The following is a 57,671-nucleotide window of genomic DNA, read 5'->3' on the forward strand; positions in this document are numbered from 1 at the left end:
CTCGATGATTTTGGCATCTTCAGGCAACGTATAATATATGCCAGTCCGATACTGAACTCCACGATCATTGCCCTGCTTATTCAAGCTGGTAGGATCAATAACTCGAAAATAAGATTCAAGCAATTTCTGCAAAGATACTTGTTGCGGATCATATTTTACATGAACAGTCTCCGCAAACCCCTGGTCCCCGCGAATAACATCCTCATATGTTGGATTCTTTCCTTCACCGTTGGCATAACCGGAAGTCACATCCTGAACCCCTGGAATACGAGCCATATATGCCTCCACACCCCAGAAGCAGCCTCCTGCCAAGTACAGGTTACTCAGGTTTTCCTCAGAGACACTCGAAGCCTTGACAGGTTTAGTGGATATCGAAGATGAAGCTGAATGGCTCTCAGCCCTGTTTCCACAAGCAGACACAACTATCGCTATAACAAGGAGGCACAGGCACAGCAGCGTCCTTTTCATGACACTTCCTCCTTTCTCACAAAATCTCTTGTAATGACTCCATGATCTGTTCATTGGATGCATGCCCTGGCTGCGATTTCGTTAAAATACCATCAGAGCCAATATAAAAGGAACTAGGATATGCTCTTACGCCAAATTTCTTGGCCCATACACCTTTCTCATCCAAAAGAACAGTTATGTTATCATACGGCTGTTGGTCAAACCATTCGGTAAACGCTTGGGAGGATTTCTCTCCTTTGTAGTCTGGCGTCACAATCGTAATGACTTGAAAATCATTGTTTTGACCAGCCAAATTGTTCAGGTCTTCCAAACCCGCAAGACAGATGGAACACCAGGAAGCCCAGTATTTCACATACACTTTCTTGCCTTGAACATCAGAAAGTCCAACCGTGTTTCCTTTCAGATCACGCAATGAAAATTCAGGAGCCGTCTCGCCCTTGTTCATCATGGTTGACGAACTCATATCGGATGTTGATGCTGGGGTTGATGATGACCCCGTTTGTTTTGTATCTGTTTGCTGTGATCCACATGCGCTCAAGATCAACAGGGCTCCAGCGAATACGATTACAGATACCATCCATTTCCGTACCGTCTTCATACTAAATTCCTCCAATGATTATTGAAACCAGGTCACCAAGCTGTTTAGTCGGTCTGTCATTAACAATAGTCCCATGACAATAAGAATACAGCCGGAAGTTATTTTGATGACGCCCATGTACTTGTATAAACGACGTATCCGCTTCATAACATATTCCGAAAAAACGGACAGAATCAGGAAAGGAATCGCCAATCCAAGGGTATACAGGAACATGAGAAACCCGCCATACAGTGGAGAGCCTTCTCCTGCGGCGATACCAAGAATGGCCGCCAGCACAGGCCCGATACAAGGCGTCCAGCCAAAACTAAACGTTAGACCCAACAGGAACGCTCCGACATACCCTCCCCGTTTGGCTTGATTGCTTGACAGCTTCCTCTCCCGTTCCAGCCAGGATAGCCGGATCAACCCGGTTTGATAAATCCCAAAAAGCACCACGATGCCTCCGCAAATCGCAATAAACACAGGACTTGAGATCAAATTACCAACCATGCCGGAACCAAAACCGAGTAAAACAAATACCAGGGACAGCCCAAGAACAAATAAAAATGTCCGCAAAACAAGTGTGGACCGCAACCGAACCGAATTGGTGTCAGGCTGCTGCTGATTCGTACCGTTGACCATGCTTCCGGATAGATAAGACACGTATACCGGGATCAGCGGCAGAATACATGGCGCAAAAAACGATAACAATCCTGCACCAAAAACCCCGAAAAGAAAAACCAAATCACTGGTCAAGTCATTCACCACCTGAATAAATACTACGTTTGATTAATCAAGGTTAACGACTGACGTAGATCGGAAGCGTGAACCAGAAGCAGCTTCCTTCTCCTTTTGTACTCTGAACCCCGATCTCGCCACCATGGAGTTCCACAATCGATTGAGCGATGGCAAGGCCAAGCCCGGCCCCCCCATTACTCTTGCTACGTGATTTGTCAATTCGATAAAAACGTTCAAATATACGCGAAGTCTCCTCCGCTTCAATGCCTTCCCCTTCATCCGTAACTGAAATTCGTATAAACGGCCCCTTTTCTTCGGCAGCCAGAATGATTTTTCCTTCAACAGGAGAGTATTGAATGGCATTTTGCAGCAAATTGGAAAGGACCCGCTTCATTTGTGCAGGCATCATGACCGCGGCTGGTAATTTATCGGGCAAATTGATTTCAACGTTCAGCGTTTTCTCGGCGAGATGAAACGAAAAACTCTCCAACGTACTGAGCAGCAACTCATCAACGTGACAAGGCTGAGGGTCAAATACCTCCCCTTGCGCTTCCAGGCTGGATAATTCAAACAAGTCTTGAATAAGCCCTCCCAAACGCTTCGTCTCAAGTCGTATCGTGTTCAGGTAACGTTGAAAGGTTTCTTTATCCTTAATGACATCATCCTCCAACGCTTCGACGAATGACTGAATGGATGCCAAGGGAGTTCGTAAATCATGGGATACATTGGCGATCAACTCTCGTCTCGCGGTTTCTGAGTGATGCAGATGATCAAAGCTTTCCTTCAGCTTGGAACTCATTTCATTAAATTGCTGTGCCAGGAGCTTAAATTCCTGCGTACCGATGAGAGGGACTTCCGTATGGAAATCCCCTTCGGCAATTCGTATTGTCTGCTGTGTAATTCGCGCAATTGATTTCTCCAATGGCTTAGTCAGCAAATATTGAAGAATAAACGAAAGCAAGCCTACCCCTGCCGTTATAGCCGATAACCAATACAATTGTTCGATCGTAAGCAGCATTTTGGAATAACTGATGAACAAACAAATTAATAATACGCCAATGCCCGTGAGACTGGACAACACCAAGTATGTGCGAAGTTTCATGAACTACCACCCGCAAACTTGTATCCTATGCCCCAAACTGTTTTAATATATTTTGGATCAGAAGGATTCTGTTCGATCTTCTCTCGTAATCTCCGAACATGTACAGTCACCGTTGTTGTATCTCCCTCATAGCTAAAATCCCAAATCTTGCTTAACATCTGATTACGGGAGAACACCTGACCCGGGTGACTTGCCAGCAAATACAACATCTCAAACTCTGTAACGGTCAATTCAATTACCTGCCCGCTGATATGCACTTCACGCTTGGTAAAATCAATGGTAAGCCCTTCATAATTGATCGTATATTCAGATGTTGTAACAGGTGATGCCTGCGCAATTCGCATTCTCCGCAGGATTGCCTTCACACGCAAAACAAGTTCTCTCGGACTGAATGGTTTGGTCAGATAATCATCCGCCCCCATCGTCAGTCCCATCAGACGGTCCTGCTCCTCCCCCCGGGCCGTCAGCATTACAATGGGCACATCCTCAGTTTGCCGAATCTCGTTGCAAACTTCCCAACCATTCTTATGTGGCATCATCAGGTCGAGCACAATCAAGCTTGGCGTTTGGCTGTGCCACAGCTCAATAGCCTCCAAACCGTCCTTAGCCGTCACGACAAGATAACCTTCCCGTTCCAGATACCTGCGACAAACGTCCGTAATATTTGTATCATCATCGGCAACCAGTACACATTCATTCAAACGAACCCACCCCATATTCCAGAAAATACATTTGAGCCAATCATATCATATGGTGATGGCGATGCTTAGCCCTTAAATTACTTCATTCCCATGGCTGGCATCATGTATTGTTTAATTACAGACTCAGCCGCATACGAATTCCCTTCATGGATGACAGGCATCGATTTCAAGTTAACTTGCATACCGTCTACCATGATTTTTTTCGATCCAATCCACAATTTAATCGTTTTCCCCGCAGGCATCATCGTTTCTTCCATCATCATGTCGTCTTTCATCATCATGTCGTCTTCCATCATTTTGTCGTCATTCATCTTCATGTCGTCTTTCATCATGGTGTCGTCTTTCATCTTCATGTCGTCTTCCATCATGGTGTCGTCTTTCATCTTCATGTCGTCCATTTTGCCCATATACATCAAAGTTACAGATCTGTCCTTGCTGTCCCACATAATGCTGTAATCATACATTTTCGCCGCCTGTCTCAATTGAACAAGCTCCATGCCATCCTTTTTAATCGTTTTCATATCTGTAGCACTTGCCAATCCAGAAAAGGCCATAGACATCATCAATACCGCTGCTACCATCGCTTTTTTGCTCTTATTTGTTTTCATCATTCTTATCACTCTCCATTCGTTTATTACTTACATGGATTACAATAAGCAAGACAGCTTACGATTCTCTAAGCGAAGTATTACGAAACCATTACGATATATAAATGGGGTCAGGTTTCAATAAAAAAAACGGTTGAAATCTCTCTTGCGAGAGACTTCAACCGTTTCTTCTAGGTCAAACGAATAAAATCAATCATGGATCGAACCTCGATCGGTCCCGGATTTGATATCACATCATTAGACTGCAATCCCTCTCTGGAAGTGAACTGCACCTTCACCGGAATGCCAGGAATCAAGTCGAAGAAGTTATCTGAGAAGACACCCTCCACATCCGAAGATAGCCATACCTGTTTAGCAAGCACGTCACTTTCCAGTACCAGATGAACGCCGTTCTCATCCGCTCCTCCGCTTACATTGATGTTTGCAGGCTGCAGAGCAAGGTCTTTGGACGGTACAAAATAGTGTTCCTGTACGATATTCGCAGCACCTTCCTGTTTCAGATCCAGGCGCAGCAGCGTGTTAGCTGTATCATGACCTTCAAGCCATTCCACGTTACGTAATGACAGCACTCGATCACCTGTATTAGATGCCAAGGTCACGTCATGTGTTTCATCACGATGCACCGTTCCATCGAACCCGAGCAAACGAATCTGTAACTGCCCTTTAACAGGTTGTAATTGATCCGAGATGATATATATATCTGTTGTATCTTCTTTGGTTCCATCTACCGATACCAACACATCGCTGAAGCTGCGTTTCGCATAATATTGCAATGCTTTCCAACGACCAAGGTAGTCCATACCTGCCCATGAAGCCACTGGCCAGCAGTCATTCATTTGCCAGTAAAGTGTGCCCATGCAGAATGGTTTGCGGCGACGGTGCGCTTCAATGGCTGTCTTCATCGCTTCCGCTTGAAGCACCTGACTCATATACAGGAACGATGGGAAGTCCTTCGATTCATGCATGTACATATCCATGTACTGTTTGATCAGACGATTACCTGCCCCATTCTTTTGATGAGCCAGCATGACTTCCGACTCCAGAGCCAGATCTTCTTCTTCCGCGTAAGTGCGTACTGACTTGTACTCCGGGAAAGACTGGAATCCATATTCACTCATGAAACGACCCACATGCACGTTGTAGTTCTCGAACGGTTCTACATTGTGCCACACGCCCCAGTAGTGGATATCCCCTTCAGCTGTGGATGGGTGCGCATGTTGCGTCTCATCCCCTGTCAGTGATACCAGTGGTGAGGAAGGCCAGTAATCCACACCTGGCGCATACGCTTCAACGACTTCTGGCAGCAGATCATGGAAGATGGCTTCGTAATCGGCCCAGATGCTTTCACGCTGCTCGGCAGTAAATTCCTTTTTCCAACCCCAGCCACCATTCTCAACATAGTGAGCCCAAGCCGAATCAATCTCGTTGTTCCCACACCAGAGTGCAATACTTGGATGGTTGCGCAGACGTTTCACATTATCAATCGCCTCATGTCTCACACTGTTCAGGAACGCTTCATCTCCTGGATACATGCTGCACGCAAACATGAAGTCTTGCCATACCAGGATTCCGTATTCATCACACAGTTCGTAGAACACATCCTGCTCATAGATTCCGCCACCCCACACGCGTAGCATATTCATATTAGACTCGGCTGCGGATACGATCTCATGACGATAACGTTCATGAGTAATTTCAGTGATGAAGCTATCATTTGGAATGTGATTGGCCCCTTTGGCAAAGACCGCAACACCATTTAGTTCAAAGTAAAAGGATGCTCCTGCTTCATCTTTGTCACGTACCAGCCGAATGGAACGAAGCCCCGTCTTCACTGTAGATTCAGCCACAGCTCGCTCACCTTGAAGCACTTCGGTAAGGAAGGTGTACATATGCGGATCACCAAGCCCACGGCTCCACCACAGTTTCGGTTCATCAATAGAGATTGGAATCTCCACAGTCTGAGTTCCGGGTTGTAGTGATACGGATCTTTCCCATCTCTGTCCATCTGCGCCGATACGAATAATCGTATCTACCGCTTGTGATGTCTCGACTTCCACAACAGCAGTTAATGAAGCTGAGGTAGCGCTTACTTCATTTTGCTGGATATACACATCATTGATTCGTACCTGTGTCCAACCTTCAAGACGTGCTTCACGCCAGATCCCACTGGTTACAAAACGCGGACCCCAGTCCCAACCATAGTGATACGGGGCTTTACGTGCAAAAATACTTACTCTCTTGTCGCCAAGTCCACCAACATCGGACTGATCATTCGATGCAGGTAATGCATATCCGAGCTTCTCCAGCTTAGGCAGATCTTCCTGAATTGGTGACCGAAAACGTATTCGGAGAATGTTGCCGTTCCCCTTCAATACAGACTTTACATCTGCCTTCCATACCCGGAACATATTATCTGCTGATAACACATGCACATTATTCACATACACATCCGCATATGTATCCAGACCATCAAACACAAGTTCCAGATTTTCCTGGGAGAACAACCCTTCGGCAACGTCAAATTCCGTCTGATACTCCCAATCTATCTTATCAATCCATTGTACTTCCTTCTCGTTTGTTCCATAAAAAGGATCTGGAATCTTGCCCAGCTTCAGCAAATCTGTATGCACACAGCCGGGCACCTGAGCCGGCATCCACTCTTGATCTTCGCAAGCCTTGAACTTCCAATTCTGAAAAACATGTGATTGTATTGTGCTCATGACAGCCTCCATTGTTGTTAGAGTTGGTAAATATTATTTTGTTAGGTTTTGTTATCATAAAAACAAATAACTTACAAAACAAAATTAACACGATATGCTTCTTATAGTCAATCTGTTTTGTGATTTAATTTGTTAAACAATCTCTGCATAACAAAAAGACATGAAGCTCTAACCTCTCCATGTCTTTCACCTGATTTCATTTACCCGTATGATCATTGTTAAAATGAGCCCGTAAATTCATATCCCATTACAGTATACTGGCGTTATATTCATCACGAATAATTAATTCCGAATAGATCAGCTTGCGTTCATAAGGTTCATCCAGGTGTTTGATCCGCCACAATAGCTGGTCTACTGCTCTCGTTCCCAGATTCTCTTTGTTAATATGTACCGAAGCAAGTATGGGTTCATCCGTCTGCGTATTGTCAAATCCGGTTACGGCACAACGTTCAGGCACCTGAATGCCTCGACTTTGGAGTGCCTGAATGACAATAACAGCTGTATGGTCATTTGCACATACGATAACTTCAGGGATATCCTCCAGCTCCATTTCAGCAATGGATCTCCGGATCTGATCATACTCTGGTCCCAGCAAGCCGTCTTGCTGTTCCCCCTCCAACTGTTTCTCTTCCAGCACCATACGATATCCAAGCCAGCGTTCTCTAAAACTTGCTGCATCGGGCAGTTGCCCGGCAAACTGGAACCTTCTATACCCTTTACCAACGAGCATGAGAACCAGTTCTTTCATACATTTCATATTGTCCGTAAAAACCGAGTCTGCGTATATGGCAGGGTCTTCATGATCCACCATGACAAGCGGAATACGCAGTCTGTAAATCTCCAGCAATACCGATGTCGAGATGGTGCCCACGGTAATGACTCCGCTGATTGCTTCGGGATTAAGGACCGAGAACATCCGATCTGAAGAGGGTTCTGTCAGCGTTAAAATATCCATCCCCTTCTCATTCAACCTCTCAGAAATGCCATCAAACACAGGCCCCCAGTATAAGGAAGCTCGATTCTGAGAACGAATGTTGGGGAACAAAATCAATATGGTGCCTTGTCGCTCCGCTTCTGGCTTCATCTCCGTTGATATCTGTGTCTCCCCCGGATAACGCTTAGGCTCAGTTCTGAAATACCCGAGCTGCCCCGCTGTTCTGACAATCATCTCGCGTGTATGCTCACTCACACCAGGCTTGCCCGTCAGCGCACGGGAGACTGCGAATTTGGATACCCCCGCAGCATCCGCAATTTGCTGCATCGTTACTCTTTTGGCCATCCTACTCACCCGTTTTTCCTAATTTTCCATTCAGTGTAGCATAAAAAACAAAAATCAACAAAACAAGGTTATGTTATTCTGTTTTTGTTAGGTAGTAGTTTATCTGTTTCACAAGGTGTGCGACATAACCAAAAAAGGCCCTCTCCCCACCTTCCATAGAAGATGACGAAAGGACCCTTTGTCCGCCAATTATACGCCTGGTGCTCCCTGATCGCCGAGTTCCGACTGTAAAACCGGGCGTTTTCTGCGCCAGAAGATAGGCTGTGGAAGTTTGATCTCTGTGATCAGAACACCAACCAACATCAAAGCTGCTCCCGCATACCCTTGCAACGTTAGCGATTCCCCTTGAAAGGTAAATGCAAAGGCTGCTGCAAACAGTGGTTCGAGTGAAAAAATCAGACTTGTTCTTGTGGGAGAGGCATGACGCTGCGCGAGTGTCTGCAGAATATACCCCAAGCCGCTACACAACACACCTAACCCGAGAATGGCTGCCCAGGATTCAGCCGTATCGGGCATACGTGGCGTTTCCAGCATAAATGTAGCTGCAATTCCCCACATCGCCGCAACACCCAATTGAACTGTTCCCAATGTTAACGGATCAAGCTTCGGTGTAAACTTGCCAGCAATCATTATATAGATGGCATACACAAGTGCTGCTAGTATGCAGAGAATATCTCCCGTGTGCAGACTAAGCTGATGTTGAAGCGTCAGCAAGCCAAGACCGGTAACTGCAACCAGGATACTGAGCGTCAATCGTTTATCCGGCATACGACGATGCTGGATCGTCGTCAGGATCGGTACAAAAATAACGGCCAAACTTATTAGGAATCCCGCTTGAGATGTCGTGGTTCGTTGCACACCATAGGTGATGAATACAAATGCAGCGAATAAAGCTGTCCCCATAATAGCGCCTGCCACAAGTGTACTGCGATCCATCTTAAACAACCGCCGATGAAAAAGAATCCCTGCCGCAATAAAGGCAATTCCAAAACGAAATGCGACCAGATTCAATTCTTGCATGGACTCCAGGCCCGATTTCATAAACAGATAGGAGGATCCCCATATAACCGTTGCGAGCAGCATCTGTATGTCCGCTCTTCTTGTTGTCTGACCTTGACTAACCTGTACACCATTCATCTTGCTTCAACCTTCATTCTATGTATTCTGATCTGTGTGATCGTGCGTCAAACTAACTCGCCTTGGCAAGTATAAACCATCTCTTTGCATTATTAAAATGAATATTTATAATGGATTATATGAAATAAACTCATGCATCAAAAATGGAAGGGAACGGAACCATTCATGTCACTGATCAAATACGAAATATTGAATACCGTTGTGGAATATGGCAGTCTCACCAAAGCGGCAGAAGCGTTAAACATCACCCAATCCGCAGTCAGCCATGCCATCGCCAGTCTGGAGACAGAATGTGGTTTTTCCCTGCTCCATCGCAGCCGCTCAGGTGTGCGGGTTACCGCTGAAGGGGAACGCATTCTGGGATACACACGTGAGATTCTGCGCTGGACGGAACTCATGAACCAGGAAGTCTCCCTCATTCGCGGCGCTGAGATTGGTACGGTGCGTATTGGTACCTTCGCAAGTGTCTCCACACAATGGCTGCCGGGCATCCTGAAACAATTTCGCCTGCGTCATCCCGGAATTGAGATTAAGCTGTGGGAAGGCGATTATGCTGAGATTGAGGGCTGGCTAGCTGGAGGTGCCATCGATCTCGGATTTCTATCCCTCGGCGATTCATCACCTTTTGAGACGATCCCATTACAAAAAGACAGGATGATGTGCATCCTGCCTCTGGATCATCCTCTCGCCTCAGAGGAGTCTGTTTCGTTTGATGTTTTACTGGAACAACCCTTTATTCTGCCCAAGTGGGGCGGAGATAACGAGATTGAACGACTGATCCGGCAGCATGCGGCCAAGCTCAATGTCGTCTATGAAGTAGCCGAGGATCAAGCCATTATGGCGATGGTCCGTAATGGCCTCGGTATCAGCCTGCTTCCGGAAATGGTTCTTCAAAATCATACCGATTCACTCGCGCTCGTGCCACTCTCTGGAGATCCTTATCGTACAATTGGCATGGCCTGCCCATCTTTGGGCAATCTATCGCCAGCTACGCGGCGTTTCATTGAAGAGGTACAACAGTGGCTCGGCCAGGTAATGTAAATTTGGAGAACTCACTACCTGTCGTCATGATCGACTTTTTCTATCCATTACTCACATTACTCACAAATTGGATAACACCAAGAGTCAGCAACAGTACAGATATAATCGCAATCGTGATGCCAAAACCAATCAGGAAGCGCACGCCAGGTGAGCGTTTGCCCTGTTGGCTCTCTCCCAATCTATCCAGCTTCTGCTCAATTTGATCCAACCTTTCATTTACCTGTTTCAGATCTTGATTGGAGTTCATTCATCCATCTCTCCCTTTTCTGTGTATTCGATCTATTCCCACACCCGATCGAGCTGATCTGCGTAGTAACGGATTGCTCTGTTATAGTCATTGATTCTCTTGTCACTTGATGTGTCCGCAAGTTGCACGAGCAGTCTTTGCATCGCTTCTGCATGTTCACCCAGATTGTAGAGCACCATGGCATAGAAAACTTCAAATTCCCGGTACGCCGGGAATTCTTTCAAGCCCGTTTCAAACCAAACCTTTGCCTGCTCATACTGTCCAAGCGTTCGATATGTGCTGCCCAGCCCGAGTATCGCCCCTGCTCTGTCCTCACCAGAAAGACCAAGACTCAGTGCCTTCTCATAATGCGGGACAGCTTCCCGCTCCAATCCAAGCGAATCATGTGCCCAAGCCAGCTGATACCAGACATTGGCATTCTCGGGTTCCTGGACTGTAATCTCTTGCAGTAGTTCAATCGCTTCCTGCACCTTGCCTTCTTGTCTCCATTGCACGGCCTGTTCCAAATTACTCATGCTGTCACTTCCCATCTTGCATTATAATTTCCACATATATAATTCAATTGTTTTATTATACCAAAAAAGCACCCTATAGAATATGTTGTAACAACTCAAGGTTGTCCAAACGCTATTCCATCGTGTGCTTTTTCATTCGATGCAGCCTGTTATAAAAAATGGACTAAAGCATATTTCCACTGGACACTTCGATGACAGAACCACCTTCCGATCGCTGTTATCCCCGGATTTTTCGAATCATTTTAACAAAGGTGAAAATCCGGGGATAAAGGCGAACGCTTTCGCTTCTTCAGGTTCTTTCTGTCCTCTCCGTTTTGTGTAAATGTTTAGTTCAATTTATATAGCTTAAGCTGAAATCTCTCTGAAAACGATCTGTTCATCGTTTAATTATGACCATACCGTATTCGCTACCATAACAATAAATACAATCATGAGATAGTTCACCGAGATCAAAAAGTTTAATTTTGCCCACTTCTCATCATCCTGTGTCTTCAGTCCGCTAAGGGTATGCACAAACCAGATCAGTCCACCGACCAGAGATACAATCAGAAATACCAGACCTACGTAGTCGTAATAATACAACAGGAATACAGCAGGAAGCAGCAGAAAAACATAAGGAATCATCTGAAACTTGGTGCGTTTCACCCCTTTAACCACTGGCAACAACGGGAAGCCCGCAGCGCGATACTCCTCTACCCGGCGAATACCCAATGACCAGAAGTGTGGTGGTTGCCACAAGAATAATAGTGCAAACAGCAACCAGGCACCTGCATCAATTTCATTCGTTACAGCCGTATAACCGATGACAGGCGGCATCGCTCCCGCAATTCCACCCAGTGACGTGCTCCACGTTGAACTGCGTTTCAACCACATCGTGTAAATCACGATGTAAGCGAACCACCCAAGCAGTGCCATCCACCCTGATAACGGATTCACCAGGAAAAATAGTACTGCTAGTCCCACAACACCAAGGATAATGCCATAGCCAAGTACAAACCCTGGCTTCAGATGGTTAATGTAATCCATCCTTTTTTTGGTGCGCTCCATCTTTTGGTCCAATTCACGATCCCAATAATTGTTGATTACACAAGCTGAAGCAATAACCAAAGTTGATCCAATCACGACCATGAGCAGAGATAACCAGTTGATATCCCATTTTGAAGCTACCCAGAACCCTACCGCCACCGCAAACACATTTAACCTTAGAAGTCCGGGCTTAGTTAATGCAATCATGTCTTTAAGCATGAGGCTCCTCCTGAACTATGTAAAAACGCCATTCCAATAATGATACATGTACCTACCATTAATTACAATCGCTTTCATGAATTTGTCATAACCAAAAAGCATCCCTCACCGTTCCAATGAACAGGAGGAATGCTTGATGATGGATTTCATCTTATTTTATGGGATGTATTGTTGCACAATTTTAGTAACTTTTCCGTCCTGCACCGTCAGATGATACGGGAATACGGATAGATCAAGAATACGGGTATTCTCATACAACGATTCGAACTTGGATAATGTCACAGGTTCATTCCACTGAATATCTGCGCCCTGCATCGTACCATCCCGATCATACAACTGCATCAATACTTCAGCATCGGCACTAACCTCAACCTGTTCCTGCTCTTTGCTATCATTGACAATATAGTAACCATCTGGAGCACCGTCTATACCTGCTTCCGGATTGCGCTGTGCAAAAATCGCATCAGCTTCTTCACCCTGATACCAGCCAATCTTGTCCACTGTCATAAACAATTTGCCGTCTTCTATATGCATACCTTCAACATAGGCTGTAAACATCTCGGAGTTTGCAACTTGAGCTTCTTTCGCAGAAGGTTGTTGAGCGTCCGTACTACCTTGAGCATTCGCAGGGGTAAGTAAATATGTAGTCAGCACAATCATGCCAAGTAAAGCAACAACTGCACCGATCATTCCTAGTTTCCATTGTTTTGTCGCGTTCTTCATAGGTAACATCTCTCCTTAATATGAACGTTACTATTCCTTAACCGGAAGTCTTGCTTCTCAAACGCTCATGTGAACTATCGATTCCAACGTTCTTTCTTTTCCTATCATACTTCGAACAGGGATTATAAAAGTATCAGCCAGATTAAAAATAGTTACAATGTGCGTCATCACTCCTGTCTGTAGTCTCCGTAAACGGCAATAACCCCTGAAGGCATCGCCATTCAGAGGTTATTTACTAGGGGTTTGTCTTTTTAACTCAGGCAAGTGATACGTTGAAGGATGTCTGTGTCCAAATCATCTTGAAGTCCAAGCTACCTAGTCCTGACGAATGGTCCAGATAACTAAGGAATCGAGGACGTCTTATTTGGTCTTCTGGCGGTCCTTTTATTTTGTAAGGAGCATGAGACACGTTATTTGCCAAAATTTCCTGGAAATACGCTATTAACGGCTGTTTATACCAATATAACGTGTGTCAGATTCCTTAGATTGCTACGGGACTTTCAAACCCCTGAATAAGACGTCACAGGTTCGTTAGCGCTCCCCTCTCTATGCCCTGCTCCAGACACGTTCAGAGTTACGCTCCAGCTTTTGGCAGGTTTTTGGCAAGTTTGAAGACCTGCTCAAAATATTTCTTATGCTTACCCATAGATACTAATCTTAATGATTGGGTGTGGAGCTTTGTGCCAAACGAACGAGCATATGAGCCAGCATGTGACGTTCATCTTCTTTGCCGACATTCCACAACTCCTGCAGCAGTTTTTCTTCACGATTACGTGGTTCCTCCCGAGCTGCCAGATAATCCGCTACTTTCTCGGCAATTTTGGCCATCTGCTCCTCACTTAGTCCAATCGATTCTCCCATGGCAATTCGCTTACCCAGGTATTCTTTGAACGCATCAAAGTTCTGTAAAATCTGTTCTCTTTCTTCCGGCGCAATCTTCTCAATTGCATTGTCCACCTTGTCAGTTGATACTTGGCCATCTTTATGGATTACATGATTTTCTTCATTCATCTGAATAACCTCCTGCATAATAGTTGTTTATTGGTTTGAAGCTTTAAACTTAATACTCATTGGTTATCTATAATATAAACGTATTGCAGAAGTTTAATCAGTACGTTCAATTCAAGTACACGTTTCAAAAGAACTACAGCGGTTAATCGTTTACATATACGTAACGGTGTTTGGATATGTTAATGAACAACTTATACAATATCGAACCAGGAGGGATTTCCATGCGTGATAAAACCAAACATGAGAAGACAAACGATGAACTTGAACCAGGAGTGAATACCGTTATCCATCCAGACAAAAATAATCCCGGACCAACCGATATGATCGAAGGCGTGGTTGGTGATATCGTGGACAACATTCGCAAAGACTTCTCACATGACTCAAAGGACAAGACGTCTTCTTCCAAGCCAACGGATTCATCAGACAAATAAGCGTAATCCTCTTCTCCCTAGCAAAAGATAGCTCAAAAAGTCCTCCTGCCACATGCATGGCTTGGGAGGACTTTTTTGGTAATGAGCAATGGAATAATCAACCTCATAGTTGGAGGTGAAATTCATCGTGAATCCTTGGTCATCTGCTGTAACGCCTTATGAATCCAGATCGCGGCAATGGAACCTTCACCCATCGCAACGGTTGCTTGTTCTGCGTGCAGGCCCAGATCCCCGGCTATCCATACATTATTCGCTGCCTGCAAGCTGCGCGGATCGGCTTCCACATGTTTATTATCTGCGATTACAGCTCCAAGTTGCTCCGCCAGTTCATAGTGTACCCGATTGCCTCCAAATGCGATAAATCCACGCTCCGACTCAAAAATCTGTCCATCTTCGGTCAGAACACCGGTGATATGGCCATCCTCAATCTGTTGCACTTCCTGAACAGCCGCTTCCAGATATCGAACTCCCGCCTCTTTCATGCTGCGATGCAGCTCTGCAGATATGGGAGCCTGCTCATGATTGATATATAACAGATCATTCGTACGCTGAATTAAAATCATCGCCATATTGGCACCTGGTTCGCCAGATCCCAATAGTACCGTACGTTGATCCTGAATCTCATAACCATCGCAATCAGGGCAGACATACACTGTTCGGCCCAGCGTAGGGGTTAGTCCCGGAATGTCCGGAACTCTATCCGTGAGCCCCGTTGCCAATAACACGGTTTTGCTCCTATATTCAGTTCCTGAAGTACCGAACAATTGGATCATCTCTCCATGACGTCCTGCTTTAACAATACGGTCTTTCTCAAAAGATACACCGGTCTGCTCTGCCTGCATCCTGCCTCGTTCTCTAAGCTCTTCACCGGATACCCCATCGGGGAAACCGAGGATATTATGATAAGTCCGGCACAACGTCGATCTGCCTTCTCCCGCGTCGATTACCAACACCTGATGAGCTGAATAACGTCCAAGCTGAATGGCTGCCTGAAGCCCTGCGAGCCCTCCACCTACAATTATGCAATCAACCTCTCGCATGCTCCTTCTCCTCCTGAACTTCCATTTATCTAATTTAATTAAACAGTTTGTCCTTATATACATTAAACCGTTCAGCCAAGCTTAAACGATTTCTGATATTGCTTATCTTATACCAAAACAAACAGACCCAAACCATCCGGCAGCATCCCGGTTCGCTTGAGTCTATCAGATTCATAAATATTTAGAAGTTATATGATTCAAATCGCGATGCATTCGAGATGGCGTTCCATACATCCGCTGTTTCGCCGCCCATATACCAGTATGCCAGTCCAGCAATTTGCCGTTGCTCACTCATTAACACTTTGGCTGATAACGAACGACTGTCCTCTGCCCATATATATCTTGGCTTACCATTACTGTTGTACCCGATAATATATTGAACCAGACTTGCATCCCATCGTCTTACAGATCCCGTAGCATGCGCACGCATTCCCTGGTCTGCCAATGTAATGTCCCAAGAGCTGGTTGCTGGATTCACGGAAGACCAGTCTCGTGTATACAATGGAAGGGCCAAAATTGTTTTGGCACGTACCACCTCGGAGAGCATGGTATCCAAAGCCTTTTCCACCCATGGAAGAGACGCCACTGATCCTGCTTTCGGATCACCGTTCCAGTGTTCCTCGTATCCCATCAGCACCATATAATCCGATACAGCGCCCAGTTTGGCATAATCAAATGCATCCGTCCAATCAGTACCCAGGTCGGGCGAAACGTCCACGGACACCACAGCACCGAGTGCGTGCAACGTAGCCGTCAAAGAGGTCACAAATGCCGTCAGCCCTTCACGATCCGCAGGATCAACATTCTCGAAGTCCACATTAATACCGTCCAGTTTATAGGTTTTGACATAAGCGGCTACCTGTGAAATCACTGCAGCTCGGTTGGCTGAGCTGGATAACATCTGATGGGTAAGTGCCGAATCGGAACGATTCCCAAGTAATGGCCATAGCTGCCTGTCGGTGGCGGATGCCCAGGAGATCAATGCAGGGTCCGCGTGATCTGTTACTTTCATACTGCTGTTCAGGAAAAACCAGCGCGGGACAAGTGTATTGACCTCAGACTGTTCCACTTGTTTCTTGAATTCAGTTGTAGTGGAGTTATATTGCCAGCCCAACTGAACGCCAAGTTCATCCCCACGTTGTAACTGCTCAGACCATGTTTTCTTTTGTAAAATGGCATCGAGCATTACGGCTGCTTCTTCTCGCGTTACCTCGTCATGTGGTCGGAACACGCCTCCGCTTCCCCGCATTAATCCAAGTTGATATACCGTCTGAACATAAGGACGTGCCCAGTCCGAGATATCCGCTGCGTCAAAATACGTTGAAGATAAGAGCGAGGTCTCTACGGGTTGTTGTTTTAACATTCGCACAAGAAGGGCAGCCGCTTCTTCACGCGTAATGGAAGCATTAGGCTGGAACGTTCCCTGACCCTTTCCTTCCAAAATAAAAAGATTCGTCATGGCGGCAACGTTGCCGTAATACCAAGCATTCATGCTTATATCCTGATAGGGATTTATATTATTTTTAACGGGCTTCAAACCTAGTAATCTCACCGCAAACGTCGCAAATTCTGCACGAGTAACGGCTTTCTTCGGTTCAAACGTAGTCTCTGACGTACCGGCAGCAATGCCTTTTGCCACCAGATGTGTAATGGCATCCTTGGCGTAACTGGTGTGCGTATCCTGAAACTGTTGCTGCACGGTTGCGGCCTGAACGGTAGAGCTGTATCCAGCCACCGATCCAAGTGTTAATAACCCGCATAAAACCATCTTCCATATCCGTTGGTTCGTTATGTCTTTTAATCTATTATTCACATCAAAAAGCCTCGCTTCATTGGATTACGATCAACTATCATCGTATCAAATTGAAGCGAGGCCGTATGTGGTTAAATGTTGGGAAATGCGAAGCTTACTTAAATCAATTTCATAACTCATTAAAATGAATTTATGTAACTAGATATAGACAAATTGAAACGTTTTGATCTATATCTAGCCTTGATTGAAGCAGCTAAAGGTATTATGAAATTGATTTATTTGTGTACTTTTACGCGCTCTTCAATGGGTTGGAATTCTTTCTCACCCGGTGCTGCCGTTGGTTTACCAAATGGCATCTGAGCGATCAATCTCCAGTTCTCAGGAATGCTCCATTCTTGCTTCACTTTCTCGTCAATCAACGGGTTGTAGTGCTGCAAAGATGCACCCAGACCTTCTTGTTCCAGAGCAGTCCAGATTACCAGTTGCAACATACCGTTGGATTGGTTAGCCCAGATTGGGAAGTTATCTGCATAAGCTGCAAAATTTTGTTGAAGCTGTGCGATCGCATTGTTATCTTCGAAGAAGAGAACCGTACCATATCCGCTGCGGAATCCAGTCATTTTTTCTGCTGTGGATTTGAAGGCTTCTTCATTACCTACCACTTCACGCAAAATTTCTTCTGTGTGATTCCACAATTTATCATGTTGTTCACCGAGCAATACAACGGCACGGGATGTTTGTGAGTTAAAGGAAGTTGGTGTATATTTCACCGCTTCTTCTACGATTTCCTGGATTTTAGCATCCGAAATTGTAGATTCCTTGCTGATTCCATAATAAGATCTTCTGTTTTTCAACGCATCAAAAAAAGTTGTCATTCTTATTCGCCTCCCAAAATTTTTTTTCAATTGCCAACACAGTAACTATAATATAGTAACATACATTAGTCAACAAACTAATTTATTTTCACTAAATATACATTCACTGAAAACATTTCAACAAGTTTGCCCAATACAGCAATTGAAATTATCCTTCGTCCGTCTTTTTACGATAATCCGCCCGGTATTTCTCTTCCGTAGACGAGTTACTTTTTGTCTGATCTTTATTCTTCTCTTCCTGAGCTTCCATATTCAGATCTTCCATCGGAATTGGATCTACAGTCTGTTCTTCTTCATGTCTGTCAAGCAGACTTTCGTGCTCTGTCTTATATTGTTCAGGATTGTCACGGGATTGTTCCTGTTGGGTATCGTTGTTATTCTGATCCGGTGTGCGCTGTTTCATTCATATTCGCCTCCTCTGGGTTCATTACCTTTCTTTACCTGTTCTGCGTGTCCTCTAAACACAGTGGGATGCATTCCTCAAACAAAAACCAACAAAAAAAGCCAACCAGACAAGCTGGTCAGCTCAAAGACGACTTCTATGATTGGCGATGCAATTGGGTACGGTACAGATCAGGCGAACATCCCACACTTTGTTTGAACATGCGACTAAAATGCGAAAGGCGTTTGAAACCGGACAATCGACTTGCTTCTGTCACGGTGATCTCAGGCTGAAACTGAAACAAAAGCTTCGCCTGATTGATGCGACGGTCATACAGGTATTTAAATATCGTCAAACCTGTCATTTCCTTAAACATGCCTGCCAGATATGGCTTGGACAGATGTAATTCCAATGCCAAATCATCCAGACCAATGTCCTTCATATAATGGGTATCCACATAACGAATAATGTGTTGGACATGCCGCTCCCTCTCCGATGAGGGAAGTTGTTCCTGGACATCACCCTGGCAGATTTCTGCTACAAAATACAACAGATCACACAGTCTGACATTCATTCGCTCTTGCCTGAAATTGCTCTGACTTTGAGACAGACGATGAAGATCATGCAATAGAGCTTCGAATTCAGAGCGGTTATCTCCCTTCAGATTGACCCGGCAATTTCTGAGTTCTTCAAATGGTCTCAGGACCTCAGCCATACGGTCCGGATGCAGGCTGCTGCGGATTGCAGACGGATCAAAATGCAGTGTGCTTCGCTCATAAGCACTGCCTGGCTTCGGATGTGGTCGATGAAGAGTCAGGCCATGCATTAACACCAGATCACCCGGCTCCAGGTTATATACCCGGTCTCCTATGATATAGGTACATTCTCCATCATGAAAATAATAAATCTCATAATGTGGATGTGAATGGAATCCATCTGACTTGCCTGGGTTAAACGTGCTGGTGGATCGGTAACTATACTCCAGTGAAGCGCTAAATTGCATCATGCTCGGCACATTCATGCACCTCCTGTTCGGAAGAGGGAAACGATTTGTATCATGCCCCTGTAGGATATATGAAAGTGAAATTATAGAAGCTGTTTAATACTCTCTTGAATCTCGTCGATGGAGTCGACAGGTTCGAAGCGTCTGACCACACGACCCTCTGCATCAATCAGGAATTTTGTGAAATTCCATTTGATTGCATCGCCGTGTAACCATTCTGGTGCCTTCTCAGCCACCATTAATTTCAATAATTTGGCCTGTATATCTGTTTCATCAAAGCCTGCAAAAGGCCCTGATCTTTTCAAAAAGTCGTAGAGCGGGTGCGCCGCTTCTCCATTCACATCCAGTTTGGAGAACATCGGAAATTTCACACCATAGTTAATCTGACAAAAGGACTCCGCTTCCGAACTGCTTCCAGGCTCTTGCTCTGCAAACTGGTTACACGGGAAACCAATAATCTGAAGTCCTTGATCCTTGTACTGGTCATACAGCTTCTGCATGTCATCAAACTGGTGCGTATATTTACATTTACTTGCCGTGTTTACGATGAGCACAGGTTTTCCTTCATATTGATAGAGTGGGAAACGCTCTCCACTGGTTCTGGTTACGGTAAAGTCGTAGATGGTTGGCATAAGTCTAGTGCACCTCGCGATAGTTATGTAGTCATACAGCATCATATGTCATTGTTAATTATATACGAAGTTTGAACTATTGTATCGGAGAAGATATTGATCGTTCAGATTAGAACCAGAGATATTTGAAATTATATCGATTACTCAACTGCTCTAATACTCATAACATATTTGGTTCTGGGCAGATACTTTATTTCCAGCGTTTTATCTCGATTTTCCCAGGCGATATCCCGGGTGTTAATCAATTCCATTTGATTTATTTCGATGGTTTGTTCCCTCCATTTCCTGCCCATGGATCCTATGTAGCTCGGTTTACCTGTTACTGTTTCGTAATCTTGGGAGAGATAAGGACCTATATCCTGGATACCCGACACTGTCTTAGGACCAAAAAATAATAACAATCCGATACCAAAAATGATGCAACAGCACTTGAAAGATATTCGTTTTACGATGTTTTTTATCTGCTTCATCCCATGAAACAACCCCATACCAAGTAAGAATACTGCCATGGCTGCTCCAATCAAATTTAAAAAGATCCAACTAGGAAAAAAGGTTGGAAAGAACGAAGACACAAAAAACAATATAAAAACAATAAATATGATTATACTCAGCTTCAAGAACATCCTCTTCCTTCAATTAAATGTGTCCCATGAATCCCGATAAAGAATCGCCTCCAATGGATAAACTCAGATCATGGATTAATTCTCCCTTTCAACAGAAAACCCTTCTGCCGCGAAAATCTCTTCGTTCAGCAAAAGGGTTATTATATGGGATCACAGTGACAGCAGACTCAGCCTTTCACGGCACTTCCGGCCACGCCCTGAATGATATAATGCTGACCCACGAGGAAAACGACGATCATCGGAATAATGCCTGCCGTGGCAGCGGCCATCATGCCGTTGTAGTCCACATTATTCTCCAGAATAAAGTTCTGCAGTCCGAGCGGAACGGTGTACAAGTCTTTGTCGATCAGGAACACGAGCGCATTCTCATAGTCATTCCAGTGCCAGGAGAAATCAATAATGGCCAGTGTAGCCAGCGCTGGCTTCGCCAAGGGCAGAATTAGCCTGAAGAATATGCGCAGGTGACCGGCACCGTCGATGAACGCCGCTTCCGATATCTCTGATGGCACGGACAGGAAAAATTGTCGCAGCATAAACACGCCAAAGATCGTGAACATTCCGGGCAGGATCAATGCCCAATGCGTATTATATATGCCGACCCATTCAAACATCAGGAACTTCGGTACAAAGAGTACCTGCGGTGGCACCATCATCATCGAGAGATAGATTAGGAACAATGTCTCCCGACCTTTGAATTGAATCCGTGCGAAGCCATAGGCTGCAAAAGCCGAGAGAAATACAGCTCCGACCGTACTAATTAGCGATATTTTCAACGAGTTCAGATAATACGTCGCAAAGGTGTCCGCTCCACTCCAAACCTTAATATGATGCTCCCAGTTCAGGCTGGAGGGTATCCACTGGATGGGATAGGTGAATACGTCCGCCGGAGATTTGAACGACGTGCTGATCATCCAGATGAACGGCATAATCATCAGCAGGGCAAACCCGGACATCAGAATTGTCAGTATGATTTTTCGAATCTGCGTCAAGGACTCCATGCGGACTTTAACTTTAGGTGAATGTGGAGCTGTGGGCTTCGCATTCGCGGCAATTTGTTTCTCCATAACGATCCCTCCCCTCCTTAATAGTGAACCCAACGTTTCTGACCGAGCCACTGCAAAACAGTGAATATCATGATGATGGCAAAGAGTGCCCAGCTTATGGCGGCAGCGTATCCCATCTCGTAATATCGGAAGGCATTCTGGTAGATAAAAAGTGACAGGACCGTTGTGCTGTTCCCCGGCCCACCCTGGGTAATCGCTTGAATGATACCAAAGTTTTTGATCGTCATAATCAGCCCCGTAATCAGTAGCAAAAAGGTCGTTGGACTCACAAGCGGCCAGATCACTTGGCGTATCGTCTGCCAAGGACGGGCTCCATCTATCCGTGCAGCCTCAACCAATTCCTCCGGAATTTCCTGCAAAGCGGCCAGATAAATAATCATGTTGTAACCCAACATGAACCAGATCCAGATGATATCAATCGCATACATGGACCATTCGGTTGTTGATAACCATCCGGGTGGATTCGTAATACCGATCCCCCGCAAGAAGCCATTAATGGGCCCCGATGTTGGCTGGAACAGCAGCATCCAGACAAAAGCGATGGCAACGCCGCTGGTGATATAGGGCATGAAATAGAGGGCACGCAGCGTTTTTTGCCAATACACCGACTTGTTCAGCGCCACCGCCACGATAAATGCCAACCCCATCGATACCGGAACCGCTAACAGAAATACAAATGTATTTCGCAGCGCCACGCCAAACAGATCATCATTCAACATCCGGCGGATATTGTCCAGCCCGACGAAATTCGTCTCCGGGCTCATGAATTTGTAATCAGTGAACATGAGATAGAACGAATAGACAGCCGGTATAATAAAAAACAACAGCACGCCAATCATATTGGGCCCAATAAACAGATACCCGAGTCTGCTCTGCCGTTTCATCCAGGATTTATGCATATGCTCCCCCACTCCTTAACATCTGTTCTGGAATTAAGCATAACAAGATGTCCTCTAACATTTAAGGAACATAACCCTGTACCTGATATCACAGATATATGTATTTCGGCAGTGCCTTTCGGGAGGAAAACAACATGGAATTGTTCTATTGCTTATATAGAAAAAACCGCCCCATTGGGACGGCCTTTGGACTCATTGCTTTTGCAACCTATTGATTCTGCTTCAGCCAGTCATTATGGCGTTTGACCATGTTCTGTACCGTTACTTCGGCAGTCTGGTTACCGAGGAAGAACTTTTCATACTCCTGTGCACGCAGATCGACCACTTCCTGCGCAATGCTGCGGACAAACGTAGGTGTCTCGTCACCGTACAACACAAATTCCAGAGACTCTTTATCATAAGAATCGGCATAATCGCCAAGCAGATGATCGATCGCAGTCTGTTGATCAACCGCATTGGAGGAAGGCAAACGTCCACCCGCAGCCATCGGCATCATTCCCCCATCGGCGTACCATTTCAGGAACTCCCATGCGGCTTCTTTATTTTTCGACTTGGAATTAATCGCAATAAAGTCACCAAGTCCTCCACTCTTCACCATATCTGCTTCTTGTGCAGCCAGTCTCGGTACAGGGGCAAAGGCAATTTTCCAATCCCGCGGGAATTCGGTCATGTTGTTCGATGTGCGGATCAGCCATTCGCCGATGTTGATCATGGCAGACTCACCGCCAAGGAACATGTTCTCCACCGGCATTTTGGAAGTCAGCTGCTCTCCGAGCGGAGGGGTGGTTGCATCCTCCTTCATCATTCCGTTCAAAGTCTCCAGCCATTTAGTGACGAGCGGATCATCTAGGTTGGAAGTGCCGTCTGCCTTAACATAACCGTTCTTCACCAGAACGGAATCGAGCGGGTCTACATAGGAAGCGGTATGTTGCACCAATCCGTACTTGAAGCCAGCTGTCTTCAGTTTGAGTGCATATTCACGGGCTTCATCCCAAGTCCAGGCTGTTGGTACGCTCAGTCCCGCCTGATCAAGCGCTTTCATATTTAAAGCGAAAAAGGCAGCGTTTTTCTTGGTTGGCATCCCGTAATATTTGCCGTCCACTTTCCAGGAAGCCGCATCTTCACCCATTTTCTCATCAATGTTGTAATCGGTGAACTCGCCCAGATCCAGTGCTGTCCCACCCTTGATGCGTTTATCCAGATTTGTGAGGGTATAGTTGACGTACAGGTCAACGTTCTGCCCGGTGGACAGCGCCGTATCCAGCTTCAGGTTGCCATCATCGTCATTCACAAACCGCACATATTCCACCTGAATATCAGGATGTTCCGCATTCCAGGTATCCACCACTTCCTGTGGACCATTCTCGGGCGGCACCGCGCCCCACATGGTGAGCTTCACTTTTCCCCCTGCCGCTCCACCTCCGTTATCTCCACCGTTCGTCTCATTTTTACCTACACAGCCGGCAAGCAAGCCCAGCATCAGCGCACCTACGATTAATCCCGTTAATCCTTTTTTGATTCTCATCTGGTCACATGACCTCCCTGAATTGAAGTGTACCTTCCGTTATATCGTAGCAGGGACCTTGCTGGGTTCATAAGATACATATCCATGATTCGGATTGAACAAAAATACGGATTTACTTGTGCTTGCCTGAGCACTCGGTACACATATTCCTTCTACTCATCCTGTGAGTCACGAACGATGGCGGTACTGGCTGGGCGTGCAACCGGTCCAACGCTTGAATATTTTAATGAAATAATTATCACTTCCGAACCCTACCCGGTAACCAATCTCCTGTACAGGGAGGTCCGTCTCGCGCAAGTATTCAGCCGCTTTCTCCATCCGTACCCCATGCAAGTAATGAATCAGGGTATGGCCGGTTTTCTTTTTGAACAAAGCACTCACATAATTCTCACCCATCATCACATATCGTGACATGGATTTGACGGTAATGTCCTGGTCGTAATGCTGTCCGATATACTGAATTATTTTGCTAATCTCCGGATGTTTCACAATCGGCTCACGAACAGGTGTAAATGGAAGATCCGTATCAGACGGGGGCGCAGAAGAGACCGTAAGAGAATCAGGTGAAACAGGCGTTGATGTGAGAACCGGTGTGGAAGGTGGCACTTCATGATGATCTGTCTCTGTCCGGGCTTCAGTCGAAGCTCCCAGTTCTGCACTCACTTTACGGAGTGTATCACGCAGTGAATTCACACTCATGGACAGTTTCAGAATATAATTGGAAGCCCCGTATTCCATTGCACGACGTACATATTCGAACTCCCCCATACAGGTGAGCATGACAAATTTGGTTTTTAACCCGGCCTGACGGGTCTGTTTGAGTAATTCCAGACCATCCATACCTGGCATGACAATATCGGTCAGTACCAGATCCGGTGTATCCTGTATAATCATCGCCAGCGCTTCGGTACCGTTACCAGACTCTCCGATGACCGTAAAGCCCAGCTCTTCCCAGGAAATAATCTCTCGCACCGACTCACGTACAAATACTTCATCTTCCACAAGTAATACCTTCCACATGCCAGATTCCCCTCTCCAGTCGTCTAGTGAGATCGCTTCTGTACGTACGGCGTCGACAATAAAAAAGGAATGCTGAACCTCACTAATGTCCCCGGCTTGGTATCAATCACTTCAAGTTCACTTTGGCCTTTGAACAATAATCGCAATCGTTCCTTAAGGTTAGACAGGCCGATCCCCGGACGTGTGCGGGTCATCTGCTGACGCCGGGATTCCTCCATTCCAATTCCGTTGTCTGCCACCTCCAGCATCAGCTTTCCTGTGTCTTTCCTGTAAATTCCGATGCGGATCTGACCAAGCTGCTCCAGTGGCCCGACACCGTGGTGAATGGCATTCTCCACCAGTGGCTGCAAGCTCAGCTTGGGCACGAGCGCATACTCAAGTTTTTCGTCAAATTCACAAGTCACCTCAAAGCTATCACGGTAACGAATCCGCTGGATATGAAGGTAGGCTTGAACCAACTCAATCTCGTCCTTCAGGTATACCAATTCGACCTGTGAATTCAGGCTGACCTCCAGTAATTTGCCCAAGGAAACACACATCTCGGAGATCTCTTCATTCCCGCTGCGGATCGCACTCCATTTCATTGTATTCAATGTATTCAGGAGAAAGTGCGGATTCATCTGGGCCAGGAGCATATGAAAATGTACCGCTTCCTTCTGGCGTTCCTCCGCCTTGAGTCTGTTGATCATCTGATTGGCATCATCCAGCATCGTATTAAACGTGCGTGTCAGTTCCAGCACTTCTCCGCGGCTGCGGCCTTCAGGGATACGGACCTTGAGGTTTTTGCGTACTACCTCCTTCATCTGGTTCTGCAGATGTGATAAAGGCCGAGTGAACGTCGCCGAGATCATAAAGGCCATGAGCACAAATGCTGCTGTGAAGCCAAAAAACGTTAAAAAATAGCGTTGCTTAAGCCCCGATATCTCCGTGAACAACACAGCTAGTGGAATACGATTTACCATGTACCAGTCCAGTGACTCGATGTATACGTAGTTAATCAGCGTATCTGAATCATTATCCGTCAGATAGGCCTCTGCCGGATGAAGTGCAATTTCCCGGGTCACGTCTGGGGAAAGTACCGCTTTTTCGGACGAGCGGGCAATCGTTTCCCCATTGCCAGTAATCAGGAAATACTCCTGATTGCTCTGCGAATCCTTCAGCATAGACTGAAACCAGTACGAATAATCGATGCTGATCCGTGCCATTCCGTACCTTTTGCCGCCACTGTCCTTCATATACGCATAGAGGGACAACAGATACGGGCTGGAGGATAGCTCCCGCAGGACATGGTTGGTATCCCGGGCATCCCAGCGGTAGAGCAACTCTTCTGATGGAAACGAGTTTGAATCAGTGTTGCCCTTGATGAAGGTCATTTCTCCAAGATGCTTGCGAAATTGTTCCCGATAAGGGCCATAGGCCAGAGCTTTTTTGGGCAAATACGAAGTGTAAACGTTATCATGAAAATCTAACAGTGTGAAGTACACGGAAGGATTATATAGAAAAAAGCTGTTGTTGATCATCTTGAACTTCTCTTCCACCAACGACTTATTCTCAAGCGGAGAACGATTGTCTGGAGAAGTCAGGACGTTTCTTACGGCTGAATCCTGTTCCAGAAAAATCAGGGTTTTGAATGCAATACTCATCTGGTCCTCTAGAGAACCATACATCTGCACCAGTTGCTCGTGGCTCTGTTCGCTGATTTTTTGCTCAACCAGAGATTCGATCTGTCCATAGTTGTAGACATTAAGTACGCTGAATGGCAGCAGAATCAGCACCACAAACGCACCAAACAGCCGATACCTGAGCTTATGCGGCAAAAAGGTCTTCCAGTCGGGCTTTGTCATCCTCTCAGCGCTCCCCCTGCAATTATTGAGATCATTATACCATCAGTTCCCCCGCTTCGGCCGGGGCCGGGCTCATTCGCATGGATATGTGATACCAGTTGCCAGGGAAGGGATAGAGATACACAGATTTGTTCTATTGCATTAAAAAAACCGGAGATCTGGGATCTCCGGCTAGGCTAGATATAACGACTTAGCAAATTAGGATATAGGCTCCACTCCCCAGACAAGCTCGCCGTTCCGGTAAAGAGTTACCTTGGTCCAATCGGCAAAAGAGGTCTGCAGCGGGTTAAAGGAATAATCATCCCCTTCGCTGTAATTGGACCAGTCTGCTTTGTGCAACCGGGTATGTATCTCCCCAGAGGTTCCTCCGACCGGGATTACGCCTGCTCCGGTGCCGAACTTCAGTTCCAGATAATGGTCCGCTCCAGAAACAGGTGCAGGCAGTTTCACAATGCTGCCGCTGATCTGACTGCCTCCAAGCTGTGCATAATCACAGAAAAAGGATTGTGGTTTCTCCCCGTCCACTGTATACCAGTAACGAATTGTCAGTTCATTCAGGCTAACTGCGGAGGTACCGTTGTTGTGAATGACAAACTGCGGTTTCATTTGGTTATCGAGCAGATTTGTATCCCCTGCACGATAGGCTAGAGTCAGATTGCCAGCAGGCTCTGGCGGCCCTCCACCCTGGACCTTTGCGGAAGCTTGAACGGAGTTCACACTCTTCCCAACGCTGTTAACCGCATTCACCACATAGTAGTAGGTGGTTCCAGCAGATACCGCCATATCCTTATAGCTTGTTCCCGATACAATGGCCACAGATGTATACGGTCCGGCTGCTGTCAGCGACCTGTTTACCGTATAGGAGGTCGCACTTGCAGATGCACTCCAGCTTAGATTGATGCTGTTGTCGCTAACCGCAGTGGCAGTCAGATTCTGCGGAGCGGCAGGTACTGCCTCGACCTGGACCGTCTCTAATACGGACCAATAGGCTGGCTTGGACTGGAGTCGCTCGTCGAAAAGCAGCGGCCAGTTGTTGCGGGCGACCGGGAAGGTTCGTAGCCAGGTATTGGCATCATCCTTGCCCCACAAGGTAACATTTTTGACTGTATCCGTATGCCTCAGGAAGATCTGGAACAGGGACTTGTACAGCGCCGCCTGCTGTGTCTTCAGTTCTTCCGGGAAGATATCATAAGATTGCGAATCATTGGAATATACACTTACATCAAGCTCAGTAATATGTGTTTCGAGGCCCAGCGCCTTAAATTTGACAATGGAACTCTCAATTTCCGAAAGGGTTGGATAAAAGAGGCTGATGTGTGTTTGATGGCCGACTCCGTCAATAGGCACACCCTTGGCTTGAAGGCGAGTGATCAAATTGTAGAGGGCCTGGCTTTTGGCCGGCTCATGGGTATTGTAATCATTAATGAACAGCTTCGCATCCGGGTCGGCTGCATGGGCGAATTCAAATGCTTTCTCAATATATTCTTCCCCGGCAATCTGGTACCACAGACTGCGCCGCAGGCCATCCGGTTCGGAGGCATCAATGACTTCATTCACAACGTCCCAAGCGTAGATCTGGCCTTGATAACGCTCCATTACCGTCTCAATATGCTGCTGCATCCGTTCATACAGCACCGTTTTGCTCACCAGATTGCCGTTGGCATCGTGGAATACCCAATCCGGAGTTTGTGTATGCCAAACGAGGGTATGCCCACGTATCTCTTGTCCGTTCGCTGCTGCAAAAGCGACTGCGGCATCCGACCCGCTGAAATTATACATACCCTCTTGCGGCTCGGTACTGTCCCATTTCAGAACATTGCCTGGTGTCAGACTATCAAAATGCTTCGTAAGCAGCTGCTTGTCAGGTTCGGTCAGCAGTTCATTGTTCGTGAAGGCCGTCCCAATTCGAAACTTGCCCGCCAAAACATCCTGTAGGGAAGGAATGTCTTCTTCGATCACAATGGGTCCGAGATCCGGCAACTTCTCCAATCGGAAATCATCCACATAAAAAGAAGCTGTGGCACGGTCTGGCACTTCAAAATAAACCGATAACTGATTCGCTGGTTCCAGCATTTTAAACTGTGCAGTAAGCTTGGTCCATCCGCCTGCGGATGCGGTACCGAATGTTAAATTTTCATAATGTGTTGTATCTGGCAGGGTACGCTGTAAAGACATATTGAGGTTTGTGCTGGACGCTCCCGCCGGAAGCTTCACCCAGCCGGTGAACACATACGTCTGTCCCACCTCCAAAAGTTCTGTCACATCCAGCGCTGGCCCATGCCATGTCATAGCACGCCCGCTCACTTCCAGTCCATAATCTCCGGTACGAGCTGCAACGGCGCTTGCATGAAGCATTTCTACTTCACCGCGTCCGCTCCAGCTCTGGACCGTGCCATCTTCAAAATCATGACTCAGAATCAAGGTATTCTCCCCTTCTGCCGCATGAACAGACTGAGCTGCCCAATACGAAGGAACTAACAAAGTTATCATCAAAACAAATTTAAGCGCTTTCAAAAATATCATTTTTCTCACCGCTTCCATTCTCCTTTATCGAATATTAGGATGAATTCCTTATTCCAAAGGCTAAGGCCATATCCACCTCCTTGGTTTTAATTATAAAATCAGAGTCCTCATTCAAACGGATACGGGGGGCATACGTTCGGATAAGGACTCCATATGGTAAATTATAGTATAAATTGTCCATGATCTACAACTGAAATGTACTTCCCCCTCTAATTTCGGTTAGAAATGCAGTATCCGTTGCTTCTGCACTCATTCACACCAGCTCCTCCATAATCTGACAACCCGTAACGAAGGTGTATACCTGGTGCTCCGCTGGCTTCAAAAGTTGTCTTCAAATCTTTCTGCTCACTTCTTTCAGCTTACACCCTGTGTCTCCTGCGATACTCAGATGGACTTATGCCCAACGTTTTGGAGAACACTCTACTCAGATAAAAACCGTTCTCATATCCGCATCGCTCGGCAATTTGGTTAAGGGTCAGGTTGCTGTCAGCCAAGAGGTTCTGCGCTTTTTTCAGACGGACCCGTTTGAGATAGCCTGATGGCGTCTCCTGAAAAGCTTCCCGGAAACGCCTTGTCAACTGCACCGGACTCAAGGCCAGTCGCTGTGCCAATTCCTGAAGGCTGATCTCCTCTTCCGCCCGTTCCTCCAGCAGCGCTGCCGCTTCAGCCATTCGTGCGTCTTCGGTAAATCTCCGCTCCTTTAAGCGATTCTGTCTGCGTTCCACCTGATACAACTGCCACAAATCCATCATAAAATGTGTCTTCCAACGGGCAACTTCCCCCTTATTCTCCTCACTGTCCTGGCGTAAATAAGCGTACGTCGAGGCTAACCGCTTCGTGTCATTAATCAGCGATTTTCCGGCTGGTGGCAGAAACTCCTCCTCCTCCAGGCTACTGCTAAACTGTAAATAGTGAAATGTCAGCGGGGTAATGACTGTCCGCCGAAAAGGAACCGCCGGGGGGCACAGCACCAGATCGCCAAAACTCGCTTCTCCGATCTGACCCCCAATCTCATAATGGAATATTCCCTCTTCGACGGCAAAAGCCACCCAAGTCGTATAGATATCTTCCGTAAGAGCAAATTCCCCTTTTTGCTTCCAGTAGATGTGGTTAAGCAGCTCCATGACTTGACCACCCTTTCTGTGAAATAAAGTATATGTTTGATGATAGTATAGTGCATTTAAAAAGTGAATATATAAATCTAAGATGAAATTATAGATATGTAGTTGGAGTCAAGGTGGATCTAACTTCAGTTAAGGAGGTCACAGATATGAAACAAGAACATGTACAATACGACATCACCGTCATCGGCGGAGGACTTGCTGGTGTATGCGCCGCGATAGCCGCTGCCCGCATGGGGCAGCAGGTTGCGCTGGTGCAGAACCGCCCCGTGCTTGGCGGCAATTCCAGCAGCGAGGTTCGGGTCTGGGTGTGCGGTGCCACCGCCCACGGGATTAACCGTTATGCCCGGGAAACGGGTATTATGGGGGAATTGTTTGTAGAGAACCAGTACCGCAACCCGGAAGGCAACCCGTATCTCTGGGACCTAGTCATTCTCGAAGCGGTCCGAGCCGAATCGAATATCACCTTGTATTTAAATACGGATGTGCATGAAGTGCAAGCCTCAGGCGATGGGTATGAACGAAAGATCACCTCTGTCACTGGCTGGATGATGGGTTCTGAGCGCAAAATCCGATTCGAAAGCCAGATCTATCTGGACTGTACGGGTGATGGATTGGTCGGCTTTCTGGCTGGAGCAAAGTTTGCACTCGGCCGGGAAGCCCGCAGCGAATATGGTGAAGAGTGGGCACCAGAGGTGGCTGATCAGATCACGCTGGGCAGTACACTTCTCTTTTATACCAAAGATGCTGGTGCGCCTGTCCGCTATATCCCGCCCTCTTTTGCCAAGGATATTACACAGACCAGCATTCCGATTCGCCGGGTCATTCGCAGCGGGGATTCCGGTTGTCATTATTGGTGGATTGAATGGGGCGGTGAACATGACACCGTTCATGACAATGAGCTGATCCGTGATGAACTGTGGTCCGTGATCTACGGGATCTGGGACTATATCAAGAACTCCGGCAAGTTTGATGCAGATCATATGACGCTGGAGTGGATTGGTTCTCTACCTGGCAAAAGGGAGTACCGCCGCTTCACGGGTGACTATGTGCTCACCCAGAACGATATTATCAGCCAGCGGGAGTTCCCGGATGCCGTTGCCTTTGGCGGCTGGTCCATTGACCTGCATCCCCCGCAGGGCATGTACGCCGAAGCGAGTGGCTCGAAGCATATGCATGCCGATGGCGTATATCACGTGCCGTTCCGCTCGCTGTATTCCGCGAATGTGCGGAATATGCTCATGGCCGGGCGCGACATCAGTGCATCACATGTCGCCTTCGGCACAACGCGCGTCATGGCAACATGCGCGGTCATCGGCGAAGCCGCGGGTACGGGCGCGGCGCTCTGCGCGTCCATGGGGGTGTCGCCGCGCGAGCTCCACGCGAGGCATCTGGCGGTGCTGCAGCAGACGTTGCTGCGGCAGGACGCTTCCATCACCGGGGTGCGCAGCCACGATGAGCTGGATCTGGCCCGGCGTGCCCAGGTTACAGCCTCCAGCACGCTGACGGGCATCGCCCTTGAGCAGCCTGGCGAGACGTACCCGCTGGGTACAGATGTCGCCCTGCTGCTGCCTGTGCATCCAGTGCTCAGCGGCCTGGAGCTGCTGCTGGATGCATCCAGCGATACCGCGCTGACGGTAGAGCTGTGGGATACGGGGCGTAAGGAGAACTACGTCCCGCATTTGTTACAAGTTACGGCGACTGTTAACGTTACAGCAGGAACTGCGCAGTGGGTGAAGCTGCCGCTCGAATGGCGACCGGAAGAACCACAGAATGCTTTTATAATCATCCGCTCCAATAAAGCCGTCTCACTCTATCATTCGACAGAAGCACACAGCGGGGTGCTGATCTTCTTCAAAACAGAAGAAAACCACGTGTCCAAAAATCTGGAGGATCATGCCACGGATCAGCCTGTTGTATTATGGTCCATGCAGGGGTTGGCGCGTCAGCCATTCTGCTGTCGTACCCTCTCTGAGACTTCGGCCTATTCATCGGACAACACGATCAACGGTTACCATCGCCCCTTCGGTGGGCCGCAACAGTGGATGTCGCAGCCGATGCAGTCTGGCAATCCTGAATGGGTGCAACTGACATGGGAAGAGCCACAAACCTTGGCTGAGTTGCACTTGACGTTTAATGATGATGTGAACGAGGATCTGGTTAATTTACATCACCATCACACAACATTCCGCGTGATGCCTGAGCTGGTGCGTGATTATCACGTGGAGGTACTGACTCCTGCTGGCGAATGGACACAAGTCGCAAGTGTTCAAGAAAATCACAAAAGAAAAGTTATTCATCCCCTGGATGTCCCTGTGTCAGCTCAGGCTCTGAGAATCATAATTGATGCCACAAATGGCAGCAGATATGCCGAATTAATCGAGATTCGAGCTTACTAAAACAAAAAGGAGGATACAGGAAACTGTATCCCCTATCCTCCGTACAAGTCCGCCTGATTCTATTCGGCGGTTGGAGCCCGCAAGCCCTCAATCAGGATAAACAACGTAAGTGCTTGTCCATATCCCATCGGACTGATCGCTATATCTTTATAAAACTGAGCATCCTGCCCCACAGGTGTACCATAGGACACCTGCTGTACAACGCCGTTATCATCAATCTGTTTCAACACCGCTTCAAGCGCACTCAAGCCATTCTGGCGATAGGATTCATCCAGGTATCCATACCGGATTCCCTTAAGAATGCCGTATCCAATCGCTGCCGTTGCCGAAGTTTCTTTGTAAGAGGTTGGATCATCCAGCACAGTGTGCCACATGCCATCCTCACCTTGAAGCTTGCTCAGTGCTCTGACTTGAGCGGTTGCTGTATCCAACAGATAGGCCTTTAGCCCGTCTTCGATCGGAATGATATTCAGGAAATCCATAACTCCCGCCGTATACCATGCATTGCCTCTTCCCCAATGAACAGCACCATAGTTATGATTTTCATTGAAATCCCAGCCATGATAGAACAATCCGGTTTTCTTGTTATATAGATATTTGATATGCACAAGGAACTGTCGTTTGGCTTCTTCCACCATGTCGGGTTTCTTGAAGTATACCCCTGCCTTGGCCAAAAATAGCACCGTCATAAACAGGGTATCAATCAGAATTTGACCATCATTGGCATCTCCCGTGATCATATGTTGAAACGCACCATCTCCGGTTCGCAGCAGTCCATCCATGATCCAACTGCTCCACTCCTCACAGACCTGTTCGTACTCCTTGTTTCCGGTCAGCTCGCATAATGAGATCAAAGTAAGGAGCGGAGCGCAGGTGTTCACATTTTTTTCCGGTAACCCTTCCATCAGCCTTGCATTATACCATGATTCCAGAAATTCTAGCACTTTGGGATCTTTCGTTGCCTCATGGAGCTGAAGCAAGCCATACAGACCGACACCTTGCGGCCATTCCCATAGATGTATGTCGATTAGTCCGATGGGAAACTGTTCATTGATGCTTGTGTTTTTCATAGACTCCATCGCTTGGGATACCTTGCTTATTCTCTCCTGCAGCACCATTTGATTCAGCATGTTGGTTATCACTCCCTTGGTTTCTTACACACGATTCAGCGCTCCATGTCCAGTAACTTCAGTTGTCCCTTCACTCCATAACCTTCGTGTATAATTTCCTCTTCTTCAATAAGAAAAGGCTTGTTCATTCCCCATTGAATTGGACCATATACCGGGTCTGTTAGAGTGAGAGTTAAAGCTTGATTATCGAATTGCGGGCTTGCAGAACAAACTTGGTTGATAAAAGCGTCAAATGACCCGAATTGCTGTTCGCTTCCTGCTCTTATAATCCAGGCGTTACGCAAGCCAGGGGAAATAAGCTCACGTTTTCTTGTCACCCCGCTGCTCTCCATACTCGTCCCGTTGGCCGCATATATAGCTGCATAACCCTTATCCAAACGGGCAAAGTGCCAGTTCTCATGCCTTACCCATTCCGTGAAGGAGTGAGTAGGAAAATAAGCATGTGTCCAGTCAGAGTTGTTATCCGCAGGAATATCAAACATCATCAAAGCGATCCCTTCATGTTGAACAACATCGGGCAATATTCCATTCCCAGCCCAGAAGCAAGGTCGACCATCCCCATGCTTGTATATTTCTGCCGGATGATTCACCCAGATCAGCGCCTCAGGTGACAGAGATAAATGCTGGACATGCTCCTGATAACCTGGCTTGCCTGGACGAAAGCGAATGATTGAGGATAAGGAGTATTCCTTGGTCCGACAGTGATAGAGCTTGGCGTAACCTCCCTTGCCCTGCTGATTAGCGAACACCAACTGCTGATTGTCCCCGAGCAACAGATGCTCCTGATATTCTGCTGGAGGACTGTAATCGGATAAACTCAAGGCAACATTGCTTATTGAATAATTGTTTATATTGCCAACGCCATAAGCGATCCAGCACATTGAAGTGGTTCCCGCTGCATAACCACCCAGCAGTTCCTTCTCATAGCTGCGCCCAAACGTTGTGGACAAGACTCCTTGATGCATCTGAACGGTAATATAATAGAATAACAGGTCCATTGCCTTTTGGGCTTGCTGTCTGAGCTGTTCATTATGGGCAAATTCATAGATATGCAATAGCCCAACCGCATCAATCGGAATGTATGCACTTGAATTCCATTCTGCCAATCCTTCATCCAAAAAGCGCTCAAACCATAATACAAGCCTCTGCTCTGCTTTTTGACGGTGTACTTCACCGGATTCACCACTGTTGCTGAACATTTCATCCCCAAACAGCTGTCCGGCTAACAGTTCATTGGTATGGAACAACAAGGCATGGTTCTCACTGAAGAACCACATCACATCATCGCCAGGTTCATCAATCCAATATCGATAGCCAAGAATACTTGCTTTTACCCGATCCCAGAACGGTTCACTGAACAGACCGCTATTTCGCTCATCTCTCCATAGACGGAACAGTCCCACCAGATAGAAGTCACTGCAATCCTTCCGTTGCTCGATCCCTTCCACACCCTCAAGCAAAATGTTCTCCGCTTCTTGCAGATTGCCTCCTGTTTTGAGCATGGCGATGGCCTTATGAATATTGGGACTGCCCTTCTCGGCAATGCATCGCAGAGCCAAGGATTTGCGGGCTTCAATATCCGCAGCTTGCTGAGCAGCCTCATCATAGCTGGTATCATAGGATTGGCAGCCAAACTTCTTGGTTAGTACAACATTTGAAACTGAAATGGCCAGCGTGAAATATACGTAATGATGACCGAGTTGATTCGTATGTGCCAGGACCAGGTCAGTTTCCTTTTCGGCGATGTGTATCGTCTTATTTTCGGTGCCATCAAAAAAATTACCATACTGAATATCAATCTCTCTAACGATGTCCGGCAAGGGAAGCGGCAGCTTGAGCTTAATCTGCTCACCTTTGAAGATATCCGAAGGAAAATAAGCCTGTTCGAGGGCTTGCTCTGCGGATTTTACAGACTCCGCCAAATGAGAAGCAATAGGCAGGGAAATCACCAATTCCTCGTCTCCCAAATATTCCACCGCAAAAGCATACATGGTATCCCGCTCAGCCAGATCCTCCCAGCATGCATAGATCTCATTGATTCCAGCTACAAGTTCAGCTTTAATAACGATTTCCTGCTCCTTGTTACGCTTGAGTGGCGCAAAATCCGTTACCATTTCCCCATTCACCCACAACGTCAGACTGCCATAGGTCTTAATCCGCAAAGCGGCGGTATGAGCAGTCGGAGAAATGAGTCTTGTTGCCGCGTAACTGCGCAGATGTGTCGGTACAAACCAAAATCCTGATTGCTCTACCCGTGGATTATTCCAAGGTGAATACAGTGCCCAAGGCATTCCGTTCTCTTCTCCAACGAAGTCGTCTCCCGGGCTAGGAAACTCGCTCCATTGATCAAAAAATCGGTTCACAGGCTGCGTTCTCCTATGTTCTACAAATTCCTTTCTGCATGGATTCTCATGAATGGCAAAACCATCGATAAGCCAATCATTAATATCTCCCTCCATCGTTGTTGGAACAAAGGCAACAGGCTTTGTATATATGCCGCTGATCATCCAATGATTAATGACCTGATTGTGACCTAATTTCATAGGTTTATAATTCAAGGTATCCATCCCACTCCGGGTGGTATCTGACATTCAACTCATCCTTTCATTCCTGAAGTAATCATACCGCTGACAAAATACCGTTGGAAAACCATAAAAACAATCAGTACCGGAAGCATCGTGATGACGGACATCGCAAGCAAACTTCCCCAATCTACGTTGTATTCACCAATAAAATTAGAGAGTGCAAGCTGAATCGTATATTTCGATGGATCACTAATCGCAATTAACGGCCATACAAAATCATCCCATCTCCACATGAAGGAGAAGATTGCGAGCACCGCAAGAATCGGCTTCGCTATCGGAAGAATAATACTCCAGTAAATTTTCCATTCGCCCGCTCCATCCATCCGGGCAGCTTCCAACAGCTCGTCCGGTACGGACAACAAATACTGCCGCATAAGGAACACACCTGTCGGGGTTGCTGCTGGCGGGATAATAATCGCGAGTAGGCTATTATACAGCCCCAGTGCGCTCAGCACCTTGAATATAGGGATCATAATTACCTCAATCGGAATCATGAGTGTTGAGACAAAAGCGATTAATATGATCGCGCTTCCGCGGAAGCGATATTTCGCCAATGCAAAACCTGCCATGGAGTTAATCAATAACAGTAGCAGCGTTGAGCTTACAGTTACGATTGTACTATTCATAAAATACAAGCCAAAATCGCCTTTACTGAATGCCTCCTTGAAATGCTCGAAGGTGATTGGCTGCGGCCATAACTTGGGAGGGAAGCTGTACAGATCGCTATTCGTTTTTAGAGAAGAAATCACGACCCACAGGACAGGCAGGAGCCACACCACTGCGGCAACACTTAACAGACTGTAGATGAAGATTTTGACCATAGGCTTCATGACCATTACGTAGCCCCTCCTTTCGATAGACGGAATTGCAGAGCCGAGAATCCACCAATAAGGATAAACAGTATCACCGACATGGCACTGGCCAGACCGAGCTCCTGTCTGTTAAAGCCAATCTCATAAATATATTGAACAATATAGGTAGTATCTTTGCCCGGCCCACCACCTGTAAGCGCAAACATAAGTGGGAATGCTTTGAACGCGTCAATCAGAGTCAGCATAACAACAAGCAAACTTGTGGGCTTCAACAACGGGAGCGTAATATATCGAAACACCTTTATTCCCGTTGCCCCGTCCAAGCGGGCAGCCTCATAATAATCCGTAGGTATAGCCTGCAAACCCGCGATAAAAATGACCATGAAAAAGCCTGCACGTGACCATACCGTCGCGATGATTACAGCCGTATTTGCCCAAAAGGAAGAAGTTAAAAAACCAACAGGTTCCACACCAACCACGGTTAACAGATGATTCAAGATGCCAAATGAATCTCCGAAAATCCACTTCCAGGTCAATCCTACGATAATGTAAGAAATCATGGTCGGCCAGTAAAATACGGCCCTGAAGAACCCGCGCATTCTAATCTCGCGCGCAAGCAGCAAAGCAATGGCTAACGCTGCTGCATATATTAGCGGGACAACAATCGCTGCATAAATCCCCGTTCGTCCGATGGTCGACCAAAATTCCCGATCCCCTATAATTTTGATATAATTATCCAGCCCGTTGAACTTCATTGGGTTCAATCCATCATAGACATGGAAGGAATAATAGAGGCCCAATAAAGAAGGAAATACGATAAAAGTTCCAAAGATCAGGAGGTTGGGTAGTATAAACAGATAAGGAGCAATAATGAGCTTCCTGTTCTGTTTTGCCAGCGTATTTTTGTTTAATCGTTGTCCTTCACTCATCTGCTTGCCCCTTCCTTATGCGTTATTCGAAAGGGAGGCTTTACAGGAATCGCTAAGCCCCCGTATACGAATTAACCACATGGCTTTACGTTTATTGACTGCCAATAGCCTCGTTAATCAGCTTGGCTGTTCGATCCAATGCCTCCTGCGGAGTTGCCTTATCGGATAAAACCTCAACAATATTATTTTTCAGGTCCGTTGAAATTTTGGATATAATGGTCTGTCTGGACCAGTCATTAGCTGCAAGAGGCGAACTGTTCTTCAGTTCATCTGCGAAAATTTCAAACATCTCCTTGCCGAATTCATAATTCAATACAGAGCTGTCCTTCCGTGGACTCATAAACAATGATTCTTGGTTATATTTTGAATTCACTTCTTTGGACGTTAAGTATTCAATAAATTCTGCCGCCTCCTGCTCATATCCGCTGCCTTTGAATGCCATCAGAAACTTCCCGCCTGGCACTGAAGAACGTTGTGTTCCTTTTGGCATATAGGTGACTCCCCATTCAAAATCAGTGATATCCTTGTAATTGCTGATCATCCAGTTGCCAGCCCAGTGGGTAGCCACCGTCCCGGAACGGAACAGGTTGTTCGGATTTTCCCCTCCGAGCCATACGGATTCGGGCATGATACCTTCTTGATGAAGCTGCTTGAACTGCTCCATGCTACGGATTCCGGCTTCACTGTTAATCGCTGCTGCAGTGCCATCCTCTGTTAAGATGCTTCCACCATTCTGATACAAAAGAGTGGACCATCTATGCGGTGTGACATCCCATACCATGCCATAACGTGCTCCGCCTTTGTCCATAACCTCTTTTAACGCAGCTGTGTATTCATCCCACGTCCATACCTGGTCAGGAGAGGTCGGTACTTTGACGCCCGCTTTATCAAATAAGGTTTTGTTATAAATAAGCCCATTCGCTGTAACATCCATAGGCGCCGCTACCAGCTTGTCATTAATAACATAATAAGGTTTAAGTGAGTCAATAAATTGATCCTCGAATTGGTCCGCATTGTCCACGTAAGGTGTCAGATCAACCGCCTGATTAGCAAATGATCCGGTATCCGTGACCCGGCTCAGGGCAGGTGGCTTTCCACCGGATAACATTGTTTTTAATTTGGTTTGGATATCCTTGAAGCCAACTTCAATCAGGTTGATTTTAACCTTGGTATTGGTCTGCTCATAATCTTTAATGATTTCCTTGATGACTTCTCCTTCTTTTCCGTCAGAGAACCACAGGAAATCCAGGGTTGTTTGTTTTGGATTAGCATTGGTACCTGAATTTCCGCAAGCAGTCAATACGATGAGTAACATGACCAATACCATGCTAGTGATGAGCTTAAACGTTGTTCTTCTTGTCATATCAACATCTCCTTGGAAGGTTCTAATGAATTTTGGCTTCGTTGAGCAATTCACTTTTACGGAATAACTGTGGTGATACACCCACATATTGTTTAAAGGCCCTGCTAAAATATACAGGTGTGTTAAAACCTAGCGTCTCAGATATGGACAAAATCGGTGCATCCGTAGACAGCAACAATTTTTTGGCCTCTGCAACTCTTTTCCGTATAACATAGTTGCTTATGGTATATCCCGTCGTCTCTTTGAAAGAATGACAAATGTAGTATTTATTCAAATGGAGTGTTTTGGACAGTTCATCCAATGAAACATTCTCCGTGTAGTTCTGGTTTAAATAATGAAGAACCCGGCTTACGCTTGTTTGCTTCTGGGAAGAACATAAGATAGGATTGGCGGATTGCTCACTGGTTGTTTTCCGGTAAATCCGCAGTAGCAATTGGGTAAGACTCAATTTGACCATTGTTTTGTACCCTGTATTTCCTGCCCCCATCTCCTCCTTGATTCCCTTAAATATAGCTGTGATATACTCACGCTCCTCCGGAGGCCAATGCACCAATAACCCATTGGGATGACGGAATATGGACATCAGATTCTCCAACTGACTGACAGCAAGCATGTCCAAAAGCAATAATTCCGTGAAATTGACAAAACTTCGTTTGTACACCATTTCTCTTGAAGGATTGATTCGGTGGGGCACACCGCCTCTGAATATAAACATATCTCCAGGCAGCGGCTTATATATTCGGTCACCGATTAAAAAGGTTGCATCTCCTTGAATAAAATAATGTATCTCATACCCATTATGCGTATGAACAGGCCATTCATCCTGAAAATTATCTGCTTCTGATCGCACATAAACTTCATTTTCCTGCAAAGCAATATTCGTCGGGGTGTGTATGGTTAGCATCAGTAAGATCTCCCTTCCCAGAATATAAAAAGCAATATAGTTTAATAATTTACAATGATAGCGCTTTACAATGAATTGTATCACAGTTATTTCGATCTAATCTGAACTATATTGCTGTATTGTTGATCACAATTGTTGAAAATGATTAGAATGGAATTCATAGGGATTCGAAGATGGAAACAAAAAAACCGCTGTCCAGCCCGTAGGCTATCACGCGGTCCATTAGCATTACCTTTCAAACCCATTCATCCCAATGGTTTTCAAGAAAAATGACTTCTTTCTCATAGTGGGCCAGATGCCCCTCTTCGACCATCTTCATAAAAGCGACATCTCCATCAGCCGCACGATCAGTCAGTGTTTTACACATGAAACGGATACGTGATATGACCCAATCCTTCAAATCTGCTGGAACACTCAGCCCGTACGTAGCCATGAATAAGGCAATCCGTTCTTTTCGAACAGTTCCGTGTGCCTGGCTGACGTATGGCATTACACCCTTTCCGTCCATCTCTGGTGAGAAATTTGCGAGTGGAACGGATGTATACAAGACATAGGCGATATCCCACATTCGCGGACCCGGACCCGCCATATCAAAATCAATAATGCCTTGAGGACAGCCATCCTTGTACACCACATTATACGGCGCAAAATCGTTATGACATACAACTTCATCTTCTGTTATGCCTGGATATCTGTTCGTTGAAACTGATGTTGTTGTAAATCCAACGGTCGCATCATGGTAACTTCTCAACAGTTTTGCGACTTCAATCAAAGATTCGTCTGACCACATATACTCTTCTAGATCAGGGTAGTCATCGCCTGGAACGATGCCATCGAGGTAAGAGAGCGTTTCTCTCCCCTGTTCATCTATTCCCAGAAATCGAGGAGCTTGATCATAACCAACTTTTTCGAGATGTAAAAGCAGTTCAACCACATATGGATTTGGTTTCACATGCCGGCGAACCGTCTCACCTATTCTGACGACCTGATTCACATTACCTCCCGATAACACTTCCTCCTGTTGGGCCACTTTCATCCCTCCTCAAGCTAAACTTCCTTGTTATGCCCATGATTACGATTTTTCTTATAACTCCCCGGGAATCCCGCCACCAATAGTATGAATCCAACAAAGAACATGAAGTATACGAGTAAACCTGTTGGATGCTCGTTCATCTGAGCAAACTGGGGTACGTTCGTCCCTCCTGACGCATATCCTGCTTCTACTATAGCGACAGAGACTCGGATTGAAATTCTCTCCATCGTTGAAATAAACACACTGCCAAGCATGAGGACTACACCCAAAATCTTGTTAATATTATTCATTTCATGCCTCCTTGATTAACCGTTCACTTTTTATGAGGTTATCTACTTAATGTCTTTCGATTCTCTAGTCTATATTCCTGCATGTTATATTCACGGTCCGTTCTATATCATCATATCAAATAGCGGCGTCATCACTGACGCCGCTGTTGACGCTCTCTGTATAAGTTACGTTGCTACCACTTGGTGCAGATCCATACTATTTTGAAAAAAGGCTGACCGTTCAACATAATACAGATCATACATCTGTTCGTTCATATTAATCCGTTGATATACATCTGGATACACATCATTGGCTAACTTCACATAAGGCAGTTTTTGTACTGCTTTTCTGGATCTTATATTCTGCTTGCGTATCTTCATAAATACCGTTTCAATCCCATGTTCCAGAAACAATTCAACAAAAAAGGCTGATTTGGCTCTTTGGCTATACCCATTTCCAAAAAACGGTGATCCAATCCATGTGGCTAAAAAACCGGTTTGATGCTCAATATGATATAGATCAATGGTTCCAATAGGCTGCCCTGTTTCATTCAAAATCGTTCGGGAAATCACTGTCTTTTGCTCTTCTTCGACCATCAATTGTTTGGTCAGGAATAGATATTCTTCATACGATTGGCATTGATAACGAACGTAAGGAGAAACTGCGGGGTCCATCATTAAGCTGTACAGTGAAAGGCATTCCTGCAAATCACGTTTTTTTAACATTCTGTCTACCACCTAGTCCTTTTAGTTCGCTATATCAAGCAAATTAAGTATATAAAAGCTATTGTGGGATTTAATGAATTCTGTATGTGGCTTATGTAAAATGCATTGGTAAATGTTGTTCATCTTCATCTCCGGTAGCACAAAAAAACGGCATGTCCCTTTTACAGGAACACGCCGTTTACATGGATACAGCCAGACAGTAATTTATTGCATACCTTGCATGATGGCATTAATGATATTTTGCTGCGTCACGGTTTTGTTTGAACGGTTAAACAAGGCGAATCCATGTTGACCGTTATGCCCGTTATCCCAATAAACAGGAACCATTTTGTATTTTTTAGCTTTTGCTGTAACTGCTTTGGCGTAAGCAGCACGATATACATTGTTGCTGGAATCATAGGACGTTTTATCAATGGAACCGAACTCACCAATCACTACGGGATAGCCCTGAGTCACAAATTTGTCGTACATGGACTTGAACTGCGATTCAAGATAATCCTCTTGTCCCCAAGTAGACTTCTTGGCAGGATTCGTAGAAGTTGCACCCCACTGTGTGATATTACCGTTTTCCTCACCTGCAAAATCCCACGGAGAGTAATAATGTGCCGAGATCATGATTCTCTTCTGCGAACTAGGAATAGCCGAGGATCTGTAATTATCTGTCGGAAGAGCAAAGCCATAATTACCAACAGTGTAGTCAATATTGGTATTCCAGCCTGGAATCAGCAACCATCTGGCATTGTTGTTACCTCCAGTCTGACGAACCGTATCCACGAAGATTTGATTGTATGCGTTCAGATTGGCGTAATAGGCCGAGTTTGGATTGCCATAGGTACCATCGAATACTTCGTTCATGGATTCGAAAATAAGACGGTCATTGTAGTTGCTAAACTTGGTGGCAATCTGCTGCCACACCTTCTTATATTTTTCCTTAATGGCAGTCTGATTGCCACCATTCACGAGTAGCCATCCACCCTGTACGGAATTAAACCCATCACCATGAATATTGATGATCACATACAGACCTTCATTGTACGCATAATCCACGACTTGCTGAATTCGATTCAGCCATGCCGCATTGATTGTATAATTGGGAGCGCTTCCAATGTTACTCAAATAGGAAACGGGAATACGAATGGATTTGAAGCCTGCCGCTTTTACCTTTTTGATTAACTCTGGAGTTACCGTAGGGTTACCCCAAGCTGTCTCATTTGGTGTACCGTTCACCGATGCTTCCAGCTGATTGCCGAGATTCCATCCTGCACCCATCTCAGCCACCACTTGCGAAGCGTCTGCTGCTGCTGCTTTAGGGCTCCATCCGGTAAAGGCCACGGCAGCCACTAACACAAGCGCCAAGCTGCTGACGCCAAATCTCTTCCATTTTTTGAACATAACCATACCTCCGCTTATTCTATTATTTTTAACAAGCAGTGCAGTTAATCTATCCATACAGATTGAATGATTCGAGAATACGTGCCTCCTCTCCCTATCGATCAAACAAATGAATTTTTCGCCCGACACCAACATAATAACACATTTATGGAAAATAAAGCGATATCTTTATTGTTTTTTGTGACTATTTACTACAAAATAATCCATCTATCCGTTTAAGTGGATTGCTTGAATTTGTTCTCTATCAAAATCAATAATCATGATGTGATCATGCAGAATATGATCTCCGCAAGATATTGTTGCGCCGTAGTCGGTTATACTGTTAAATGTAATATCCACACGATAAACTTCAATTTCATTAAACCAATTCTCATGTACCTTTCCCTGAAGTTCATTCTCATAATATTCTCGAAAGACAGTCTCACAAGTTGAAAACCACTTAATGTAGTCTTCTATTTTATCAACAATTGAAACTAACGGTGTATTTGTGGACACATATATTCGAACGTCATTTAAATCCTCATCTTGTATGGAATGTTTGAATATTTGGACTGTATTTTGCAGACTGTAACACCGATAACTCTCATCACTCTCTTCTTCAAGCTCAATGAATTCACTTAACAATATGATCTTGCTCCTCTCAATGCATATTAAAATAGCTCATTTAACCACTTTACGAATTTTTCTTTCTCTTCAAACTGTGGGTAATGCGCCGACTCGTTGAATACAATGAAGTCTTTGATCGGTGCATCCAATACGTCAAAATAATCACGTGCTGCATTCGCAGTGGTCATATAATCATATTTACCCGTTACAAAATAGGTAGGAATCTCCAGATGATCAACAATATCAGGTAAATTTTGATCAAATGCTTCCTTCAGTAAGATGTCTTGTGAACTGAACATCCCTGTATAAAAGCGAATCATATCCAGCCCATTATACTCGGGATTTAAAAGGAATCCTGAAATATAATCTCTATTCTCGTTGATGAGTCTGGCTGCACCACCGTACTTTTGCAACAAAATTCTAGGCGTAAGTTCCTTTCCTTGCTCGATCGAGCTGCGAATTAGCTCCAGTTTTTTAACGTCCTCTGCATTACCGGCTTGTTTCGCTTGCTCGTACGTGTACTCCAAACTTTCCAGTTCGCTCTGAAGTGTATTAGCCATCTGTCCAATGCCTATATAAGCGTGAAACTGAGTGGGTGCTTTAGCCGCAGCTTTCAAACCGATATATGTACCAAATGAATGACCAATTAATATAACCTTCTCTTGATTTAACTCCTTAGATACATAATCCCTTAACGCTAACAAATCATCTACTAATACATCTGTTGTCAGATTCGAGTAATCCTCAAAAAAGTGATAGGACTTCCCACTCCCACGTTGATCGTAATGCACCACCGTGAAGTGTTGCTCAAGCTCTTTCTGATACTTCCTTACGTACGGAATCTCCGAGCATCCCGGCCCGCCATGCACAAAAATCAGGATAGGATTAGTCCGATCAACACCCCTGATCATGACTTCATGTCCTGTACCGTTAATTTCGACCTGCTCTAACATGCTGATGCTGTTTTCACCTTTAATTTTGGGTGTCCATGTGGGAAATATCAGAGCTACTATAACCATTAGTATAATACTAAGTATGCTGTATTTGGGTGTTTTACGTATTTTGTTTCGCATGTAATGCTCCTTAAATAATAAGTTTCATTTGTAATTCTACCAGCGATTTTCTTTATCGTAACGGATACAACAATTCAACGGGTTCTATCATCAGCTCTTCTTGGAAAATGTAATTGTGATCGGCTCCTACGATACATATGAATGGTTCCGAGTATCCCAACCGTTGTCATGTGCCCAGCTCCTTTATCATATGTATATCGTTCGGCTCTTTGTCATAAAGTTCTTGATCAATCTCGCTTGCAATCTGACTGCCCTGACTTTTATAAAAGGATACCGCTGATTTCGTCTCTGTGGAGGAGATATACAGATACTGTGCACCACGTTTCTTAGCCTCATCACCTAACTCGTTTAGAATACGTTTTCCAATACCTTGTCTTCTGTACCCGCGTGAGACATACATCAAGTCAACTTGTAATTGATTTCGTTCTTTTCCTCTATATTGATGTGCCAGCACACCAAATCCGACGAATTGATCGTCAGCAAAAGCGCCATATGCCATGCCACCCTGTTCTAATTCATAGACATATCTATTTTGAATCTTCTTCAAAAGCATCTCATCCCAGTTTGAGCATTCATGATTTTGTTCAAGCTCAACCAATCGGTTCTCTCTCATTTCATAAATGAGATCAATATGTTCCGAGCGATCTATTTCCTGCAACTGATTCACATCATCAAGGGTCAACGTTCTATACGCTATCATGATTGTTGCCATCTCTCTTTCCCATGTTATTTCTAAGATCCTATGGCTTTATTGATCGAAGTCTGTATTTATCAAAGACCCTTTTATCGTACAAAATAGTGTATTCCTTGTTCTCTTCAATTAGTTTTGACATATCCATTGGAACGGCTATTGTTCTTTAAAGATTATTAAAATTAATTACAGTCATTTCATTTTCACTAATCTTTTGAACAGTAACTGCTTCAAAAATTGAAGTTCGAAAGGAATTCCATAACAAAATTAAAAGCAATAAAAGTAATAGTGACATGATGAGTCCCTTATTCTTATTCACTAGTTCTTTTCATCTCCTTTAGTTTCAAAACAGAGTTCCTCCAACTAAAACTAGCTTATTTTAATTTCAGGTAACTCATTCAAATGATTTATTTCGATAGTGTATTTCTTAAGCTTATGGTTCTCAAGTCCATCCCATCTGTCTGAGAAACGATAAAACATATCTCCGAAGTTCATCCCTTCAGGTAATACATCCACAAGCTTTATTTCATCGATTTCAGACTTCGGTAAGCTCTCCAGCAATTTAACCTCAGCATAAGAAACCATACCAAAGCTCCCATTCCATTCATATACACCATAAGGTATTAATTCGAAGTGTACTGCCCCTGTCTCTTCATAGAGTTCTCGACTTGCCGTGTGTAAAAGTGTTTCCCCTATTTCTTTGTTGCCTCCTGGGATCTCCCAACCTCCTCTTTTCCTATTTTTTATATGATGAATTTATTATTGTATTTAGCGATCATAACTGCAAATTTGATTAACTCCGGATCAAGTTCATCTAGATCAAACCAGTGGCTCATGTTATCTCTCCCATAAACAACTATTCTTTCAATATATAATTGTTAAACCATTGAAGTGGTAACAAGCTATCATCGGATATAATCGTTGTGAATACCGCAATCAATCCTCGCTTTTGGTTAACAAAGATATATTGCCCTCTGAAATGTTGAGTCTATCATTTTATTTCCAACCTGTAGATCACTTCATCATCTGAATTGGTTCTGTTCTCACTAATGAAGGACATGCTCTTATACAAATTCTGTGCTATTTCGTTATCACGTTCAACCGTTAATGAAATAACCTTGCACAACGGATGCTGTTTTGTAATGTAATCTAGAATGGCTCTTATAGCGCTCTTTCCCATTCCTTTGCCTTGATAGGATTGATCGATTTGAAAACCACCAATCCAGTAATTATCTGTACTATCTGGCGTATAACTCAGATAAAAGAAACCAAATACCTTACCATCAATCTCAAGTACGTAAGGATCAAATGCTTCATCCCACGGTTTTATATAAGCGTAAGCGATCCCCTCAATAACAGATGGAACTAATGAGACTTGCTGTTCATACAAAGAGATATTCAGCGCCTCTTCCCAATTCTCTCGGGTGACTGGTTGTATTCTTATATTCACCACTGCATCTCCTCTTTCGACAATCCTTGTTTGATTCTAAAGTTCTTTTCAATTTCACTTACAACCACTTCCAAATGATGTTCAATCAACTGTATCGCTTGTTTTTTATTCTTCGTGATTGTTGCAGTCTTATGGTTTTTGTTAATTGTACATATAACTTCTTCTATATTATATTGATGGTTCCATTTCACAATCATCTTGCATAAGTTCTTAAATGACTGCTTGTAATTCCACGGTTGCAAACCCATTCTGGACAATACAAACCTCTTTATGATCCGATAATCTCTAATGAAAACATTTGGAGCTAATACAAAAATCAAATCCGCTTCCTGGATGGACTTAATGGTCCAATCTTTGCACTGCACTCCTTCTATAATCCAAGCCTCTGAACTGATAATAGATTGGATCGAATCATCCCTAACATGTTCAGGATATCTCAGATTTTCGGCACTTCTGTCCCAGATGAGATTGTCTAATTCATAGCAAGGAATACCGTATTTATCCGACAATTCTTTAGATAATGTTGATTTCCCACTACCGCAAGATCCAATAATTCGTATTCTCATACATATTCTTTCTTCAAAAATGCATAGATGACATTATCAACAAATCGATTTTTCCAATAATAATGTTCTTTCAATATGCCTTCTTCACTGAAACCAATTTTCTCAAGCAACTTTCTTGATCCCGCGTTCTCTGGCTCTACAAATGCTTCAATTCTGTTTAATTCAAGATTCTTGAATCCATATTCAACGATTTTCTGAGTTACCTCGGTCATGTAACCCTGCCGCCAGAACTCTGGTGCTAACTCATATCCCAACACAGCTTTATGATGTTGTTTCATCCAACCATGAAATCCGCATGTTCCAATAATTCTGTTATCCGATTTCAAAGCAATTCCCCAGCGGATGACCTGACCATTTTCGAATCGTTCAGTCCATCTTTGTATGAGTTCTTCTGCTTGTTTGGTATTCGTAAAACTTTCTAAATCGTAGAATCTTGTAACTTCATCTGAAGAAAAAATATGAAATATGTCTTGGGAATCACTCTGTCTAATCTCTCTTAACAGCAGTCCTTTGGTTTCTAGCTCAGGAAATGGAGTCATATTCACTTCACCTCAATCGAGTATACTGCTACATTTTTCCCAATTATATCTACGTCCTTCTCGTGTTTCATGCCATTCTTTTGCGCGACTTTCATAGAACCCACATTGCCATGTTGAATTAACGATATTAATCTTTTCTGCTTCAAGTGATCCATGCCATATTCTTTCCACGCTTTTGCTTGTTCATAACCATAACCCATTCCCCAGTATTGCTCTACAACCCAGTAACCAACTTCAAGCTCATCATTGCCTTCAATGATTTGAGGAATCAGTCCAGAGGTTCCAATTAACTTGTTATCCTCTTTGTTAAATGCGAGGAACAGCCCTTTATCGTCTTTATTCCAGTTGATGAACTTTTCCAGGCTTTGCATGGTTTCTTCCTTGGTCCAGGGTCCTCCATGTCTTATAAATTTCATCATATTTGGCTCACGAGTCATCTCAAAAAGTAAATCGAAATCATTTTTGGTATATTTCCGAAATATAAGTCGTTCTGTCTCCATCTTTCTCTCAACTCCTTCTTCATTCACTTCAAAATCGTTTGTTCGCGCTCTACTGTCGATGTGAAAAACGCTTGCCTAATCTCTTCTCGAAATACATCTTTATACCGATGTCTTCCAATCTGATCAAAACGGGCTTGAACTCGCATTACGTGTTCTGTATCTGATTTTATCTTTTTCTCAATCTCTTCGTATTGTTCAAAGGTATCGTATTCCCACATCGCAAAAATTTCGCTGGTTTCATCATCGATTGTTGTGTGCCATCTCCCAATAAGTCTTGATCCGTATTTCAACTGGGATGGCAGCAAAATATCATTAAACAGAGCATTAAACTCATCTACAAAAGAAGTCGCAATAATATAGGTTTTTCTCCTATATATCATCATGTGTACCTCCTTATGTGTAATAAAAGCAGTACACCTATCTCGTCACAATTCCCGATGTAATTTTCATGTTCGGAGCATAGGTTAACCAAGTTGATAATATCTACTAAATTTTTAATCTTCCATACACGTTGAACCAAAAACAAAAATTCAAGATAATCATCGTTATAGTAAAGCCACCGCATATTTCTCAGATATTCAATTTGGTCATCCCAATAGTAATCAGACAAGGCAATTCCCCTGCTTCATAAAGATGTAATCGTATTCATAAACATTCAAATATCATAGGGAAACGGACTAGAGCGTGTCTGAAAACTCAGGCAAGTAAACAGTGATGGGTGCCAGCTTACCGTCCGAAAATTGCTGAAGTTCAGAGTGACTGATGCTGGCGAATCGCCAGGCGATTTTCTAAGGAACACAGGACATCTTATTCGGCCTTCACGTCCTCTTTTAAAATTGTAAGGAACATGAGACATCTTATTTTCCAAAATCATCTGATAAAAACGCTACAAAAGGCTATTTTACCTGGTATAGCGTGTCTCAGGTTCCTTAGATTTCGGAGGGCGTTTCAAATTCCCGAATAAGATGTGTCAGGTTCGTTAGCGTTAACACCTAAACTCATCGCTATTAATCCCATGCTCCTTTATCACCAGACCGATAGTTTTATCCTAGCATCATTCTCATCTGTTAAATATTCGAGAGATTCAAATCCCTGTCTATTTATATGATTATACAATTCCTCGACTTTCTCTAAATCCTTACAATAAACCGTGACGTAGGTACTATCGATCACAAGAAGAACCATCTGACAGTCACTCAACATATAATCTTCATAGGTGATAACATCTGTTATTTGTGTGCCTTTTGGAAATGCTTTTAAATTCGCAAATATTAAATAATACTCGTTGTTATCAATAAGTTTCTGTAATTCTTCTCCATTCATACCCATAATCATATCCGGAAAAAGATCATCCCCTAACGTATCATCAACAACGAAGTAGGACTCCTCCTCACCAATAAACCAATCGAAATTAGATACTTCCATTGGTTTTAAAATCTCCCCAAGAAAGCGACCATAGGCATTTGGTATTTCAAAACGTATTCCTCTGTTCATCTGTTCACCCTTTTTATGCATATATATTAGTACATTAATCTTTTGATTTTTGGAAAACGTAATCGAAATTAATAAAGAATACAACTGAACAAAGCTATTGAGATTGACATTCCAATTTTATGCCTCTGGAGACTATGACTGCTCATATTCAGTTTTCAAGATACTCATGCAAACACTATCCCAGTATTTCCCCTTTTTATATATCTTCTTTCTGTATCTTCCTTCTTCTTTAAAGCCACATTTTAAATAACATTTGTAAGCAATCTCATTATACTCGTACACTTCAAGTTCTAATCTGTTTAAATTCAGCTCTTCAAAGACAAACTTCTGTAGTACACGGATTGCTTCACTTCCATAACCTTTACCTAAAAATTCTTTTCTCCCTATTACAATTGCTAAACATGCAAAGCGATTTTTATAATCAATTTTGTACAAATCGATCTGGCCTATATAATCTAGCGAATCCTTTAACCCGATAATAAAACTTTTATTCGAAGACTTGCCTTCAACCATTGTCCTGAAAAAGACTTCTGTCTCATAACTCGAATGAGGATACAAAAAATTATCTGATAATGTCCCTGTGATTTCCGGATCGTTCACCCATTGTTTGATGTAATCCACATCAGAATCCTGGTATTCTCTTAACACAATCCTTTCTCCATAAATACGAGACATCGATAATCCCCCCAACGATTTTTTTTCTTTTGCAACCTACTTAATAAAATCTAATGATTTTTTTTACCTCTTATTGGTTATTCAACGCTCGTGCATTTTTAAAATTCGAAGCATAATAACAGTACAGTTATTTCAATCGATATTTCTCATTATTTATAATTTCACTTACTATTTCAGGTAGTTGTTCTTCTGTAAAATGATTAGTATAAAGCTTGTTGTCTACTCTCAGATCCGGATGATTTTCAAACTCATCCAGCAGAATTATACTTCTTTCTTTCATTTGATATTCTTCTGCTCTTAGATGGTCTCTACGAATAATGGTTTGACGATCAACCATCAATACAACATAGATTATGCGAACATGATAGTCTGCCAATTCTGTCATTAATCCATCAATGTCTTCCGGAAGGGCCACATAGTCCAGAACAACATCGTATTTATAATCCAATAAGTTTTTCACTAGACTAGATATATTTTTCCAAGTTAAGTCGTTTGTATCCTTATCAAGCCAGGGTTTACCTCGCCCTTTGACCGGAAAGTGACTAACCGTATCTCCAGAAATGTAGGCACTTTTATCTAAAGTCTGAACTAGCAGCTTGGAAGTTGTAGATTTCCCTACTCCAGGGGGTCCAGATATAATATACAGGTTTCTACTCATTTCGTATTCTCCTTACAATATCTTTTGGAAACTTCCAATATCCAGTTTTCTATCGAATTTATATCCAATCTCTTTAAACAGAGCACATTGTTCATAACCATTTCTCTCAAATAAGGATTTACTTCTTGTATTCTCCATGCAAATCGTCGCAATTAAGGTATGGAACCCTTGTTCTTTTGCAATCTTCTCTATAAAATGTAGTGCTTGTTTCCCCAAGCCTTTTCCCAAAATATCGGGCTTCAAATATATGGTGACTTCACCGCAAATGTCATATGCCTGTTTACTCTTATATTGGGTGATCAGAACATAGCCCATCATTTGATCGGTTTCAAGAATTACATAAGTTTTATACCGTGTATCCTTGTTCATGACAGAGGATTTAATCTGATCAAGATCTAATTCCTCCGTATGAAACGAAATCGTTGTATTCATTACATAATAGTTATAAATCACTCTAATTTCAGGGAGGTGCTGTTCGGTTACCTCTTCAAAAGTCACAGTCGTCAATTAGGTTCCATCCTCTTCTGTTCATTTATTCATCATATGTATGAAATACCGCGTCTAGATTTAACTCACCGTAAATATGAGGATATTCCCTGCCTTCATTATACAGATCTTCCCATATAGCTTCTGACTTTATTTTAGAATCCCATTAATCAACGCGGCTTCCCACTCTTTTCTTAAGAGTACATGTACAATCATCATCCTAAAATCCTCCTTAATAAAAAAGGATAATTATTTGGATAGGACCTTCCTCAATATGAGTTCTATGATTTCACTAGTCTCCAGATGATCGGTAATAATGCGAGTTTGAAATTTTTCATCCTTGAAAGCTTCAACACACTTTGGTGCTTGTTGATACTGCCAGCCTCCATACTCATCTCCACGTTTAGCCAAACGATGATAAATCGTCTCTTCTGTAGCCGTAAGGCAAAAATGATGAATGTCCTGATCGATCTCTTTCAACCCGTTATAGATGTAATTAAAGTTTTCCTCTTTATAGATGGTCATGGGGATAATTAAGTGTCTGTTGTATTTCTGCTTTACTTCTTTAGCCGTCTTTACGGTTAGAATTTTCCATAAATCGATATCTTGAAAATCATCCGTACGTTCCCTTTCCTCTCTACAATTCTCCGGAAGAAGTTTTCTGAGCATATAACCTATTTCTTCAGGATCGTAGATCATGCTGTTGGCAATTAAGGGCTGAAGTGCTTCAGCTGCAGAAGTTTTTCCCGAACCAAACGCTCCGTTAATCATGATGATCATTTGATGATTTCACTCCCATTCAATGAAACTTTTCAATAGAAACCAGATTCTTCACATACAATTTCATCCATTATAAATGTTTTCCTTCCACTTTTGTGTTACAAAATGGAAAAAAACATAATGAAATCCCATTGGGTCAACCCAACGGGATTTCATTATAGTGCATTATTTTTCAATCAACCTAAGCTTGTTAATGTATTTCCAAGTAATCGATATATATATCCCATGTCCCATCATCGGCTGTTACAACCAACTCAATGACCTGATTTCCCGTCCCATGGCTGATATTATTCAGGGTATAAACCGCTGGAGCGCTTCCGCCAAAGTAAAAGGTTCCCTTCGTCTGTCCGCCAATCTTCAAATCAACTCTAGCCATGTTGGCATTGTTTGAAGCTCCACGAAGCGAGAAATTATGAGTGCTCGTTGCAAAATTCTGAGTGTATTTAACCAAATCATTGTTGGCATAAAGGACCACACCATTGAAAGGAGAACTGATATTGCCGGTGTATTGTCCACCTTTGGTCATGTTCTCAGCTTCCACTTTTGTTCCGTTACTCGGGGGATTGGTAGTGCTATTATCGGGCGCGACTGCCCGACCGGTAGTTGATGAGATCATACCTGAGCAAAGGCCACGATTCTTCAGATTTTGTGCAATCTGCGGAATGGCCTGAAGTGTCGTCTGGTACTGATCATGCATTAGTATGACGTCACCACTTTTCATCGTATTCACAGCTGCTACAATCTGGGCTGCGCTGGCACCATTCCAGTCTTGGGAATCTACGTTCCACAGTACTTCCTTCAGGCCGTTTTGGCTCACAACGGATTTCAAGGTCGCATTTGTCGCACCGTAAGGAGGTCTGAACAGTTTAGGTGAACTTCCGGTAATAGACTGGATCGTCTGTTGTGTCCGAGTAATCTCTGACGACATCTGAGAACTGTTTAATGTAGTCATGTTTGGATGTGTATAGGAATGATTGCCAATCCACATACCAGCTGCTACTTGTGCAGAAACCAGAGATTTATTATTTTGTGCATTTTGTCCAACATTGAACATCGTTGCCCGTAAGCCAGCCTGCTTCAACGCGTTAAGCATGTTTGTTGTATTTCCAGATGGGCCATCATCAAACGTCAGACCTACATAACCATTCGGACAACTTGCATCTGCAGCACGAGCATCAGGCACCCCCGGAATAGAAAACAAGGTACCGAAAAGTGCGAGAGATATTACCGCCTTTGCCAGCTTAACTTTGAACATAAAATTACCTCCTCATAATATATTCGCAGCATACTACCTTCTACACTCCCTCTCTTTATCGAACTCTCACCCCTCGAAAAAAGCGCTTTCAAAAGTATGTAATCCGCTACGTCCTTTCTCATAGAGAAGAGCTTTTAGTTCAAGGTGAGTTCAGTATAAACGATAAGTTTATTTAAAGTAAATTGAATTTTATCCAAAATGTTCTATTTATTCACGAATTCTAGAATCGCCTGTTGTACATCTCCCGTTTAGCACTCTCCTGTGTAAAGATGTCCTCCGGGGGCACCATGCGCTTCGGGAGTGTACGCCCTGCAATAATTTCTTTTGTAGCCTGCATAAGCTGAGGACCAAGCAGCGGGTTACATTCCACCACAGCGTTGATTTTCCCACTCGCCAGAATTTCAAGTGCTTTGCGGGAGCCGTCCACCGAGACAATGATAATGTCCTCTCCCGGCTTCAGCCCAACTTCTTCTATCGCTTGTATGGCGCCAAAAGCCATTTCATCATTATGGGCAAAAAGAACCTGCGGCCGTTTGTCTTCCGGGACCTGAAGGAATTCTTTCATGACTTGTTTCCCATTGTCCTCCGTAAAATCGGCAGGAGCACTTTGTGAGAAGATGATATCTGCTCTGGTTTCGAAAATGCTTCTAAAGCCCTCGCCACGCTGGATAGAGGGTGTAGAACCACTCGTGCCTTTCAGTTCGGCAATCCGTATCAAACCCGGATGATTTCGCATCCGATCCTGAATGTACTTCCCGGCCTTCACACCTTCCTCATAAAAGTCCGATCCAATCGTTGTCACAAAAAGTGAAGTGTCTTTGACATCAACTGACCGGTCTACGATAATTACGGGTATACCTGCATCCCTGGCCTCCTGAAGAATACCATCCCAGCCCGATTCTACGACCGGTGCAATGGCAATGACATCCACCTTTTGCCTGATGAACGACCGAACAGCCTCGAACTGTTTCGTCTGAGACTGTTCTGCATTTTTTATTACAAGGGAGATTCCCGATTCAGCCGCAGCATTCCGAATAGACGTGGAGTTTGCCAGACGCCAGGCACTCTCTCTGCCCAGTTGTGAAAAACCCAAGACAATCGGTTTCGTAGAGGTATCCCTTGCTACCGCTGATTCCATCCATTCCTCAACGGAGGGAAGAGTTTCTAAGTTGTTAGACGAGATGGGAGGAGGAACAGATTCAGACTCAGGGGTTGTGCAGCCGACAAGCAGCAGTAGAATGAACAAACACAACCAGTTCACATGTCTTCTCACTCACGTATCCCCCATCTCCATGTTACGCTCAGCATTCAGCAATGCAGAGCGCATATTGTTATATCATTGTGTCGGTATCCGTATTCAATATCATTTAATTCGATCAACTTAATGCAGTGATTTCGAGGATACTCGCCGCCCGCTAAGAAGTCGCTGGAACAAAATAAAAACAAACAGCATCAGGCCAATCACAATCTTGGTCCACCATGAGCTGAGCGTACCTTCGAAGCTAATTATAGTTTGGATAGCCCCCTGGATCAATACACCAATAAAGGTTCCCGCCACATACCCTACACCACCTGTTAACAAGGTGCCTCCGATCACAACAGCCGCGATGGTATCGAGTTCAAGACCCATGGCGTGTAATCCATAACCGGATAACATATAGAAGGTAAAGACAACACCGGCAAGCGCGGAACACAAACCGCTGAACGTGTACACCAGGATTTTGGTACGTGCAACCGGCAGTCCCATGAGCAACGCGGATTGCTCGCTTCCGCCGATGGCGTAAACGTTGCGCCCAAACCGGGTGTAATGTGCCAGGTAGATCGCGAGTAGTACAATGACCAGAGCAATAATCACATTAATGGAGACAAAGCTGCCCCCTGGCAGGGAAATCTTCGCCTGCGCAACCTGTGTGTAAAATGGATTCGTAATGGTAATGGTGTCGAGACTGATGACATAACACAGCCCCCGCGCCAAAAACATGCCTGCCAGTGTCACGATGAAAGGCTGAATTTTAAAATAGTGGATGATCGCCCCCATGACTGTGCCAAACAACGCACCCATGACAAGCACCATAGGTATAACGATCGCAGGCGACCATCCTTGCTTCTCGACCAGACTTGCGCTAATGATGGTCGTCAGCGCAATGACAGATCCTACCGACAGGTCGATTCCTCCCGATACAATCACAAAAGTCATGCCAATTGCCGTGATAATCAGAAATGCGTTATCAATGAGAAGATTAAGCAGTACCTGTGTGGAAAAGAACCCCGTATACCGGAAAGAGCCTATGGCAAACATCACGGCCAGCAAACCGAAGGTGACAAAGACCGGGAGATACTTACGATTAAGAAACATGGCGGTTAACCCCCTGTTCGGCTGGAAACTTCCGTTTTTTCCAACGGATCACCATGGAATTGCGGAATGAATCGGATTGAATCAAACAAACGGCCAGTACAACAAAGGCTTTGACAACCAGCGTAACTTCTGGCGGGACTCCAATCATATAGA

General features: G+C 44.5%; 60 protein-coding genes and 1 pseudogene (2 of these 61 running past the window's edge). 3 read left to right on the top strand and 58 right to left on the bottom strand.

Annotation, left to right across the window (positions count from 1 at the left end; translation table 11 throughout):
- From msrB to MKY28_RS13615, 9 genes are all read right to left on the bottom strand, one after another.
- Positions 1 to 468 carry the start of a peptide-methionine (R)-S-oxide reductase MsrB gene (msrB, locus tag MKY28_RS13575; protein ID WP_081745905.1) on the bottom strand. The gene continues 621 nt to the left of window position 1, outside the view, so the window shows 468 of its 1,089 coding nt (coding positions 1-468); it begins with the start codon at positions 466 to 468; the stop codon falls past the left edge of the window.
- 16 nt (positions 469 to 484) lie between these two features.
- Positions 485 to 1,066, bottom strand: a complete 582-nt coding sequence (locus tag MKY28_RS13580; protein WP_340936194.1) for a redoxin family protein — start codon at positions 1,064 to 1,066, stop codon at positions 485 to 487.
- A gap of 18 nt (positions 1,067 to 1,084) precedes the next feature.
- Positions 1,085 to 1,810: a cytochrome c biogenesis CcdA family protein gene (locus MKY28_RS13585; RefSeq protein WP_253507773.1), complete on the bottom strand. Its 726-nt coding sequence runs from the start codon at positions 1,808 to 1,810 to the stop codon at positions 1,085 to 1,087.
- Between the two features lie 34 nt (positions 1,811 to 1,844).
- Positions 1,845 to 2,885: a sensor histidine kinase gene (locus MKY28_RS13590; RefSeq protein WP_076249627.1), complete on the bottom strand. Its 1,041-nt coding sequence runs from the start codon at positions 2,883 to 2,885 to the stop codon at positions 1,845 to 1,847.
- Positions 2,882 to 3,586 (bottom strand): response regulator transcription factor, encoded by a 705-nt coding sequence (locus tag MKY28_RS13595; RefSeq protein WP_083677370.1) that lies wholly within the window; start codon positions 3,584 to 3,586, stop codon positions 2,882 to 2,884. Before MKY28_RS13595 ends, MKY28_RS13590 begins: the two co-directional genes overlap by 4 nt.
- Before the next feature lie 77 nt (positions 3,587 to 3,663).
- Positions 3,664 to 4,197 (bottom strand): hypothetical protein, encoded by a 534-nt coding sequence (locus MKY28_RS13600; RefSeq protein ID WP_340936195.1) that lies wholly within the window; start codon positions 4,195 to 4,197, stop codon positions 3,664 to 3,666.
- A gap of 167 nt (positions 4,198 to 4,364) precedes the next feature.
- A complete protein-coding gene (locus MKY28_RS13605) occupies positions 4,365 to 6,914 on the bottom strand; it encodes a beta-mannosidase (protein WP_340936196.1) in 2,550 nt (849 codons plus the stop codon).
- Between the two features lie 247 nt (positions 6,915 to 7,161).
- Positions 7,162 to 8,193 carry a LacI family DNA-binding transcriptional regulator gene (locus MKY28_RS13610; protein ID WP_100528793.1) on the bottom strand — a complete coding sequence of 344 codons (1,032 nt, stop codon included), beginning with the start codon at positions 8,191 to 8,193 and terminating at the stop codon, positions 7,162 to 7,164.
- Between the two features lie 189 nt (positions 8,194 to 8,382).
- A complete protein-coding gene (locus MKY28_RS13615; RefSeq protein WP_340936197.1) occupies positions 8,383 to 9,330 on the bottom strand; it encodes a DMT family transporter in 948 nt (315 codons plus the stop codon).
- Between the two features lie 165 nt (positions 9,331 to 9,495).
- Here MKY28_RS13615 and MKY28_RS13620 point away from each other — a divergent pair, with 165 nt between their 5' ends.
- The gene (locus tag MKY28_RS13620) at positions 9,496 to 10,371 is read left to right on the top strand and encodes a LysR family transcriptional regulator (RefSeq protein ID WP_253507762.1); all 876 of its coding nucleotides are present in this window, start codon (positions 9,496 to 9,498) and stop codon (positions 10,369 to 10,371) included.
- Between the two features lie 40 nt (positions 10,372 to 10,411).
- On the opposite strand, the gene MKY28_RS13625 is transcribed toward MKY28_RS13620, so the two are convergent.
- From MKY28_RS13625 to MKY28_RS13645, 5 genes are all read right to left on the bottom strand, one after another.
- Positions 10,412 to 10,618, bottom strand: coding sequence for a hypothetical protein (locus tag MKY28_RS13625; protein ID WP_282321732.1), 207 nt, complete (start codon positions 10,616 to 10,618; stop codon positions 10,412 to 10,414).
- 32 nt (positions 10,619 to 10,650) lie between these two features.
- On the bottom strand, positions 10,651 to 11,133 hold the full coding sequence (locus MKY28_RS13630; RefSeq protein WP_340936198.1) for a tetratricopeptide repeat protein: 483 nt from the start codon (positions 11,131 to 11,133) through the stop codon (positions 10,651 to 10,653).
- A gap of 387 nt (positions 11,134 to 11,520) precedes the next feature.
- Positions 11,521 to 12,378 carry a heme o synthase gene (cyoE, locus tag MKY28_RS13635; RefSeq protein ID WP_338708581.1) on the bottom strand — a complete coding sequence of 286 codons (858 nt, stop codon included), beginning with the start codon at positions 12,376 to 12,378 and terminating at the stop codon, positions 11,521 to 11,523.
- A 156-nt stretch (positions 12,379 to 12,534) separates the two neighbouring features.
- A complete protein-coding gene (locus tag MKY28_RS13640; RefSeq protein WP_047842614.1) occupies positions 12,535 to 13,101 on the bottom strand; it encodes a hypothetical protein in 567 nt (188 codons plus the stop codon).
- A gap of 657 nt (positions 13,102 to 13,758) precedes the next feature.
- Entirely contained in the window at positions 13,759 to 14,112 is a 354-nt protein-coding gene (locus MKY28_RS13645; protein ID WP_036609024.1) for a DUF3243 domain-containing protein, read from the bottom strand.
- 221 nt (positions 14,113 to 14,333) lie between these two features.
- Here MKY28_RS13645 and MKY28_RS13650 point away from each other — a divergent pair, with 221 nt between their 5' ends.
- Complete coding sequence (locus MKY28_RS13650; protein WP_340936199.1) at positions 14,334 to 14,543, top strand: hypothetical protein; 210 nt, start codon at positions 14,334 to 14,336, stop codon at positions 14,541 to 14,543.
- A gap of 122 nt (positions 14,544 to 14,665) precedes the next feature.
- Here MKY28_RS13650 and MKY28_RS13655 read toward each other — a convergent pair whose 3' ends face one another.
- The 14 genes from MKY28_RS13655 to MKY28_RS13720 form a co-directional block, all read right to left on the bottom strand.
- Positions 14,666 to 15,583 carry an NAD(P)/FAD-dependent oxidoreductase gene (locus MKY28_RS13655; protein WP_340936200.1) on the bottom strand — a complete coding sequence of 306 codons (918 nt, stop codon included), beginning with the start codon at positions 15,581 to 15,583 and terminating at the stop codon, positions 14,666 to 14,668.
- A gap of 181 nt (positions 15,584 to 15,764) precedes the next feature.
- On the bottom strand, positions 15,765 to 17,396 hold the full coding sequence (locus MKY28_RS13660; RefSeq protein WP_340936201.1) for an S-layer homology domain-containing protein: 1,632 nt from the start codon (positions 17,394 to 17,396) through the stop codon (positions 15,765 to 15,767).
- Positions 17,397 to 17,611: 215 nt separating this feature from the next.
- The gene (locus MKY28_RS13665; RefSeq protein ID WP_074094703.1) at positions 17,612 to 18,211 is read right to left on the bottom strand and encodes a nitroreductase family protein; all 600 of its coding nucleotides are present in this window, start codon (positions 18,209 to 18,211) and stop codon (positions 17,612 to 17,614) included.
- A gap of 148 nt (positions 18,212 to 18,359) precedes the next feature.
- Positions 18,360 to 18,614: a hypothetical protein gene (locus MKY28_RS13670; protein WP_340936202.1), complete on the bottom strand. Its 255-nt coding sequence runs from the start codon at positions 18,612 to 18,614 to the stop codon at positions 18,360 to 18,362.
- A 136-nt stretch (positions 18,615 to 18,750) separates the two neighbouring features.
- On the bottom strand, positions 18,751 to 19,599 hold the full coding sequence (locus tag MKY28_RS13675; RefSeq protein WP_235200750.1) for an AraC family transcriptional regulator: 849 nt from the start codon (positions 19,597 to 19,599) through the stop codon (positions 18,751 to 18,753).
- 80 nt (positions 19,600 to 19,679) lie between these two features.
- Complete coding sequence (locus tag MKY28_RS13680) at positions 19,680 to 20,228, bottom strand: glutathione peroxidase (protein WP_036609037.1); 549 nt, start codon at positions 20,226 to 20,228, stop codon at positions 19,680 to 19,682.
- 140 nt (positions 20,229 to 20,368) lie between these two features.
- Positions 20,369 to 20,845: a hypothetical protein gene (locus tag MKY28_RS13685; protein ID WP_036609039.1), complete on the bottom strand. Its 477-nt coding sequence runs from the start codon at positions 20,843 to 20,845 to the stop codon at positions 20,369 to 20,371.
- Positions 20,846 to 21,018: 173 nt separating this feature from the next.
- Positions 21,019 to 21,915 carry a carbohydrate ABC transporter permease gene (locus MKY28_RS13690; RefSeq protein ID WP_445670896.1) on the bottom strand — a complete coding sequence of 299 codons (897 nt, stop codon included), beginning with the start codon at positions 21,913 to 21,915 and terminating at the stop codon, positions 21,019 to 21,021.
- Positions 21,916 to 21,932: 17 nt separating this feature from the next.
- Complete coding sequence (locus MKY28_RS13695) at positions 21,933 to 22,814, bottom strand: carbohydrate ABC transporter permease (RefSeq protein ID WP_036670532.1); 882 nt, start codon at positions 22,812 to 22,814, stop codon at positions 21,933 to 21,935.
- A 208-nt stretch (positions 22,815 to 23,022) separates the two neighbouring features.
- Entirely contained in the window at positions 23,023 to 24,339 is a 1,317-nt protein-coding gene (locus MKY28_RS13700; RefSeq protein ID WP_047842606.1) for an ABC transporter substrate-binding protein, read from the bottom strand.
- 168 nt (positions 24,340 to 24,507) lie between these two features.
- Positions 24,508 to 25,359, bottom strand: coding sequence for a response regulator transcription factor (locus MKY28_RS13705; protein WP_076318599.1), 852 nt, complete (start codon positions 25,357 to 25,359; stop codon positions 24,508 to 24,510).
- Between the two features lie 23 nt (positions 25,360 to 25,382).
- Entirely contained in the window at positions 25,383 to 27,203 is a 1,821-nt protein-coding gene (locus MKY28_RS13710) for a cache domain-containing sensor histidine kinase (protein ID WP_340029793.1), read from the bottom strand.
- 198 nt (positions 27,204 to 27,401) lie between these two features.
- Positions 27,402 to 29,717 (bottom strand): endo-1,4-beta-xylanase, encoded by a 2,316-nt coding sequence (locus MKY28_RS13715; protein WP_340936203.1) that lies wholly within the window; start codon positions 29,715 to 29,717, stop codon positions 27,402 to 27,404.
- A gap of 368 nt (positions 29,718 to 30,085) precedes the next feature.
- The gene (locus MKY28_RS13720) at positions 30,086 to 30,850 is read right to left on the bottom strand and encodes an AraC family transcriptional regulator (RefSeq protein ID WP_340936205.1); all 765 of its coding nucleotides are present in this window, start codon (positions 30,848 to 30,850) and stop codon (positions 30,086 to 30,088) included.
- Between the two features lie 146 nt (positions 30,851 to 30,996).
- On the opposite strand from MKY28_RS13720, the gene MKY28_RS13725 reads away from it, so the two are divergent.
- The gene (locus tag MKY28_RS13725) at positions 30,997 to 33,246 is read left to right on the top strand and encodes an FAD-dependent oxidoreductase (RefSeq protein ID WP_340936206.1); all 2,250 of its coding nucleotides are present in this window, start codon (positions 30,997 to 30,999) and stop codon (positions 33,244 to 33,246) included.
- A 59-nt stretch (positions 33,247 to 33,305) separates the two neighbouring features.
- Here MKY28_RS13725 and bglB read toward each other — a convergent pair whose 3' ends face one another.
- The 30 genes and pseudogenes from bglB to MKY28_RS13870 all read right to left on the bottom strand — a co-directional run.
- A complete protein-coding gene (bglB, locus tag MKY28_RS13730; RefSeq protein WP_076327783.1) occupies positions 33,306 to 34,376 on the bottom strand; it encodes a beta-galactosidase BglB in 1,071 nt (356 codons plus the stop codon).
- 35 nt (positions 34,377 to 34,411) lie between these two features.
- The gene (locus MKY28_RS13735) at positions 34,412 to 36,919 is read right to left on the bottom strand and encodes a hypothetical protein (protein WP_340936207.1); all 2,508 of its coding nucleotides are present in this window, start codon (positions 36,917 to 36,919) and stop codon (positions 34,412 to 34,414) included.
- Between the two features lie 53 nt (positions 36,920 to 36,972).
- Positions 36,973 to 37,797, bottom strand: coding sequence for a carbohydrate ABC transporter permease (locus tag MKY28_RS13740; protein ID WP_036609056.1), 825 nt, complete (start codon positions 37,795 to 37,797; stop codon positions 36,973 to 36,975).
- The gene (locus MKY28_RS13745) at positions 37,797 to 38,702 is read right to left on the bottom strand and encodes a carbohydrate ABC transporter permease (RefSeq protein WP_340936208.1); all 906 of its coding nucleotides are present in this window, start codon (positions 38,700 to 38,702) and stop codon (positions 37,797 to 37,799) included. Before MKY28_RS13745 ends, MKY28_RS13740 begins: the two co-directional genes overlap by 1 nt.
- A 91-nt stretch (positions 38,703 to 38,793) precedes the next feature.
- A complete protein-coding gene (locus MKY28_RS13750) occupies positions 38,794 to 40,065 on the bottom strand; it encodes an ABC transporter substrate-binding protein (RefSeq protein WP_339188075.1) in 1,272 nt (423 codons plus the stop codon).
- A 22-nt stretch (positions 40,066 to 40,087) separates the two neighbouring features.
- Entirely contained in the window at positions 40,088 to 40,969 is an 882-nt protein-coding gene (locus tag MKY28_RS13755; RefSeq protein ID WP_036609061.1) for an AraC family transcriptional regulator, read from the bottom strand.
- A gap of 235 nt (positions 40,970 to 41,204) precedes the next feature.
- Positions 41,205 to 41,999 carry a phosphotransferase gene (locus MKY28_RS13760; RefSeq protein WP_340936209.1) on the bottom strand — a complete coding sequence of 265 codons (795 nt, stop codon included), beginning with the start codon at positions 41,997 to 41,999 and terminating at the stop codon, positions 41,205 to 41,207.
- Between the two features lie 17 nt (positions 42,000 to 42,016).
- Positions 42,017 to 42,292: a hypothetical protein gene (locus MKY28_RS13765; RefSeq protein WP_047842597.1), complete on the bottom strand. Its 276-nt coding sequence runs from the start codon at positions 42,290 to 42,292 to the stop codon at positions 42,017 to 42,019.
- A 165-nt stretch (positions 42,293 to 42,457) separates the two neighbouring features.
- Positions 42,458 to 42,997: a GNAT family N-acetyltransferase gene (locus MKY28_RS13770; RefSeq protein ID WP_340936210.1), complete on the bottom strand. Its 540-nt coding sequence runs from the start codon at positions 42,995 to 42,997 to the stop codon at positions 42,458 to 42,460.
- A 204-nt stretch (positions 42,998 to 43,201) separates the two neighbouring features.
- Positions 43,202 to 44,389: a glycoside hydrolase family 5 protein gene (locus MKY28_RS13775; protein ID WP_340936211.1), complete on the bottom strand. Its 1,188-nt coding sequence runs from the start codon at positions 44,387 to 44,389 to the stop codon at positions 43,202 to 43,204.
- A gap of 207 nt (positions 44,390 to 44,596) precedes the next feature.
- Positions 44,597 to 45,013: a hypothetical protein gene (locus MKY28_RS13780; protein WP_340936212.1), complete on the bottom strand. Its 417-nt coding sequence runs from the start codon at positions 45,011 to 45,013 to the stop codon at positions 44,597 to 44,599.
- A gap of 26 nt (positions 45,014 to 45,039) precedes the next feature.
- Positions 45,040 to 46,068 (bottom strand): alpha/beta fold hydrolase, encoded by a 1,029-nt coding sequence (locus tag MKY28_RS13785; protein ID WP_340936213.1) that lies wholly within the window; start codon positions 46,066 to 46,068, stop codon positions 45,040 to 45,042.
- A 166-nt stretch (positions 46,069 to 46,234) separates the two neighbouring features.
- Positions 46,235 to 46,768: a GNAT family N-acetyltransferase gene (locus MKY28_RS13790; RefSeq protein WP_340936214.1), complete on the bottom strand. Its 534-nt coding sequence runs from the start codon at positions 46,766 to 46,768 to the stop codon at positions 46,235 to 46,237.
- Positions 46,769 to 47,128: 360 nt separating this feature from the next.
- Positions 47,129 to 47,344: a hypothetical protein gene (locus tag MKY28_RS13795; protein ID WP_340936216.1), complete on the bottom strand. Its 216-nt coding sequence runs from the start codon at positions 47,342 to 47,344 to the stop codon at positions 47,129 to 47,131.
- A 42-nt stretch (positions 47,345 to 47,386) separates the two neighbouring features.
- Positions 47,387 to 47,515: pseudogene (locus MKY28_RS31720) on the bottom strand (NUDIX domain-containing protein); the annotation flags it as partial.
- 235 nt (positions 47,516 to 47,750) lie between these two features.
- Positions 47,751 to 48,209 (bottom strand): GNAT family N-acetyltransferase, encoded by a 459-nt coding sequence (locus tag MKY28_RS13800; RefSeq protein ID WP_340936217.1) that lies wholly within the window; start codon positions 48,207 to 48,209, stop codon positions 47,751 to 47,753.
- Positions 48,206 to 48,775, bottom strand: coding sequence for a hypothetical protein (locus MKY28_RS13805; RefSeq protein WP_340936218.1), 570 nt, complete (start codon positions 48,773 to 48,775; stop codon positions 48,206 to 48,208). Before MKY28_RS13805 ends, MKY28_RS13800 begins: the two co-directional genes overlap by 4 nt.
- Complete coding sequence (locus MKY28_RS13810) at positions 48,772 to 49,314, bottom strand: GNAT family N-acetyltransferase (protein ID WP_340936219.1); 543 nt, start codon at positions 49,312 to 49,314, stop codon at positions 48,772 to 48,774. Before MKY28_RS13810 ends, MKY28_RS13805 begins: the two co-directional genes overlap by 4 nt.
- A 2-nt stretch (positions 49,315 to 49,316) precedes the next feature.
- The gene (locus MKY28_RS13815; RefSeq protein ID WP_340936220.1) at positions 49,317 to 49,841 is read right to left on the bottom strand and encodes a GNAT family N-acetyltransferase; all 525 of its coding nucleotides are present in this window, start codon (positions 49,839 to 49,841) and stop codon (positions 49,317 to 49,319) included.
- The gene (locus tag MKY28_RS13820; RefSeq protein ID WP_076249723.1) at positions 49,838 to 50,194 is read right to left on the bottom strand and encodes an NIPSNAP family protein; all 357 of its coding nucleotides are present in this window, start codon (positions 50,192 to 50,194) and stop codon (positions 49,838 to 49,840) included. Before MKY28_RS13820 ends, MKY28_RS13815 begins: the two co-directional genes overlap by 4 nt.
- Before the next feature lie 646 nt (positions 50,195 to 50,840).
- The gene (locus MKY28_RS13825; protein WP_340936221.1) at positions 50,841 to 51,329 is read right to left on the bottom strand and encodes a DUF2691 family protein; all 489 of its coding nucleotides are present in this window, start codon (positions 51,327 to 51,329) and stop codon (positions 50,841 to 50,843) included.
- A 111-nt stretch (positions 51,330 to 51,440) separates the two neighbouring features.
- Complete coding sequence (locus tag MKY28_RS13830; protein ID WP_340936222.1) at positions 51,441 to 51,983, bottom strand: GNAT family N-acetyltransferase; 543 nt, start codon at positions 51,981 to 51,983, stop codon at positions 51,441 to 51,443.
- 127 nt (positions 51,984 to 52,110) lie between these two features.
- Complete coding sequence (locus MKY28_RS13835; RefSeq protein ID WP_340936223.1) at positions 52,111 to 52,641, bottom strand: AAA family ATPase; 531 nt, start codon at positions 52,639 to 52,641, stop codon at positions 52,111 to 52,113.
- Between the two features lie 12 nt (positions 52,642 to 52,653).
- On the bottom strand, positions 52,654 to 53,139 hold the full coding sequence (locus MKY28_RS13840; protein WP_340937925.1) for a GNAT family N-acetyltransferase: 486 nt from the start codon (positions 53,137 to 53,139) through the stop codon (positions 52,654 to 52,656).
- A 34-nt stretch (positions 53,140 to 53,173) separates the two neighbouring features.
- On the bottom strand, positions 53,174 to 53,281 hold the full coding sequence (locus MKY28_RS13845) for a DUF952 domain-containing protein (protein ID WP_340937927.1): 108 nt from the start codon (positions 53,279 to 53,281) through the stop codon (positions 53,174 to 53,176).
- A 95-nt stretch (positions 53,282 to 53,376) separates the two neighbouring features.
- A complete protein-coding gene (locus MKY28_RS13850; RefSeq protein WP_076249727.1) occupies positions 53,377 to 53,907 on the bottom strand; it encodes an AAA family ATPase in 531 nt (176 codons plus the stop codon).
- 190 nt (positions 53,908 to 54,097) lie between these two features.
- Positions 54,098 to 55,162: a polysaccharide deacetylase family protein gene (locus MKY28_RS13855; protein ID WP_036670498.1), complete on the bottom strand. Its 1,065-nt coding sequence runs from the start codon at positions 55,160 to 55,162 to the stop codon at positions 54,098 to 54,100.
- Positions 55,163 to 55,382: 220 nt separating this feature from the next.
- Positions 55,383 to 56,435 carry an ABC transporter substrate-binding protein gene (locus MKY28_RS13860; protein WP_340936224.1) on the bottom strand — a complete coding sequence of 351 codons (1,053 nt, stop codon included), beginning with the start codon at positions 56,433 to 56,435 and terminating at the stop codon, positions 55,383 to 55,385.
- A gap of 108 nt (positions 56,436 to 56,543) precedes the next feature.
- The gene (yjfF, locus tag MKY28_RS13865) at positions 56,544 to 57,518 is read right to left on the bottom strand and encodes a galactofuranose ABC transporter, permease protein YjfF (RefSeq protein ID WP_017689006.1); all 975 of its coding nucleotides are present in this window, start codon (positions 57,516 to 57,518) and stop codon (positions 56,544 to 56,546) included.
- On the bottom strand, positions 57,508 to 57,671 hold the 3' end of the coding sequence (locus tag MKY28_RS13870) for an ABC transporter permease (RefSeq protein ID WP_081745908.1). It continues 880 nt past the right edge of the window; only the last 164 of its 1,044 coding nucleotides appear in the window; its start codon lies off the right edge, out of view — the gene reads right to left on this strand; it ends in the stop codon at positions 57,508 to 57,510. The genes yjfF and MKY28_RS13870 overlap by 11 nt, the downstream gene beginning before the upstream one ends.

This window comes from Paenibacillus sp. FSL R5-0473 (assembly GCF_038004565.1).
Taxonomy (GTDB): Bacteria; Bacillota; Bacilli; order Paenibacillales; family Paenibacillaceae; genus Paenibacillus; species Paenibacillus amylolyticus.

What these genes read in the sequence shown, in the direction of transcription:
- MKY28_RS13580 (WP_340936194.1), bottom strand. Translation starts at nt 1,066, where the DNA reads ATGAAGACGGTACGGAAATGGATGGTATCTGTAATCGTATTCGCTGGA.
- MKY28_RS13590 (WP_076249627.1), bottom strand. Translation starts at nt 2,885, where the DNA reads ATGAAACTTCGCACATACTTGGTGTTGTCCAGTCTCACGGGCATTGGC.
- MKY28_RS13600 (WP_340936195.1), bottom strand. Translation starts at nt 4,197, where the DNA reads ATGATGAAAACAAATAAGAGCAAAAAAGCGATGGTAGCAGCGGTATTG.
- MKY28_RS13605 (WP_340936196.1), bottom strand. Translation starts at nt 6,914, where the DNA reads ATGAGCACAATACAATCACATGTTTTTCAGAATTGGAAGTTCAAGGCT.
- MKY28_RS13610 (WP_100528793.1), bottom strand. Translation starts at nt 8,193, where the DNA reads ATGGCCAAAAGAGTAACGATGCAGCAAATTGCGGATGCTGCGGGGGTA.
- MKY28_RS13615 (WP_340936197.1), bottom strand. Translation starts at nt 9,330, where the DNA reads ATGAATGGTGTACAGGTTAGTCAAGGTCAGACAACAAGAAGAGCGGAC.
- MKY28_RS13620 (WP_253507762.1), top strand. Translation starts at nt 9,496, where the DNA reads ATGTCACTGATCAAATACGAAATATTGAATACCGTTGTGGAATATGGC.
- MKY28_RS13625 (WP_282321732.1), bottom strand. Translation starts at nt 10,618, where the DNA reads ATGAACTCCAATCAAGATCTGAAACAGGTAAATGAAAGGTTGGATCAA.
- MKY28_RS13630 (WP_340936198.1), bottom strand. Translation starts at nt 11,133, where the DNA reads ATGAGTAATTTGGAACAGGCCGTGCAATGGAGACAAGAAGGCAAGGTG.
- cyoE (WP_338708581.1), bottom strand. Translation starts at nt 12,378, where the DNA reads ATGCTTAAAGACATGATTGCATTAACTAAGCCCGGACTTCTAAGGTTA.
- MKY28_RS13640 (WP_047842614.1), bottom strand. Translation starts at nt 13,101, where the DNA reads ATGAAGAACGCGACAAAACAATGGAAACTAGGAATGATCGGTGCAGTT.
- MKY28_RS13645 (WP_036609024.1), bottom strand. Translation starts at nt 14,112, where the DNA reads ATGAATGAAGAAAATCATGTAATCCATAAAGATGGCCAAGTATCAACT.
- MKY28_RS13650 (WP_340936199.1), top strand. Translation starts at nt 14,334, where the DNA reads ATGCGTGATAAAACCAAACATGAGAAGACAAACGATGAACTTGAACCA.
- MKY28_RS13655 (WP_340936200.1), bottom strand. Translation starts at nt 15,583, where the DNA reads ATGCGAGAGGTTGATTGCATAATTGTAGGTGGAGGGCTCGCAGGGCTT.
- MKY28_RS13665 (WP_074094703.1), bottom strand. Translation starts at nt 18,211, where the DNA reads ATGACAACTTTTTTTGATGCGTTGAAAAACAGAAGATCTTATTATGGA.
- MKY28_RS13670 (WP_340936202.1), bottom strand. Translation starts at nt 18,614, where the DNA reads ATGAAACAGCGCACACCGGATCAGAATAACAACGATACCCAACAGGAA.
- MKY28_RS13675 (WP_235200750.1), bottom strand. Translation starts at nt 19,599, where the DNA reads ATGATGCAATTTAGCGCTTCACTGGAGTATAGTTACCGATCCACCAGC.
- MKY28_RS13680 (WP_036609037.1), bottom strand. Translation starts at nt 20,228, where the DNA reads ATGCCAACCATCTACGACTTTACCGTAACCAGAACCAGTGGAGAGCGT.
- MKY28_RS13690 (WP_445670896.1), bottom strand. Translation starts at nt 21,915, where the DNA reads ATGGAGAAACAAATTGCCGCGAATGCGAAGCCCACAGCTCCACATTCA.
- MKY28_RS13695 (WP_036670532.1), bottom strand. Translation starts at nt 22,814, where the DNA reads ATGCATAAATCCTGGATGAAACGGCAGAGCAGACTCGGGTATCTGTTT.
- MKY28_RS13700 (WP_047842606.1), bottom strand. Translation starts at nt 24,339, where the DNA reads ATGAGAATCAAAAAAGGATTAACGGGATTAATCGTAGGTGCGCTGATG.
- MKY28_RS13705 (WP_076318599.1), bottom strand. Translation starts at nt 25,359, where the DNA reads ATGTGGAAGGTATTACTTGTGGAAGATGAAGTATTTGTACGTGAGTCG.
- MKY28_RS13710 (WP_340029793.1), bottom strand. Translation starts at nt 27,203, where the DNA reads ATGACAAAGCCCGACTGGAAGACCTTTTTGCCGCATAAGCTCAGGTAT.
- MKY28_RS13720 (WP_340936205.1), bottom strand. Translation starts at nt 30,850, where the DNA reads ATGGAGCTGCTTAACCACATCTACTGGAAGCAAAAAGGGGAATTTGCT.
- MKY28_RS13725 (WP_340936206.1), top strand. Translation starts at nt 30,997, where the DNA reads ATGAAACAAGAACATGTACAATACGACATCACCGTCATCGGCGGAGGA.
- bglB (WP_076327783.1), bottom strand. Translation starts at nt 34,376, where the DNA reads ATGCTGAATCAAATGGTGCTGCAGGAGAGAATAAGCAAGGTATCCCAA.
- MKY28_RS13735 (WP_340936207.1), bottom strand. Translation starts at nt 36,919, where the DNA reads ATGAAATTAGGTCACAATCAGGTCATTAATCATTGGATGATCAGCGGC.
- MKY28_RS13740 (WP_036609056.1), bottom strand. Translation starts at nt 37,797, where the DNA reads ATGGTCATGAAGCCTATGGTCAAAATCTTCATCTACAGTCTGTTAAGT.
- MKY28_RS13745 (WP_340936208.1), bottom strand. Translation starts at nt 38,702, where the DNA reads ATGAGTGAAGGACAACGATTAAACAAAAATACGCTGGCAAAACAGAAC.
- MKY28_RS13750 (WP_339188075.1), bottom strand. Translation starts at nt 40,065, where the DNA reads ATGACAAGAAGAACAACGTTTAAGCTCATCACTAGCATGGTATTGGTC.
- MKY28_RS13755 (WP_036609061.1), bottom strand. Translation starts at nt 40,969, where the DNA reads ATGCTAACCATACACACCCCGACGAATATTGCTTTGCAGGAAAATGAA.
- MKY28_RS13765 (WP_047842597.1), bottom strand. Translation starts at nt 42,292, where the DNA reads ATGAATAATATTAACAAGATTTTGGGTGTAGTCCTCATGCTTGGCAGT.
- MKY28_RS13770 (WP_340936210.1), bottom strand. Translation starts at nt 42,997, where the DNA reads ATGTTAAAAAAACGTGATTTGCAGGAATGCCTTTCACTGTACAGCTTA.
- MKY28_RS13775 (WP_340936211.1), bottom strand. Translation starts at nt 44,389, where the DNA reads ATGTTCAAAAAATGGAAGAGATTTGGCGTCAGCAGCTTGGCGCTTGTG.
- MKY28_RS13785 (WP_340936213.1), bottom strand. Translation starts at nt 46,068, where the DNA reads ATGCGAAACAAAATACGTAAAACACCCAAATACAGCATACTTAGTATT.
- MKY28_RS13790 (WP_340936214.1), bottom strand. Translation starts at nt 46,768, where the DNA reads ATGATAGCGTATAGAACGTTGACCCTTGATGATGTGAATCAGTTGCAG.
- MKY28_RS13795 (WP_340936216.1), bottom strand. Translation starts at nt 47,344, where the DNA reads ATGGTTTCTTATGCTGAGGTTAAATTGCTGGAGAGCTTACCGAAGTCT.
- MKY28_RS13805 (WP_340936218.1), bottom strand. Translation starts at nt 48,775, where the DNA reads ATGAGAATACGAATTATTGGATCTTGCGGTAGTGGGAAATCAACATTA.
- MKY28_RS13810 (WP_340936219.1), bottom strand. Translation starts at nt 49,314, where the DNA reads ATGACTCCATTTCCTGAGCTAGAAACCAAAGGACTGCTGTTAAGAGAG.
- MKY28_RS13820 (WP_076249723.1), bottom strand. Translation starts at nt 50,194, where the DNA reads ATGATATATAGGAGAAAAACCTATATTATTGCGACTTCTTTTGTAGAT.
- MKY28_RS13825 (WP_340936221.1), bottom strand. Translation starts at nt 51,329, where the DNA reads ATGCATAAAAAGGGTGAACAGATGAACAGAGGAATACGTTTTGAAATA.
- MKY28_RS13830 (WP_340936222.1), bottom strand. Translation starts at nt 51,983, where the DNA reads ATGTCTCGTATTTATGGAGAAAGGATTGTGTTAAGAGAATACCAGGAT.
- MKY28_RS13835 (WP_340936223.1), bottom strand. Translation starts at nt 52,641, where the DNA reads ATGAGTAGAAACCTGTATATTATATCTGGACCCCCTGGAGTAGGGAAA.
- MKY28_RS13850 (WP_076249727.1), bottom strand. Translation starts at nt 53,907, where the DNA reads ATGATCATCATGATTAACGGAGCGTTTGGTTCGGGAAAAACTTCTGCA.
- MKY28_RS13855 (WP_036670498.1), bottom strand. Translation starts at nt 55,162, where the DNA reads ATGTTCAAAGTTAAGCTGGCAAAGGCGGTAATATCTCTCGCACTTTTC.
- yjfF (WP_017689006.1), bottom strand. Translation starts at nt 57,518, where the DNA reads ATGTTTCTTAATCGTAAGTATCTCCCGGTCTTTGTCACCTTCGGTTTG.